General features: G+C 41.7%; 46 protein-coding genes, 3 rRNA genes, 1 pseudogene and 2 riboswitches (2 of these 52 running past the window's edge). Of the genes and pseudogenes, 45 read left to right on the top strand and 5 right to left on the bottom strand.

All coding sequences use genetic code 11. The features are described 5' to 3' along the window. The 15 genes from V5M37_RS18770 to V5M37_RS18700 form a co-directional block, all read left to right on the top strand. A protein-coding gene (locus V5M37_RS18770; protein ID WP_423798676.1) for an alpha-amylase family glycosyl hydrolase crosses the window boundary here: on the top strand, window positions 1–2,048 show its end. Its footprint begins 2,296 nt before the window's first position; 2,048 of the gene's 4,344 nt are visible here — the last part of the coding sequence; the start codon falls outside the window, past its left edge; the stop codon is at window positions 2,046–2,048. 339 nt (window positions 2,049–2,387) lie between these two features. Beyond that, window positions 2,388–3,937 (top strand): 16S ribosomal RNA (locus V5M37_RS18765). Window positions 3,938–4,142: 205 nt separating this feature from the next. Next, window positions 4,143–7,077: ribosomal RNA gene (locus V5M37_RS18760) — 23S ribosomal RNA — on the top strand. Window positions 7,078–7,314: 237 nt separating this feature from the next. Then, window positions 7,315–7,431, top strand: a 5S ribosomal RNA gene (gene rrf / locus V5M37_RS18755). Together the 16S, 23S and 5S rRNA genes form the textbook arrangement of a ribosomal RNA operon. Before the next feature lie 220 nt (window positions 7,432–7,651). Next, window positions 7,652–9,274, top strand: coding sequence for a chaperonin GroEL (groL, locus tag V5M37_RS18750; protein WP_423798675.1), 1,623 nt, complete (start codon window positions 7,652–7,654; stop codon window positions 9,272–9,274). A gap of 232 nt (window positions 9,275–9,506) precedes the next feature. After that, a complete protein-coding gene (locus tag V5M37_RS18745; RefSeq protein ID WP_423798674.1) occupies window positions 9,507–9,962 on the top strand; it encodes a tripartite tricarboxylate transporter TctB family protein in 456 nt (151 codons plus the stop codon). Between the two features lie 15 nt (window positions 9,963–9,977). Continuing rightward, window positions 9,978–11,504, top strand: coding sequence for a tripartite tricarboxylate transporter permease (locus V5M37_RS18740; RefSeq protein WP_423798673.1), 1,527 nt, complete (start codon window positions 9,978–9,980; stop codon window positions 11,502–11,504). Window positions 11,505–11,596: 92 nt separating this feature from the next. Further along, on the top strand, window positions 11,597–12,616 hold the full coding sequence (locus tag V5M37_RS18735) for a Bug family tripartite tricarboxylate transporter substrate binding protein (RefSeq protein WP_423798672.1): 1,020 nt from the start codon (window positions 11,597–11,599) through the stop codon (window positions 12,614–12,616). Window positions 12,617–12,662: 46 nt separating this feature from the next. Beyond that, window positions 12,663–14,150, top strand: coding sequence for a carotenoid oxygenase family protein (locus V5M37_RS18730; protein ID WP_423798671.1), 1,488 nt, complete (start codon window positions 12,663–12,665; stop codon window positions 14,148–14,150). 230 nt (window positions 14,151–14,380) lie between these two features. Further along, entirely contained in the window at window positions 14,381–15,367 is a 987-nt protein-coding gene (locus tag V5M37_RS18725) for an NAD(P)H-quinone oxidoreductase (protein WP_423798670.1), read from the top strand. Window positions 15,368–15,420: 53 nt separating this feature from the next. After that, window positions 15,421–16,254 carry a 3-keto-5-aminohexanoate cleavage protein gene (locus V5M37_RS18720; protein WP_423798669.1) on the top strand — a complete coding sequence of 278 codons (834 nt, stop codon included), beginning with the start codon at window positions 15,421–15,423 and terminating at the stop codon, window positions 16,252–16,254. A gap of 28 nt (window positions 16,255–16,282) precedes the next feature. Next, entirely contained in the window at window positions 16,283–16,999 is a 717-nt protein-coding gene (locus tag V5M37_RS18715) for an alpha/beta fold hydrolase (RefSeq protein ID WP_423798668.1), read from the top strand. Between the two features lie 64 nt (window positions 17,000–17,063). Beyond that, the gene (locus V5M37_RS18710) at window positions 17,064–18,500 is read left to right on the top strand and encodes an NAD-dependent succinate-semialdehyde dehydrogenase (RefSeq protein WP_423798667.1); all 1,437 of its coding nucleotides are present in this window, start codon (window positions 17,064–17,066) and stop codon (window positions 18,498–18,500) included. Between the two features lie 18 nt (window positions 18,501–18,518). Beyond that, window positions 18,519–19,454, top strand: coding sequence for an amidohydrolase family protein (locus V5M37_RS18705; protein WP_423798666.1), 936 nt, complete (start codon window positions 18,519–18,521; stop codon window positions 19,452–19,454). A 109-nt stretch (window positions 19,455–19,563) separates the two neighbouring features. Next, the gene (locus V5M37_RS18700; RefSeq protein WP_213145349.1) at window positions 19,564–20,388 is read left to right on the top strand and encodes an IclR family transcriptional regulator; all 825 of its coding nucleotides are present in this window, start codon (window positions 19,564–19,566) and stop codon (window positions 20,386–20,388) included. Window positions 20,389–20,444: 56 nt separating this feature from the next. On the opposite strand, the gene V5M37_RS18695 is transcribed toward V5M37_RS18700, so the two are convergent. Then, a complete protein-coding gene (locus V5M37_RS18695) occupies window positions 20,445–21,389 on the bottom strand; it encodes an alpha/beta hydrolase (RefSeq protein ID WP_423798665.1) in 945 nt (314 codons plus the stop codon). A gap of 340 nt (window positions 21,390–21,729) precedes the next feature. Here V5M37_RS18695 and V5M37_RS18690 point away from each other — a divergent pair, with 340 nt between their 5' ends. The 5 genes and pseudogenes from V5M37_RS18690 (at window position 21,730) to map (ending at window position 26,186) form a co-directional block, all read left to right on the top strand. Continuing rightward, window positions 21,730–22,710 (top strand): NADPH:quinone oxidoreductase family protein, encoded by a 981-nt coding sequence (locus V5M37_RS18690; protein WP_423798664.1) that lies wholly within the window; start codon window positions 21,730–21,732, stop codon window positions 22,708–22,710. Between the two features lie 93 nt (window positions 22,711–22,803). Next, window positions 22,804–23,547 (top strand): glucose 1-dehydrogenase, encoded by a 744-nt coding sequence (locus tag V5M37_RS18685; RefSeq protein WP_423798663.1) that lies wholly within the window; start codon window positions 22,804–22,806, stop codon window positions 23,545–23,547. A 179-nt stretch (window positions 23,548–23,726) separates the two neighbouring features. Further along, a pseudogene (locus V5M37_RS18680) lies at window positions 23,727–24,115 on the top strand (PLP-dependent aminotransferase family protein); the annotation flags it as partial. Between the two features lie 375 nt (window positions 24,116–24,490). After that, on the top strand, window positions 24,491–25,318 hold the full coding sequence (locus V5M37_RS18675; RefSeq protein WP_423798662.1) for a dienelactone hydrolase family protein: 828 nt from the start codon (window positions 24,491–24,493) through the stop codon (window positions 25,316–25,318). A 127-nt stretch (window positions 25,319–25,445) separates the two neighbouring features. Beyond that, window positions 25,446–26,186 (top strand): type I methionyl aminopeptidase, encoded by a 741-nt coding sequence (map, locus tag V5M37_RS18670; RefSeq protein ID WP_423798661.1) that lies wholly within the window; start codon window positions 25,446–25,448, stop codon window positions 26,184–26,186. Window positions 26,187–26,234: 48 nt separating this feature from the next. Here the strand turns inward: map and V5M37_RS18665 are convergent, their stop codons facing one another. Continuing rightward, window positions 26,235–26,363, bottom strand: a complete 129-nt coding sequence (locus tag V5M37_RS18665; protein WP_277398144.1) for a hypothetical protein — start codon at window positions 26,361–26,363, stop codon at window positions 26,235–26,237. 215 nt (window positions 26,364–26,578) lie between these two features. Between V5M37_RS18665 and V5M37_RS18660 the strand changes: the two genes are divergently transcribed. Beyond that, window positions 26,579–27,883: a LytS/YhcK type 5TM receptor domain-containing protein gene (locus V5M37_RS18660; protein WP_423798660.1), complete on the top strand. Its 1,305-nt coding sequence runs from the start codon at window positions 26,579–26,581 to the stop codon at window positions 27,881–27,883. Window positions 27,884–27,917: 34 nt separating this feature from the next. Here V5M37_RS18660 and V5M37_RS18655 read toward each other — a convergent pair whose 3' ends face one another. Together V5M37_RS18655 and dapA are read right to left on the bottom strand one after the other, a co-directional pair. Continuing rightward, window positions 27,918–28,688, bottom strand: coding sequence for a sulfite exporter TauE/SafE family protein (locus V5M37_RS18655; RefSeq protein WP_213145360.1), 771 nt, complete (start codon window positions 28,686–28,688; stop codon window positions 27,918–27,920). A 199-nt stretch (window positions 28,689–28,887) separates the two neighbouring features. After that, window positions 28,888–29,775, bottom strand: a complete 888-nt coding sequence (gene dapA, locus V5M37_RS18650; RefSeq protein ID WP_423798659.1) for a 4-hydroxy-tetrahydrodipicolinate synthase — start codon at window positions 29,773–29,775, stop codon at window positions 28,888–28,890. 112 nt (window positions 29,776–29,887) lie between these two features. Next, window positions 29,888–30,068, bottom strand: a riboswitch (Lysine riboswitch). Between the two features lie 216 nt (window positions 30,069–30,284). Here dapA and V5M37_RS18645 point away from each other — a divergent pair. The 16 genes from V5M37_RS18645 (at window position 30,285) to V5M37_RS18570 (ending at window position 46,744) form a co-directional block, all read left to right on the top strand. Continuing rightward, window positions 30,285–31,217: a D-2-hydroxyacid dehydrogenase gene (locus tag V5M37_RS18645; RefSeq protein WP_423798658.1), complete on the top strand. Its 933-nt coding sequence runs from the start codon at window positions 30,285–30,287 to the stop codon at window positions 31,215–31,217. A gap of 22 nt (window positions 31,218–31,239) precedes the next feature. Continuing rightward, window positions 31,240–32,127 (top strand): NAD(P)-dependent oxidoreductase, encoded by an 888-nt coding sequence (locus tag V5M37_RS18640; protein WP_423798657.1) that lies wholly within the window; start codon window positions 31,240–31,242, stop codon window positions 32,125–32,127. Between the two features lie 166 nt (window positions 32,128–32,293). Further along, window positions 32,294–33,310, top strand: coding sequence for an NADP-dependent oxidoreductase (locus V5M37_RS18635; RefSeq protein WP_423798656.1), 1,017 nt, complete (start codon window positions 32,294–32,296; stop codon window positions 33,308–33,310). Between the two features lie 164 nt (window positions 33,311–33,474). Further along, on the top strand, window positions 33,475–34,143 hold the full coding sequence (locus V5M37_RS18630; protein WP_423798655.1) for a phosphatase PAP2 family protein: 669 nt from the start codon (window positions 33,475–33,477) through the stop codon (window positions 34,141–34,143). A gap of 108 nt (window positions 34,144–34,251) precedes the next feature. Next, complete coding sequence (purU, locus tag V5M37_RS18625; protein ID WP_423798654.1) at window positions 34,252–35,151, top strand: formyltetrahydrofolate deformylase; 900 nt, start codon at window positions 34,252–34,254, stop codon at window positions 35,149–35,151. Between the two features lie 118 nt (window positions 35,152–35,269). Further along, window positions 35,270–35,407, top strand: a complete 138-nt coding sequence (locus V5M37_RS18620; protein WP_423798653.1) for a hypothetical protein — start codon at window positions 35,270–35,272, stop codon at window positions 35,405–35,407. Between the two features lie 36 nt (window positions 35,408–35,443). After that, window positions 35,444–35,587: a hypothetical protein gene (locus V5M37_RS18615; RefSeq protein WP_423798652.1), complete on the top strand. Its 144-nt coding sequence runs from the start codon at window positions 35,444–35,446 to the stop codon at window positions 35,585–35,587. A 126-nt stretch (window positions 35,588–35,713) separates the two neighbouring features. Then, entirely contained in the window at window positions 35,714–36,715 is a 1,002-nt protein-coding gene (locus V5M37_RS18610) for an LLM class flavin-dependent oxidoreductase (protein ID WP_423798651.1), read from the top strand. 125 nt (window positions 36,716–36,840) lie between these two features. After that, window positions 36,841–37,374 (top strand): cysteine hydrolase family protein, encoded by a 534-nt coding sequence (locus V5M37_RS18605; protein WP_423798650.1) that lies wholly within the window; start codon window positions 36,841–36,843, stop codon window positions 37,372–37,374. Window positions 37,375–37,656: 282 nt separating this feature from the next. Continuing rightward, complete coding sequence (locus tag V5M37_RS18600) at window positions 37,657–38,106, top strand: OsmC family protein (RefSeq protein ID WP_423798649.1); 450 nt, start codon at window positions 37,657–37,659, stop codon at window positions 38,104–38,106. An 86-nt stretch (window positions 38,107–38,192) separates the two neighbouring features. Next, a riboswitch (cobalamin riboswitch) is annotated at window positions 38,193–38,393 on the top strand. A 137-nt stretch (window positions 38,394–38,530) separates the two neighbouring features. Further along, entirely contained in the window at window positions 38,531–40,819 is a 2,289-nt protein-coding gene (locus V5M37_RS18595; RefSeq protein ID WP_423798648.1) for a ribonucleoside-diphosphate reductase subunit alpha, read from the top strand. Window positions 40,820–40,834: 15 nt separating this feature from the next. Continuing rightward, a complete protein-coding gene (locus V5M37_RS18590; protein WP_423798647.1) occupies window positions 40,835–41,872 on the top strand; it encodes a ribonucleotide-diphosphate reductase subunit beta in 1,038 nt (345 codons plus the stop codon). Beyond that, entirely contained in the window at window positions 41,869–42,324 is a 456-nt protein-coding gene (locus V5M37_RS18585) for a flavodoxin domain-containing protein (RefSeq protein ID WP_423798646.1), read from the top strand. The genes V5M37_RS18590 and V5M37_RS18585 overlap by 4 nt, the downstream gene beginning before the upstream one ends. Window positions 42,325–42,484: 160 nt before the next feature. Beyond that, window positions 42,485–44,173, top strand: a complete 1,689-nt coding sequence (locus tag V5M37_RS18580; protein ID WP_423798645.1) for a bifunctional metallophosphatase/5'-nucleotidase — start codon at window positions 42,485–42,487, stop codon at window positions 44,171–44,173. A gap of 190 nt (window positions 44,174–44,363) precedes the next feature. Further along, window positions 44,364–45,290, top strand: coding sequence for a DMT family transporter (locus tag V5M37_RS18575; RefSeq protein WP_423798644.1), 927 nt, complete (start codon window positions 44,364–44,366; stop codon window positions 45,288–45,290). Between the two features lie 164 nt (window positions 45,291–45,454). Further along, entirely contained in the window at window positions 45,455–46,744 is a 1,290-nt protein-coding gene (locus V5M37_RS18570) for a M20 family metallo-hydrolase (RefSeq protein WP_423798643.1), read from the top strand. A gap of 54 nt (window positions 46,745–46,798) precedes the next feature. Here the strand turns inward: V5M37_RS18570 and V5M37_RS18565 are convergent, their stop codons facing one another. Then, window positions 46,799–47,863, bottom strand: coding sequence for a sulfite oxidase (locus V5M37_RS18565; RefSeq protein WP_423798642.1), 1,065 nt, complete (start codon window positions 47,861–47,863; stop codon window positions 46,799–46,801). 239 nt (window positions 47,864–48,102) lie between these two features. Between V5M37_RS18565 and V5M37_RS18560 the strand changes: the two genes are divergently transcribed. The 8 genes from V5M37_RS18560 to ilvD all read left to right on the top strand — a co-directional run. Continuing rightward, window positions 48,103–49,341, top strand: coding sequence for a dihydrolipoamide acetyltransferase family protein (locus tag V5M37_RS18560; protein WP_423798641.1), 1,239 nt, complete (start codon window positions 48,103–48,105; stop codon window positions 49,339–49,341). After that, window positions 49,342–50,754 (top strand): dihydrolipoyl dehydrogenase, encoded by a 1,413-nt coding sequence (gene lpdA / locus V5M37_RS18555; RefSeq protein ID WP_423798640.1) that lies wholly within the window; start codon window positions 49,342–49,344, stop codon window positions 50,752–50,754. Between the two features lie 19 nt (window positions 50,755–50,773). Continuing rightward, a complete protein-coding gene (gene pdhA / locus V5M37_RS18550; protein ID WP_423798639.1) occupies window positions 50,774–51,871 on the top strand; it encodes a pyruvate dehydrogenase (acetyl-transferring) E1 component subunit alpha in 1,098 nt (365 codons plus the stop codon). Further along, on the top strand, window positions 51,864–52,841 hold the full coding sequence (locus tag V5M37_RS18545; protein ID WP_423798638.1) for an alpha-ketoacid dehydrogenase subunit beta: 978 nt from the start codon (window positions 51,864–51,866) through the stop codon (window positions 52,839–52,841). Before pdhA ends, V5M37_RS18545 begins: the two co-directional genes overlap by 8 nt. A 21-nt stretch (window positions 52,842–52,862) precedes the next feature. Beyond that, window positions 52,863–53,645, top strand: coding sequence for a 2-keto-4-pentenoate hydratase (locus V5M37_RS18540; RefSeq protein WP_423798637.1), 783 nt, complete (start codon window positions 52,863–52,865; stop codon window positions 53,643–53,645). Window positions 53,646–53,668: 23 nt separating this feature from the next. Beyond that, on the top strand, window positions 53,669–55,045 hold the full coding sequence (locus V5M37_RS18535) for an FAD-binding oxidoreductase (RefSeq protein ID WP_423798636.1): 1,377 nt from the start codon (window positions 53,669–53,671) through the stop codon (window positions 55,043–55,045). 138 nt (window positions 55,046–55,183) lie between these two features. Beyond that, window positions 55,184–56,173 carry a 2-hydroxyacid dehydrogenase gene (locus V5M37_RS18530; RefSeq protein WP_423798635.1) on the top strand — a complete coding sequence of 330 codons (990 nt, stop codon included), beginning with the start codon at window positions 55,184–55,186 and terminating at the stop codon, window positions 56,171–56,173. Window positions 56,174–56,218: 45 nt separating this feature from the next. Then, window positions 56,219–57,671, top strand: partial view of a dihydroxy-acid dehydratase gene (ilvD, locus tag V5M37_RS18525; RefSeq protein ID WP_423798634.1) — the 5' portion only. It continues 227 nt past the right edge of the window; 1,453 of the gene's 1,680 nt are visible here — the first part of the coding sequence; it begins with the start codon at window positions 56,219–56,221; its stop codon lies off the right edge, out of view.

The following is a 57,671-nucleotide window of genomic DNA, read 5'->3' as shown; positions in this document are numbered from 1 at the left end:
ATAAGAATTATAACCCGAAGCTCGGAATTCAACGTTTAAAGCTGGCTGCCATTTTGCAGATGGGTTATGCAGGTGCACCGACTATTTATTATGGGGATGAAGCAGGTGTGACCGGTTCCAAGGATCCTGATGACCGCCGTACGTATCCATGGGGCAGCGAAGATCAGGAGTTAATCAAGCATTATCAAGCCATAGGAAAAGTAAGATCGAGTTATCATGATTTGTTTAGCTATGGTGATTTGCACCATTTATATGCAAAAGGCGATGTGCTGGCTTTTTCACGATCTGATAAAAAGAATGTTGGGGTCGTCATTACAAACCGCAGCAACGAACCAAAAACTGTCGAGCTAAATATGGAAGATGTAATGATAAACGGGATCAAATTTACAGACCAGCTCGATAAAAAATACACAGTCGAGTCAAAGGATGCAAAACTGACTGTAACTGTTCCGGCCATGAACGGGCGCATGCTTGTTTCGGAAAAAGGTCAAAACCTAAAACGTCCTGACGCTGTTAAGGAATTAATAGTGGAGGAAGGCAATCATTCAGCAGTGATTAAATGGGAAGGAGATGCGCAAAGATATGCTGTTTATCAAACAACGATTTCTGGCGCTTTTTATGAAAAAGTAAAAGAGTCTTCTTCTAATAGTGTAACAATTGATGGGCTAAATAATGGGCGAAAATATTACTTTGCAGTGGCAGCGATTGATAAAAAAGGGAATAGCTCTGATAAGGTGGAATTCAAAAATGTTGTTATTCCGCATGTGAAATTAACGCAGGATAACTACAAAATTGAAAACGTCACATCACTTGAACCTGCTATTATTGATCTTTCTAAACCTGAAACAGTCACAGCAAATTTCTTTGTAAAAGGTGAAACAGAAACGGGAGAAATGGAAGGCTTGCAGGCTAAACTTGAAGTAAAACAGCCTGGAAACGAAAATTGGATTTCCTCCAAGGCTGCTTACGTAAATCAACAGGATGTGTCGAATGTCTTTAGTTCTAATTTCCTGGCGTTTGATGAAGGCGGCTATGAGTATCGATTTGCCTTTTCAAATGACTTAGGCCGCACTTGGGTCACAAGTGAACTAAAGACTGTAACCTTTACTAAAGGAAGTGACACCATACCCCCTGTAGAAAAAATAACACTAGCTGAGCCTCAACAGGAATCAGGACAAGTGAACCTTTCTTGGAAATTGGAAGGAAATGAAGATCCATATATGATAGTTATTGTCCGCGACGGTATAAAAATCGACCAGCTGCAGGATGTGACAAAAGATTCGTATCGAGATATTAATGTAACAAACGGAAAAACGTATACGTACGAGGTACAAGTTTATGACCGTGCAGGAAATATGGTGAAATCCAATCCTGTAACCGTTACACCTGAATTAGTAACCGTAAAGGTAACATTTAAGGTGAACGCACCAGCCTATACTCCACAAGGAATTTATATTACGATGCCTGGTAGCAAAAACGGCTGGAACACCGGTGCATGGCAAATGACGCGTGCTGGGGCAGTCACCAATGATTATGAATATACTGTCGAAGCACAGGAAGGTGAAGTATTAACGTATAAATACGTAAAAAATGGCACATGGGATCAAGAAGGGTTGCCTGACCATACAGCTTCGAACCCAGATGATGATGATGTCAGCTATTACGGATACGGAGCACAAGGGACAGACCTATCTATCATCGTTACAAACCAGGGTGGAAATCAAATGGTCGTTCAGGATAAGATTGTCCGTTGGATTGATCAGCCAGTTGTTATAACTTCCCATACTGACGGGCAAACGGTATCATCTGACACGATAACGCTGCAAGGTAATGCTATTAAAGATGGAGTTCTTACTATAAATGGTGAGCCTGTAACAATTAATAGTGATATGACTTTCTCGCAAACTATTAAATTAAATGCAGGAGAAAACAAACTCAGCATTCATATCGAACCATCAGAATCAAGTAAAACGACTAATTTTAAAAATGATGGCGGTGCAATTGCTAAAGCAACAAAGACGTTTGAATTCGTGATTAATAAACAATAATATTGCTATTGCCTCTTTCCTAATTAAAGGGAGAGAGGCATTTTATTTTGGATTTTATCTCACTTTTAGTTCAATTGGAAAAAATTATATATTGAACACGAGTGATTCAGGTGATAAGATATAAAAGTTCCTTCACGAGAGGTCAAACCTAATGAATGAAAATTATGAGTTGACACTTATGAAGTGAATATGATATATTAATTTTTGTCGCTGTAATAAGAAGCGAAATAGTTCTTTGAAAACTAAACAAACAAAAACGTCAACAAACAATTATCATGTTTCTTCTACTTAATAGAAAACATGAGCCAACGTAACATTTTTGAGCTAATCAACTCAACTTTATTGGAGAGTTTGATCCTGGCTCAGGACGAACGCTGGCGGCGTGCCTAATACATGCAAGTCGAGCGAATCACTGGGAGCTTGCTCCCGGTGGTTAGCGGCGGACGGGTGAGTAACACGTGGGCAACCTGCCTGTAAGACTGGGATAACTTCGGGAAACCGGAGCTAATACCGGATAATTTCTTCCCTTACATGAGGGAAGGCTGAAAGTCGGTTTCGGCTGACACTTACAGATGGGCCCGCGGCGCATTAGCTAGTTGGTGAGGTAACGGCTCACCAAGGCGACGATGCGTAGCCGACCTGAGAGGGTGATCGGCCACACTGGGACTGAGACACGGCCCAGACTCCTACGGGAGGCAGCAGTAGGGAATCTTCCACAATGGACGAAAGTCTGATGGAGCAACGCCGCGTGAGCGATGAAGGCCTTCGGGTCGTAAAGCTCTGTTGTCAGGGAAGAACAAGTATCGGAGTAACTGCCGGTACCTTGACGGTACCTGACCAGAAAGCCACGGCTAACTACGTGCCAGCAGCCGCGGTAATACGTAGGTGGCAAGCGTTGTCCGGAATTATTGGGCGTAAAGCGCGCGCAGGCGGTCCTTTAAGTCTGATGTGAAAGCCCACGGCTCAACCGTGGAGGGTCATTGGAAACTGGGGGACTTGAGTGCAGAAGAGGAAAGCGGAATTCCACGTGTAGCGGTGAAATGCGTAGAGATGTGGAGGAACACCAGTGGCGAAGGCGGCTTTCTGGTCTGTAACTGACGCTGAGGCGCGAAAGCGTGGGGAGCAAACAGGATTAGATACCCTGGTAGTCCACGCCGTAAACGATGAGTGCTAAGTGTTAGAGGGTTTCCGCCCTTTAGTGCTGCAGCTAACGCATTAAGCACTCCGCCTGGGGAGTACGGCCGCAAGGCTGAAACTCAAAGGAATTGACGGGGGCCCGCACAAGCGGTGGAGCATGTGGTTTAATTCGAAGCAACGCGAAGAACCTTACCAGGTCTTGACATCCTCTGACACTCCTAGAGATAGGAATTTCCCCTTCGGGGGACAGAGTGACAGGTGGTGCATGGTTGTCGTCAGCTCGTGTCGTGAGATGTTGGGTTAAGTCCCGCAACGAGCGCAACCCTTGATCTTAGTTGCCAGCATTCAGTTGGGCACTCTAAGGTGACTGCCGGTGACAAACCGGAGGAAGGTGGGGATGACGTCAAATCATCATGCCCCTTATGACCTGGGCTACACACGTGCTACAATGGATGGTACAAAGGGCAGCGAAGCCGCGAGGTGGAGCCAATCCCATAAAACCATTCTCAGTTCGGATTGCAGGCTGCAACTCGCCTGCATGAAGCCGGAATCGCTAGTAATCGCGGATCAGCATGCCGCGGTGAATACGTTCCCGGGCCTTGTACACACCGCCCGTCACACCACGAGAGTTTGTAACACCCGAAGTCGGTGGGGTAACCGTAAGGAGCCAGCCGCCTAAGGTGGGACAGATGATTGGGGTGAAGTCGTAACAAGGTAGCCGTATCGGAAGGTGCGGCTGGATCACCTCCTTTCTAAGGATAATGCAGTCCTTATGGACTGATAAGATGTTGACTGTTTTCTGTTTGTTTAGTTTTGAGGGAATTATTTCTCTCAAAGCTTTTTTTATTCGTTCTTTGAAAACTAGATAATCGTAAAAGAAGAAGTAACCAAGTAAGAACCGAGTAATCGCCATTTTAGTTTTTCTCTCTTATTTTTAAGAGTAAGTAAAACCTTTTAGGTTAAGTTAGAAAGGGCGCACGGTGAATGCCTTGGCACTAGGAGCCGATGAAGGACGGGACTAACACCGATATGCTTCGGGGAGCTGTAAGTAAGCGCCGATCCGGAGATTTCCGAATGGGGAAACCCACTGTTCGTAATGGAGCAGTATCTTTACCTGAATACATAGGGTATTGAAGGCAGACCCGGGGAACTGAAACATCTAAGTACCCGGAGGAAGAGAAAGCAAACGCGATTCCCTGAGTAGCGGCGAGCGAAACGGGAACAGCCCAAACCGAAAGGCTTGCCTTTCGGGGTTGTAGGACACTCAACATGGAGTTACAAAGGAACGGGGTAGATGAAGCGGTCTGGAAAGGCCGGCCATAGAAGGTAAAAGCCCTGTAGTTGAAACTTCGTTCCCTCCTGAGTGGATCCTGAGTACGGCCGGACACGTGAAATCCGGTCGGAAGCAGGGAGGACCATCTCCCAAGGCTAAATACTCCCTAGTGACCGATAGTGAACCAGTACCGTGAGGGAAAGGTGAAAAGCACCCCGGAAGGGGAGTGAAAGAGATCCTGAAACCGTGTGCCTACAAGTAGTCAGAGCCCGTTCATGGGTGATGGCGTGCCTTTTGTAGAATGAACCGGCGAGTTACGATTGCATGCGAGGTTAAGTTGAAGAGACGGAGCCGCAGCGAAAGCGAGTCTGAATAGGGCGAATTAGTATGTAGTCGTAGACCCGAAACCAGGTGATCTACCCATGTCCAGGGTGAAGTCCAGGTAACACTGGATGGAGGCCCGAACCCACGCACGTTGAAAAGTGCGGGGATGAGGTGTGGGTAGCGGAGAAATTCCAATCGAACTTGGAGATAGCTGGTTCTCTCCGAAATAGCTTTAGGGCTAGCCTCACGTAGTTAGAGTCTTGGAGGTAGAGCACTGTTTGGACTAGGGGCCCTCATCGGGTTACCGAATTCAGACAAACTCCGAATGCCAATGACTTATCCGTGGGAGTCAGACTGCGAGTGATAAGATCCGTAGTCAAAAGGGAAACAGCCCAGACCACCAGCTAAGGTCCCAAAGTATACGTTAAGTGGAAAAGGATGTGGAGTTGCTTAGACAACCAGGATGTTGGCTTAGAAGCAGCCACCATTTAAAGAGTGCGTAATAGCTCACTGGTCGAGTGACTCTGCGCCGAAAATGTACCGGGGCTAAACGTATCACCGAAGCTGTGGGTGGACACCTTGTGGTGTCCGCGGTAGGAGAGCGTTCTAAGGGCGTTGAAGCTAGACCGTAAGGACTGGTGGAGCGCTTAGAAGTGAGAATGCCGGTATGAGTAGCGAAAGATGAGTGAGAATCTCATCCACCGTATGCCTAAGGTTTCCTGAGGAAGGCTCGTCCGCTCAGGGTTAGTCGGGACCTAAGCCGAGGCCGAAAGGCGTAGGCGATGGACAACAGGTTGATATTCCTGTACCACCTCTTTATCGTTTGAGTGATGGGGGGACGCAGGAGGATAGGGTAAGCGCACTGCTGGATATGTGCGTGCAAGCAGTTAGGCTGGCAAGTAGGAAAATCCGCTTGCCATAAGGCTGAGCTGTGATGCCGAGGGAATTATAGTACCGAAGTTCCTGATTCCACACTGCCAAGAAAAGCCTCTAGCGAGATAAAAGGTGCCCGTACCGCAAACCGACACAGGTAGGCGAGGAGAGAATCCTAAGGTGAGCGAGAGAACTCTCGTTAAGGAACTCGGCAAAATGACCCCGTAACTTCGGGAGAAGGGGTGCTTTTTGGGGTGAATAGCCCCGAAGAGCCGCAGTGAATAGGCCCAGGCGACTGTTTAGCAAAAACACAGGTCTCTGCAAAGCCGCAAGGCGAAGTATAGGGGCTGACGCCTGCCCGGTGCTGGAAGGTTAAGAGGAGGGGTTAGCGCAAGCGAAGCTCTGAATCGAAGCCCCAGTAAACGGCGGCCGTAACTATAACGGTCCTAAGGTAGCGAAATTCCTTGTCGGGTAAGTTCCGACCCGCACGAAAGGCGTAACGATCTGGGCACTGTCTCAACGAGAGACTCGGTGAAATTATAGTACCTGTGAAGATGCAGGTTACCCGCGACAGGACGGAAAGACCCCATGGAGCTTTACTGTAGCCTGATATTGAATTTTGGTACAGCTTGTACAGGATAGGTAGGAGCCTGAGAAACCGGAGCGCCAGCTTCGGTGGAGGCGTCGGTGGGATACTACCCTGGCTGTATTGAAATTCTAACCCGCACCCCTGATCGGGGTGGGAGACAGTGTCAGGTGGGCAGTTTGACTGGGGCGGTCGCCTCCTAAAGTGTAACGGAGGCGCCCAAAGGTTCCCTCAGAATGGTTGGAAATCATTCGCAGAGTGTAAAGGCACAAGGGAGCTTGACTGCGAGACCTACAAGTCGAGCAGGGACGAAAGTCGGGCTTAGTGATCCGGTGGTTCCGCATGGAAGGGCCATCGCTCAACGGATAAAAGCTACCCTGGGGATAACAGGCTTATCTCCCCCAAGAGTCCACATCGACGGGGAGGTTTGGCACCTCGATGTCGGCTCATCGCATCCTGGGGCTGTAGTCGGTCCCAAGGGTTGGGCTGTTCGCCCATTAAAGCGGTACGCGAGCTGGGTTCAGAACGTCGTGAGACAGTTCGGTCCCTATCCGTCGTGGGCGCAGGAAATTTGAGAGGAGCTGTCCTTAGTACGAGAGGACCGGGATGGACGCACCGCTGGTGTACCAGTTGTCTTGCCAAAGGCATCGCTGGGTAGCTATGTGCGGACGGGATAAGTGCTGAAAGCATCTAAGCATGAAGCCCCCCTCGAGATGAGATTTCCCATAGCGTCAAGCTAGTAAGATCCCTGAAAGATGATCAGGTTGATAGGTCAGAGGTGGAAGCGCGGTGACGTGTGGAGCTGACTGATACTAATCGATCGAGGACTTAACCAAAATCGAAAAGCGGAAGCGGCCGGTTAGCAACGTATGGCCTGGAGGGCTTTGACTGAGATAAAGGAAACACGATGAGCGAAGCGAATCGATGTTGACTTATCGTAGGGAAAAGACCGAAGGACACTAGTTGCTGGACGCTGTAGCTAGACAATCATCAATGAAAAATTGCAACTCGTTCTTATAATACTTCTTCTGCATTATCTAGTTTTGAGGGAATGAAACCTCTAATTCAATAGGTCCGGTAGTAATGGCGAGAAGGTCACACCCGTTCCCATCCCGAACACGGAAGTTAAGCTTCTCAGCGCCGATGGTAGTTGGGACGCAAGTCCCTGTGAGAGTAGGACGCTGCCGGGCAAAAAAAAGACAACCTGAAAAATTCAGGTTGTCTTTTTTTAGCAATAATATTGTTTTTCTTAAATAATATACTGAAATGATAAATCTAAAATTTCAGAACTTTAATTGACAATTAACTTTGTAATATCTATATTTATTTTATATGAGGAATTAAATTCCGGATATGGAAATTGTTTTTTGATAGATGAAGCAAGAATATTTAAATTTAGGGGGGATAAAAATGGCTAAAGACATTAAATTTAAAGAAGAGGCCAGAAGGTTAATGCTGGAAGGTGTTAATAAGCTGGCTGATACGGTAAAGGTAACCTTGGGTCCAAAGGGAAGAAACGTGGTCATTGAACGAAGCTTTGGCTCACCGTTAATCACGAATGATGGAGTGACAATTGCCAATGAAGTAGAGTTAGAGGATCCAATAGAAAATATGGGAGCCCAGTTAGTAGCGGAAGTGGCTTCAAAGACCAATGAATTGGCTGGTGATGGAACAACAACGGCTACTGTTTTGGCCCAGGCCATGATTCAAGAAGGTATAAAAAACGTAACAGCCGGTGCGAATCCTGTCGGTATTCGAAAGGGAATGGAAAAAGGCGTAACGGCTGCTGTTGTTAAATTAAAAGAAATTTCTAAAGAAATAGATGATAGAAATTCGATTGCTCAAGTAGCGTCGATTTCTTCCGGTGATGATGAAATAGGAGAATTGATTGCTGAAGCCATGGACCGTGTCGGTCATGATGGTGTCATTACAATTCAAGAGTCAAGAGGATTTATGACAGAACTCCATTTTGTTGATGGTATGCAATTTGACCGGGGGTATACCTCTTCCTATATGGTTACAGATCATGAACAGATGACGGCTGTATTAGAAAATCCTTATATTCTTGTGACAGATTATAAAATCAATATAATCCACGAGATTCTACCGATCCTTGAGGAAGTAGTCCGTCAAAATAGACAGCTTTTGATTATTTCGGATGATCTGGAGAGTGATGTGATTGGTGCGTTAGTTGTCAATCGCATGCGTGGTACATTCCATGCAGTTGCTGTTAAGGCACCAGGGTTTGGCGAACATCGAAAAGCTATGCTCGAAGATATTGCTCTTCTAACAGGAGCAACGTTGATCACGGAAGATATTGGCCTTGACTTGAAAACAACGAGTCTCACCCAGTTGGGGAATGCAGGCAGAATAATAGTATCAAAAGACAATACAACGATCATCGATGGTGCTGGAGAAGCAGAATCCGTCAGAACCAGAGTACAGAGTTTACGGGTCCAGTTAAAGGAAACAGCCTATGAATTTGATAGAGAGAAGCTGCAAACTCGTATTGCAAAATTAGCTTCCGGTGTTGCAATCATTAAAGTTGGTGCCCATACAGAAACTGAACTGCAGGAGAAAAAGCTCCGCATTGAAGATGCCTTAAATGCTACAAGGGCAGCGGTTGAAGAAGGAGTCGTGCCGGGTGGAGGCACAGCTTTGATGAATGTTTATGCATCAGTAAACGAGGTGCTAAATACAGTTCGTGGGGACGAAGAAACAGGCGTGAAAATAATTCTAAGAGCTTTGGAGGAGCCTGTTAGGCAAATTGCAGAAAACGCAGGTGAAGAAGGCTCGGTAATTGTAGAACGATTAAAGCAGGAAAAGCTTGGAGTTGGCTTCAATGCGGCCGACGGCACATGGGGAAGTATGTTGGAGTTGGGTATTATCGATCCTGTAAAGGTAACACGCTCCGCCCTTCAGCATGCGGCTTCCGTTGCCGGAGTGTTTTTGACGACCGAAGCCGTTATTTCTATTATACCGGGAACAGAGAAACATGATGATTCCATGGGCGGAATGTTGCACCATCATTAATAAGTTAGGAAAAGGTTGTAGGCATTGTTTGAACTGGTGAAAATCAATCAGATTCTCACCAGTTTTTTATTAGTATAATTTTTGATAAAATATTTCAAACATTCTAATAATTCGTTTGACAATCTATAAATCAAGGACTTATAATTGTCATATAAGGAAAACGTTTCCGTATATGACAATCGATGAGAGGGGATTTAATTGATTTTCAACTAAAAAGAAAGGGGAGGTTAAATTGTCTTTAAAGAAAACTTCACTATTTTTATTGATTGGTATCCTCATTTTGGGAGTTGCTTATTACAAAACTGCTAGTGGTTTTCACAATATGGGGGGCTCAGGAGCCGGTGATATTGGGCCAGGTTATTACCCAAAAATATTGGCTCTTATTCTAATCGGACTAACGATAATAAGTATTTTCCAAACAATAATGGATAAAAAAAGCGAAATCATTAATTTAGGAAATATCAAAATGGTAGGGATTACTCTGCTGCTGACGTTAGTTTATATTTTCATCTGGGCGAAGTTAAATTTCTTTTATATTCCAACATTCCTGTATTTGTTTACATTGATTCATATTTATCAGCCAGAGAAAAATTCAAAAAAAGTGCTTATAATGAATCTGATATCTACTTCTGGTGTACTTTTAGGCATATACCTATTCTTCGATTTGCTGTTGCAAATAGATTTCTAAAAAGGAGGGGAAAAGATGGGAATCCTTGATTTTGATTTCAGTTCTTTGTTTACGCTTACAAATATGGTTGTCATTATAATTGGGACTTTCGTTGGTCTTGTAATAGGAGCATTGCCAGGTTTAGGCGCGACGATAGCGATCGTTTTTCTTCTTCCGTTTACCTACTCCATGTCACCTGTGGCAGCTGTATTATTATTGCTGTCAGCCTATCAGGCAGCTGAATACGGGGGATCTATTTCCTCTATCACCTTGGGGATACCGGGAACACCAGCTGCAGCTGCTACTTTAGAGGATGGTGTGCCTTTAGCAAGAAAAAAATCGCCTGGGAAGGCGCTGGGCTACTCATTGACAGCTTCTACAATAGGGGGAATCTTTGGTGCTTTATGTTTGATCTTTCTAACAGAGCCTATTGCCAATTTTGCACTTAAACTATCTGACCCTGAATTCGTATTGCTTGGGATTATGGGATTGATTGCCGTGGCATCTATCAGTACTAAGGGGACAATGACAAAGAGCCTAATTTCGGTCGTTCTTGGTTTGATGGCAGGAACAATCGGAATGGATATGTTTATTGGTAGTCCTCGGTTTACGATGGGTCAATTAGATTTAATGGAAGGTCTTGGCATTGTGGCTTTGCTAATAGGGTTGTTTGCGATTCCTGAAATATTAAGAGTTGTAAAAGATGAATTGCATATTAAATTTGCTTCCAACTCTAGTAATCTTTCTACAAAACTAGAATTGAAAGAGATAAAGAGCGTCGCAAAGCCAATCGGAATTGGTTCAGTAATAGGAACAATCTCCGGAATTTTACCCGGACTAGGCACTGTAGCAGCATCGTGGTTTTCGTATATCGGGGCAAAAAAAGTATCAAAAAGCCCTGAAACATTTGGTAAAGGGAACCCTGAGGGGATTGCTGCACCAGAATCCGCTAATAATGCTTCAGTTGGTGGTGCGCTCATTCCACTATTCGCTTTAGGTATCCCAGGTTCAGTAGGAATCGCCATCGTTATGGGTGCGTTCATTATTCATGGCATACAGCCAGGTCCAAGAATTTTTGCTAAAGATCCGACCTTAACATATGGAATCCTTTTTGGATTTCTCCTAACTACTGTTTCGATGTATATAATTGGAAGATTACTAACACCGTTATTTGCTAGGATGCTTGTTGTTCCTAACTCATTTCTCATGCCGATTGTGCTAGTCATCGCTCTCGTAGGCGGCTTCTCAGCCTCGGCTAAATATTTTGATTTATGGTTTTCCCTAATCCTGGGTGTTCTCTCTTTTATCTTTATAATGGGACGATTTTCGATGGCTGCTTTTGTCATGGCATACGTATTAAGCCCGATAATTGAAAAGAGTTTGCGAAGAACTCTATTGCTCACAGAGGGCAGTTATTCCGCCTTTGTGACAAGACCAGCTTCACTAGTTTTATTGTTTATTATTTTACTGATGCTGATATCACCGCTATTTTCAAAAATAAAGAACAGGCGAAAAGAGTCTAAGTTGGCTGAAGATAGCACAGCAGCTGCTGTTAAGGGATAAATGCAATGGCTGGTAAGGAGGTGTCCCACCAAAACAAACGAAACATAGTTTTAGTTTGAAATGATTAAAAATTACAGAAAAGGGTGAGATGAATGAAAAAATCTATTCAATTGTTATTGTTCTCTCTGGTATTAATCCTAGCTTCGGCATGCTCAAACACAAAAGAGAGCGCTTCCCAAAACAACAGTAAAGGAGGTGATAAGGAAGCAAAAGTAGAATCAAAGTTTCCTGAAAAACCAATTAAAATGATTGTTCCTTTTGCCCCCGGTTCCATCAACGATAATAGCGCACGACTTTTAGCAAAACTTGCCGAGAAGCATCTTCCACATAAAGAATCCATCACCATCGAAAATGTTGAAGGCGGAGGCGGAATTATTGGAATGACACAATTAATGAACGCAAAACCAGATGGCTATACCATCGCATATGGAACTGTCTCCCATGTAAGCGTTCTGCCTCATTTTGGTGAAGCTTCCTTTACACATGACAGCTTCCAGCCAATCATGAAAAATACAGCTTCGATTCCAATGCTGGTAGTGAGAACAGATTCCAAATGGAATACATTCGAAGATTGGTTAAAATTTGTACAAGAGAACCCAGGGAAATTTTCTTATGCAACTACTGGACCAGGAAGTATTTCGAATTTAAATATGGTTGCAGTTGCTGAAAAAGTAGGAGTTAAGGTAAAGAACGTTCCATATGAAGGCGGTGCCCAAGGGATTACCGCATTACTAGGCGGCCATATTGATGGAGCTGTTGTTATGCCTAGTGATGCATTAGAACAAATTAAAGCTGGTACATTAAAACCTTTAATTGTATTTGGCACTGAAAAAACGGAATATGACGGGGCGGTATCACTTGCAGATTTAAAGATGGAAGGTGGAATTGAAGCATTTTCAATGCTGTTTGCACCTAAAAAAATCTCAAAAACAGAATTATCCATATTACATGAAGCTTTCCATAAAGCACAACAGGACCCAGAATATGTGGATTATGTAAAAAATAGCAATTCACAAATTTTGTATTTGGACCCAAGTAAGTCTCAGGCTGAAGCAACACGTACCTTTGAACTTGCTGGTGACCTGTTAAAAAAATTAGGGATTATTAAGTAATGATTTTTATCCATACATTTAAGCAAAATTTAGGGAGGTTGCTATTTTGATTAAAATTGAAAATGAGGTAAAAATCACTATACTCGAAGAAAATCAAAATCCATTTCTGAAAGATCATTTCGAACCAGTAGGAAAAGAATACACAGCTGACACTGATAGTTTAGAAGTAATTGGCGAAATTCCAAGAGATTTACATGGAGTTTATGTTCGTAATGGTCATAATCAGGTTCATGAACCAATGGGGGTATTTCATATTTTTGATGGAGACGGAATGCTTCATGCTCTCCATTTCGAGGATGGAAAAGCAACCTATCGAAACCGATTTGTCCGTACCACTGGATTTTTGGCAGAGCAGGCTGCCGGTAAATCGTTATGGCCGGGGATGCTCGAGCCTCATCTAGCTACTCGTCAAGGCTGGGGCAGTATGCGAACCATGAAAGATAATGCAGGAACAGATGTTATTGCTCATGCAGGAAAGCTATTAGCGACAATGTCACAATGTAGTGAGGCGAATCGCTTAGATCCTATTTCATTAGAAATGCTCGAATCTGACGGCTGGAATGTAACCATAGCACCTGCAGGTATTTGCTCTCACTTTAAAGTAGATAACGATACTGGAGAGCTAATGTTCTTCAATTTTAGTGAAACGTATCCCTATATGTATTATGGTGTAGTCGATCAGAATAGCCAATTAAAACATTATGTTCCAATCGACCTGCCAGGTGTTCGTTGGCCGCATGATTTAGGGATCACAAAAAACTATTCCATCTTGCATGATTTGCCGTTCATTTTCGATCCAGAATTGTTGGCTAAAGGGGAGCGTAAAGTTACCTTCTTTACGGATATGCCTGCTCGTTTTGGTATTATCCCTAGATATGGTGATAACAGTAAAATCAAATGGTTTGAAGCAAAGCCTTGTTTCATCCTGCATTTGTCAAACTGCTATGAAAACGGCGATGAGGTAGTGATGGAAGGCTGTGTTACCTTTAATCCGCGAAAACCAGCGGTAGGAAAGCAGGGTGCAGATGCAATCGATAAGATGAAAAATCAATTTGACAAAAAGCAAACAGGTTATCGGATGTATCGATGGCGATTTAACCTTAAAACAGGAAAAACGAAAGAGGAATTCTTAGATGACGAAATAACAGAGTTCCCAGTGGTAAGCAATGACTTTGTCGGAAAGAAATACAGATATAGCTATAACTCTACTTTCGATAACTCCAAAGCATGGTGGCTGAGTGGTATCAAGAAATATGATCTTTTAGATGGCACATATCAGCGTTACGAATACGGTGAGGGCAGAGTAGGCAGTGAGCCGCAATTAGCAAGAAGACTTAATGCAGTAGAAGAGGATGACGGATACTTAATTACACTAATTACTGATATGAATGAAAATCGGTCTGAATGTCTCATTCTTGATGCGAAAGATTTTTCAATTGGACCAGTAGCACGTATTATTCTCCCACACCGAATTCCAATTGGCGCTCATTCTTGTTGGGTAGAAGGTGACCGTATTAAGGGAGAAAGAGTATAAATTTTTCAAACAAAAGAAGAACTTCAAATGGGGTTGTTTGAAGTTCTTCTTCCATCATCATCTTGTTGATAAATTTAGATATGAAAATAGGTATGGGAATTCACTTTTTTATGGTTTAGTGCTAAAAATGCTTCGTGCATGTCAGGTGCTAAAGCATTTGGTAATTCCCATTTTAATTGCCAGCAGGAAGTATCATGTCTTAAAAAGACATTGATATAAGGAGTGATGAAATGAAGGTAATTCTAATGAAGGATTTCGGTTCGGCCGATCAGCTTTATATTGGCGAAGCAAAAACCCCTGCTGTAAACCCTGGAGAAGTGTTGGTGAAAGTAAAAGCAACGGCGATAAATCGTGCTGACCTGCAGCAACGGCGTGGAATGTATCCGCCAATACCAGGAGAGTCAAACATACTTGGTCTTGAAATGTCAGGAGAGGTTGTAGAACTCGGAGCTGGTGTTTCATCTCATTCAATTGGTGACCGAGTTTGTTCTTTATTACCTGGAGGCGGATATGCTCAATATGTAAGTGTACCAGAAGGTTTATTAATAAAGATTCCAGATACCATGACATTTGAACAAGCTGCTGCCTTTCCTGAAACGTTCCTAACCTCGTATCAAAGTCTTTTTTCATTGGGGCAATTAAGGAAAGGGCAAATGGTGTTAGTTCATGCAGGCGCTAGCGGTATAGGGAGCGCTGCACTTCAATTAATCAAATTGGCGGGGGCAACTGCGTTAATTACAGCAGGAAGTGATAGGAAAATTGAGTATTGTGTGAAGTTGGGGGCAAAGGCAGGCTGGAATTATCAAAAGGGACCATTTTTACCTTTTGTTAATGAGTACACCAATGGTAACGGTGTTGATATCATTCTCGATTGCATTGGAGCTCCTTATTTTGAACAAAACATACAATCATTGGTTCCAGACGGAAAATTGGTTATCATTGGGTCTCTTGGTGAAAAGATTGTGAATCAACTGGATTTAGGAACACTTCTATTAAAAAGATTCCAGCTGTTACGAACTACCTTAAGGTCGCGGCCGATTAATCGGAAAATCGAATTAACCAAGGAACTATTAGAGTTTTTAGGAGACCATTTTGCTAATGGAAGAGTGGTTCCGATAATAGATACTATTTTTGACTGGAAGGAAGTTAGAGAAGCCCACCAGTATATGGAAGCCAATAAAAACAAAGGGAAGATTGTGCTCCGTGTAACAGAGTAAAAGGATATTTTTAGATAAGACGTATTTATACCAATAAAAAGGGAGAGGTTTTTATGGAGAAATTGATTATTACAGTGGCGCCGACGGGGACGAATACTACGAGGATCGACACACCGTATGTACCTCTAACACCAAAGGAAATTGCCGACGAAGTTTATCTCGCCTGGAAAGCAGGCGCTGCCATCGCCCATCTGCATGTTCGTGAAGCAGATGGTTCACCGTCCATGGATGTTAATTTATATCGTGAAACTGTAGAACGTGTAAAAGATAAATGTGGGGATGAACTGATCATTAGTTTAACTTCTGCTGGCAAACATGGCCTCTCAGACGAAGAGCGGCTTGCGTTTTGTGAATTGGCGCCTGATTTTGCTTCATTAGATACTGGATCATTAAACCTTAGAAACATTGTATTTATGAATTCCCCGCAATTTTTGCGGAATTTAGCTGCTAAAATGCAGAAATATCAAATTAAGCCTGAAATAGAAGTATTCCATCCAGGTATGATTACAAATGCGATGAAGATTGTCGATGAAGGCTTGATTACGGGTGATTTGCATTTTCAAATTGTATTAGGAGCTGATGGCGGCATGCCGGCAACTCCAAAAAGCCTGCTGTATATGTTGGACTCTTTACCAGAAGGAGCAAGCTGGGGCTGTGTAGCATTTCGAAATCAATTCGCAATGAATACACTGACCATTGGTCTCGGTGGCGATGTTCGAGTGGGGATGGAGGACCATGTTTACATACGGCCTGGAGTTCTTGCTAAATCGAATGCAGAATTTGTAGAACGGATTAAAAACGTTTCTTATGAATTTGGGCGTGATGTCGCTACACCAGTTGAAGCCCGAAAAATTATGAAGGTAGAACAAAAAGCGGCAAAATTTTAAAACAAAACTATAAACAAGGAGTATGACTATGTCTGAATATGTAAAAAATCTTGTGTTAATCCCCGGGCTTAACAATACAAAACAAATTTGGGACGAAGTAATCGAACACTTGCCTTCATCGATTGAATGCTACCCGATTACTGTTCCGGCGATTGCTAACTTAGATCAATTAGCCGAGGAAGTATTAAAGGATTTACCTGATCAGTTTCATCTTGCTGGATTTTCATTTGGCGGCTTCCTGGCACTGGCAATGTTAGAAAAGGCGCCTGAACGGATTACCGGCTTATCTCTTATTGGCACGAGTGCTGAAGGGGAGTCAGACGCTTCAAGGGAGCTTCGGAAAAAGTCCATTGCCCGTGCTGAGTCCGGCGAATATGAAGAAATGGTAGCAGCAGGTGTGAATCGGACATTTTTTCCTAGCAATGTCGAAGATAAAAAGTTTCAAAAGATTAGAAAGCAAATGCTTACAGATTACGGACAAGACCGCTATGTAGCCCATGCAACTGCCACGATGGCAAGAGTCGACCGTCATCACTTATTGGAGAAACATGATATCCCATATTTATTTGTTGCAAGTGTCAATGATGTAGTTGTTCCTCTGGAGAAGACGAAGCAAATGACCAATTATGCAAAAAATGCCCAGTTTGCTACTGTCGATAGAAGCGGTCACTTAATACCGCTGGAGCAACCTAAAGAGTTAGCGGAGTTAATGGAACCATGGCTGGGAAAAAATAATCATTCCTGAAATTTAGAGAGCCACCATATAGAGCAGGTGGAGAATTCATGTAATATATTGGAGGATAAAATTCATGTATATAAATGGAAGTTGGGTTAAATCTGATCAAGTTTTAGAAGTAAAGAACCCTGCAACTGGTGAATTGGTAGATGTTGCATATCTGATTGGAGCAAAAGAAACAAACCAAGCTATCCAAGCCGCAAAGAATGCCTTCCCGGTATGGTCCTCTTTAACAGCAGAACAACGCAGCGATTATCTCTACCAAATTGTTGATAAATTGCTAGAAAAAAAGGAACATCTCGCTAAAATCATAACAAAGGAAATGGGGAAATCAATTCATAACGCACGGTATGAGGTTGGCAGTACGATTTCATTTTTCAAATGGTTTGCCGAAGAAGCAAGGCGGGTATACGGTGACGTATTGCCGATTTCAACAGCGAATAAACGAGCGCATGTTATTAAACAGCCAATTGGAGTAGTAGCCGCTGTTACACCTTGGAATTTCCCGCTTTCGATGGGTGCTAGGAAATTAGCTCCTGCACTCGCTGTTGGGTGTACTGTGATTGTCAAGCCATCATCAGAGGCGCCGTTATCATTGATTGAACTTTTTAAGATATTTGATGAGGTTGGACTTCCAAATGGAGTAGTGAATCTCGTACTAGGACCTTCCGCTGAAATTGCGAAAACATTAATGGATAGCCAAGATGTACGCAAGATTTCATTTACAGGGTCCACAGAAGTAGGTAAAACATTAATTCGCCAATCAGCCGATACAATCAAGCGTGTTTCGATGGAGCTGGGAGGGCATGCTCCATTTATTGTCTTTGATGATGCCGATATAGATTTGGCAGTGCAAGGAGTTATTTCAAGTAAATTTGCCTCATCCGGGCAGCAATGTGTCTGTACGAACCGCGTTTATATCCAGGAATCCATCTATGAGCAGTTCGCTGAGAAATTCCAGAAGGCTGTTAGGCAAATGAAGGTTGGGAACGGAATGGATGAATCCAATCAAATGGGGTCTTTAATTAATGAAAATGCCATTAATAGTATTCATGGCCAAGTCAATGATGCCCTAGAAAAAGGTGCTCGGGTACTTTGTGGAGGTGTCAGATTAACAACTGAGGAATATGCAAATGGCTATTTCTATGCACCAACCGTATTAGCTGACGTAACGGAAGAGATGGTCATTACAAGGGAGGAAACATTTGGTCCCGTGGCCCCACTCATTCGCTTTCAAACAGAGGCAGAAGTAATAGAGAAGGCTAATAACACGAACTATGGCCTTGCATCCTATTTCTATACGAATGATTTGTCACGGATGTATCGCGTTTCTGAGAAATTGCAATATGGAATGGTTGGTGTAAACGATCCAGCACCATTCTCCATGCAAGCACCATTTGGTGGGGTAAAGGAAAGCGGCTACGGCAGGGAAAGCGGCAAATATGGTTTGGAAGATTATCTGGAAACAAAATCAATTTCCATTATGATTAAGCAATCACCTGTTGGCTAAATGGAGAAACATGAGATCATGAAGGATGTTCACTCGCATTTTATTCCAAAAGAAGCTCTATTGTGGCTTGAGCAGCATCAGCATCTTGTTTCGGTAAGGCGGGAACAGCTAACAGACAATCGGCCAGATGTCCTTATCATTAATGATACTTGGCCGTTCTCATTATCTGAAGCCTTCATTGATGAAAACCAGCATGCAGCTGCGCAAAGAAAAGCTCAAATTGGCCATACATTAGTGTCACCTCTACCACAATTGTTTTTATATAATACTGACCCTGCTATTACGTCTGAATTTGCCGCAGTATACAACCAAGGGCTGATTGATATGATGAAAAGAAGCAACACTAGATACTCTGGCTTATCAACAGTTCCCCTAAATGATCCAATTAAAGCGGCATCAGAATTGAAGTCTACAATGAAAAAAGGGTTGTTAGGATCAATTATTGGCACCGGCATAGACGGTACTTTATTAACTGATGAACGATATATTCCATTTTGGGAAGAGGCTAATCGTCAAAAAGCGATTGTTTTTATTCATCCGCTTCTTAGTCAGGACAAAAGGATGAATAAAGGAAAGATGTCGACCTTAATGGGGGTTCTATGGGAGACAACAGTATGTGCTGCAGATTTATTGCTACAAGGCTATTTAGACGTTTATCCAAACGTAAGGATTCTCTTGGCGCATGGCGGGGGCTTTCTTCCTTACCAGATTGGGAGAATGTCGAAGGGATACCAGCAGTGGGAATCTGTTTCAAAAAATTTAAGCGCATCTCCGGGGGACTATTTGAGAAAGTTTTGGTTTGACTCCGTACTTTGGAATGATGATGCGCTTTCCTTCTTAGTCAAATTGGCAGGTGAGGATCGGGTTGTGCCAGGATCTGACTTTCCGTTTGAGCTAAAAGATTTCCCCCCAATCAATAAGAATCTATCAGGATGGGATTCTTTAATATCATAAATACATGGAATACCCCTTCAAAATAAATGGCATCTTTTTTTTACAGTATTTTGAGGGGGAATGTGAATTTCATATTTGAAATTGTTGTTAAAATATGGTGTAATTATGAATGGACATTCATTTAGGGAAGGTGGAAGGTTTGACAGGAATGGGTCAAAAACAGAGTTTAGTGCCTGCATTGGACTCATCTATTAAAATCTTAGAATTACTTGCAAAACAGGAATTTCATTCAGCTACGCTCACTGAAATCGCGAATGCACTATCAATCAATTTTAGCACCTGTTTGCGGATCCTAAGAACGTTAGAAGAAAAAAACTATGTAGTATTGGAAAGCAGCTCGAAAACTTATTCATTAGGACCACCTCTAATTGCTTTAGGCAATCGCGCAAAGGAAATTAATAACTATATAGAAGTTGCCAGTATGTATTTAAAGGACCTTGTGAAAACGGGTTTAACTTTTGTATTAGTAAAAAGACTACGTGAAACACATCTGATGTATGTTGCAAAAGAAGAACCCCCGTTGAAAGTTCGGTTAACTGTTTCTACAGGTGATTCCTTTCCTATTACAGCAGGGGCGCTTGGAAAATGTTTTTTTGCATTTTTGCCAGAAAAGGATTCCAATGATGTCGTCACAAAGCTATTAATTGATCACCAGCTTCCTCAATATACGTCAAACTCGATTACGGCCATTGAAGATTTGAAAAAGCAAGTACCGAAAATCCGTGAAGAAGGAATTGCGGAAAGTCACGAGGAATACTCGCTTGGCATTTCAGCTTATGCTTGTCCAATATTTGATAGTCAAGGCAATATCATTTTGGGACTTGGCTCATATATGCCTAAATCGTTAATTGAGCATATCCACGAGGAAGAACTGAAAGCGATTATGAAATCGAAAGCACAGGAAATTACGCAAGCAATTAGTTCTTTAGTTTAATATATTTTCTCTTGAAAAATCCTCCTTTCATTTTAATAGGAGGATTTTTTTTATGATTATTTCATTGCCGGAATGATCGAAGAATCAACTTTCTTCAAGTGCTGCGTAAACCATTTAAGAGCCTCTTTACTGTATTTATCAAATTTCTCAATGTAAGGTGTAAAATGGTGACCGTCAATAATCACTAATTTTTTGGGTTCACGAGCTTCCTCATAAGCAGCAAGTGTTAAATCGGTAGGTGTGACAATATCATCTGCAGCAACAAGAATGAGTAAAGGAGTAGGAGATATCATGGAAATATATTTCCCAGGCTCGTATGAACGTGAAAGATCGATGGAACGGATTGTCACTTCATTTCTCCAATTGGGTGAGCGTTCACCAGCCTTTAAATACCACTTTACAGCTTCTTCATTTTGATAAATCCCTTGTTCGTCAGTAGTTTCAGCAACAATCTTTTTATAAGCAGGCTTTCCACCAAGCATTCGATTTTCTCGATCATCATAGAAAGTATTTAACAATGTAGGCACCTCATCAGGCTGTACTCTTCTAAGTGCCGCTTGTGAACCGCTAACAGTAGGAACCTGCGCAACAACACAGTTGATTCTTTTGTCCATAGCGGCAACTTGTAAAACATGACCTCCGCTGTAGCTCGTTCCCCAAATCCCGATTCGTGAACGATCAATTTCCTTCAATGTACAGATAAAGGTAATGGCATGCTGAAAATCAAGAACCTGCTCATAGGGATTGATTTCCTGCCTTGGAAACCCATCGCTATCCCCAAAATTCCTGTGATCATAAACAAGAACGGCAAAACCGTTATTGGCAAAATGCTCAGCAAAAGCATCTAGGTACATTTCCTTTAGCGATCCATATCCATGCGACATAATGATAGCAGGAAAATTCTCTTCACTAGTATTAGGGGTGTAAAGCCAGCCCCTTAACATGGCACCTTCTGCATTGAATTCAATATTACTCCTATTAAATAATGATGGACTTTTCATTAGTAATGCCTCCTTATAATTTTAGTTGATATGTCCGATTTTTCTAAAAATTGCATATAAGTAATTTATACTTTATTTTTTTATATTTGTAAATCGTTTTGATATATAAAAAAGAAATAATAAGACTGTTTTTTTTAGAACGACTAATTTCCTTGTTTTAAGCAAACTATTTTATTAATCAGAAAATATAGAATATAATAATTGAATAGATTGTCCTTTTTAGTTAAAATACTGACTGGTTAGTATTTGAAGAAAGTACAGTCTAGACACCTTGAGAAAATAAACTAGTTTTCAGCAATTTTATTTTGAAAAATTTATATTTTTTTAGGAGGAAGTAGAAATGAGAAGTTGGATTGTTAATGAATTAGGGGATCCAAAAGATGTGTTAAACCTGGAGGAAAAATCTGTACCTGCCCTTGAAGAGGGAAAAGTGTTAATTCAAGTGGAGGCATCCTCTCTTAACTTTTTCGATATATTGCTTTGCCAAGGGAAGTATCAGGAAAAGCCGCCGACGCCGTTCACGCCGGGTGCTGAGATATCGGGGATTATCCGGGAAGTGGGTGAAGGAAGCCGGTTTAAGGTAGGGCAGCGAGTTATAGCTACACCTCCACTGCCAAACGGGGGATTATCTGAATGGGTCAGTGTACCTGAGAATTCTGTTTATGTCATTTCCGAGAAGATGTCTCCTAGCGAGGCTGCATCTATGTTTATTACATACCAAACTTCTTATTATGCCTTATATCACCGTGCTAATCTTCAAAAAGGGGAAGTTCTTTTAGTACATGCCGGTGCCGGCGGTGTTGGATCGGCTGCCATCCAGCTTGGTAAAGCAAGAGGGGCGAAAATCATCGCCACTGCTGGTGGACCGGAAAAGGTTCAATTATGTAAAGAACTTGGCGCAGATATTGCCATCGATTATTTGACCGAAGATTTTGTTGATGTTGTGAAAAAAGAAACTGGCGGGCGCGGTGCAGACGTCATTTATGATCCGGTTGGCGGTGATGTTTTTGACCGTTCCAGAAAATGTATTGCTTTTGATGGACGTCTCTTGGTCATTGGATTTGCTGGCGGACGTATTCCGGAAGCCCCTGCGAATCATGCCTTAATTAAAAATTATTCAATCGTCGGAGTGCATTGGGGCTTGTTCCGCCGATTGTATCCGGAGAAGGCGGTCGAAATTCATGAGGATTTAATGAAACTCTATGACCAAGGCTTAATCAAGCCACTCATTTACCGTGAATTTGATTTTACGGATGTTCCTTCCGCATTGGAAGTTCTCGGTGACCGTCAAACTTATGGCAAATTGGTTGCACTGCCATAATGAAATAGTTAAGACAAGACGCTTTAGATAGATTTTACCCGATGATAATAGCAGGAAGTGTGCCTAAATAAAATGGAAAAAGGGTGAAAAATTATGCGTTTAAAAGATAAAGTGGCTATTATAACAGGAGGCGGAGGAGGGATTGGCAGAGCTACAGCAATTCGCTTTGCACAAGAAGGAGCCCGGTTGGTCATTGCCGATTATAGTGAAAAAGCGGGAGCAGAAACAGTTCAGTTGGTCAATGAAATTGGCGGCGAAGCTAAGTTTATTCAAACTGATATGACCAAACCCGAAGATGTACAGATTATGGTTCAAGAAACCATAGATACTTATGGCAAATTAGATATTTTATTTAATAATGCTGGTGTAAAAAGTGGCGAGAGTAAGATTCCAGATGTTTCGTTTGAAGAATGGCAGAAGGTGTTTGATGTAAATACAAATGGAGTTTTCTTAGGCTTAAAATATGCCATTCCCCTGATGTCTTCAGGCGGTTCTATCATCAATACGGCAAGTATCGCCGGCATCAAAGGCCAAAAGTTGGTGGCAGCTTATTCTGCATCAAAAAGCAGTGTAATGGCCCTTACGAAAACAGCGGCAACTGAGTTTGGGAAAAAGAATATTCGTGTGAATGCAATCGCTCCAGGAATCATTGATACAAATATGGTTGAGGATTGGAAGAAAACAAAAAAATGGCCTGTGTTATCTACAGCAAATGCACTGAACCGAATTGGTTATCCTGAGGAGATTGCTAACTTAGTTTTATTCCTTGCTTCAGATGAAGCATCCTTCATTACCGGCGAAACGATCGTAATTGATGGTGGTACATTGAACTTGTAAATTTGTGTGGATCTTAGATTGATATTTGATAAAATATTTTGCGCTAGTAAACTTCCATTTTGGATTTTTACTAGCGCTTTTTTAAACTCTTCTTCAAAAAATCACCTTTTCATCAGGGAAGAGAGTTTAAAAGCAATTAACTAACAGATTGAGTTTGTAGTGAAAGGTGTTTGTTTAACGTGAAAATTGATTCTTTTTTTCCTGACAATGTGAAAGCGGCGTTAAAGAACGACCCGCCTGGGGAATGGATGCCTGCATTGCCTAAGAAGTGCATCCGTTTAAGTTCGGGGTATCCTGCGCCTAGCCTCGTTCCTTCAGGTGAAATAAAGGCGGCGGCGGGGAATTTACTTGATGAGGAGCGTGATTTGCCTCTGCATTATCTTGGAAGTCCTCGGATGGAAAAATTAAAACAGCAAATCCAGAAACGCTTGGCTGAGCGCGGCATAAAGGTACAAGGGGATGAACTGTTAATTACAGCAGGGGCATGTCAGGCGATTGATTTAATTGCGCGCGTGCTGCTTGCGAAAATGTGGCTGTTGCCGTTGAAGCGCAAACTTATATGGAAAGCTATAAGTCTGAAGAGCGAATGGAAGCGGGCGTTCAGATACTTGGAGAGCTTATTGCTTCTTACTTAAAGAAAACAACCTAAAAATTATAGGTTGTTTTTTTTATATCCAAAATGCGCATTGTTTTTGTTTTCGTCTGTGCCTTCTTAATCAAACCTGGCGAGTAAACGTTAAGAATAGGCGAGTAAATCCTAAATTTCGGCGAGTAAATCAAGAAATAGACGAGTAAACCTTGAAATTAGGCGAGTAAAAGTCAAAAATAGACGAGTAAATCCAGTAATACCTAAAATTATCCAGATGGGGCGGTTCACTTTATTTTAAAAACAGCTTTATTATGGTAAATTGGGATAGAAAAAATACATAAAAGAGGTGTCACGATGCCAGTACATTCAGAATGGAGAACATTTGCAGGAACAGACGGCGATGTTCGTGCTTATTTTGCTTCAGTTGAACCAGTTGCCGAACCAAGGCCGACAGTCATTGTAATTCAGGAAATGTGGGGCGTTGACGCCCATATTAGAGATGTGGTTGAGCGTTTTGCAGCCGCAGGTTATGTTGCCATTGCACCAGACCTATTTGCAGAAAATGGAGTAAGGCCTGAGGACCTTGGCGAGGAGAAAGTAAAAGAGGCCAAAGATTTTCTCCATTCTATTCCACATCAAGCGTGGTTCAACCCAGATATACGGGAAGAGGAAATTTCAAAACAGCCTCATGACCGGCAACTAACATTACGCGCGACGTTAACCAAACTGCTTGGAGTCTTAGATCCAAGCAAATCTGAAGGATTTGTCAATCTTTTAAAAGCGACCGCTGATTATGCTCGAAATACGTATTCTCATACAAAGGGGATGCCAGTCTCCTCTGTCGGATTTTGTTTGGGCGGTGCCTTATCTGCAGCGCTTGCTGTTAACGACCCGAGACATGCAGGATCTGTTGTGTTCTACGGCCGTCCCCCAAAAGAAAATATAGATAATATTCAATGTCCAATCCTTGGTTTTTACGGAGGAAACGACCCGAATATCACAAATTTGATTCCTGCTTTTGAGGAAGAAATGAAAAAGTTTGGGAAATCGTTTGAAGCAATTGTTTATCCTAATGCACCGCACGCATTTTTTAATGATACGAATCCAACCTATAATGCACGCTATGCAAGGGATTCTTTTGCTAAAGCGCTAACGTTCTTGCATCAGGTTACCGCCGAATAATTTCAAGAAAACAGGTACTAACGAAATTATAGTACCTGTTTTTTACTTGTTTTTTTCGAAAAAGAAAGGCTACAATAGAATTTATAAGTCTTTTGACAAACTAAACTAACATAAGTAGGGGAATTGCATGATTGTTAAAACAGAAGAAGATATCAATGGAATAAAGGAAATTGGCCGGATTGTCGGTGCTATTCGTGATGAATTGGTGGAACGGACCAAGCCAGGTATCACGACGAAAGAGCTTGATGAAATTGCCGGTCAGCTTTTTGAAAAAGAAGGGGCCATTTCCGCGCCAAAAGGGGAATATGACTTTCCTGGCTATACCTGTATTAGTGTTAATGAGGAGGTTGCCCACGGGATTCCGGGCAATCGGGTCATTAATGAAGGGGACCTCGTTAACATTGATGTGTCGGCCTCAAAGAATGGTTATTTCGCAGACACGGGCATTTCCATTGTTGTCGGTCAAGGGGACGAAGTGCTGATAAAATTATGTGAAACGGCACAAGCAGCTTTTGATGCTGGCCTGAAAAAAGCAAAACCAGGGTCAAAAAAGAGCGGGATTGGCAAAGCGGTTTATCAAACTGCTAAGCAGCATGGATTCACCGTTATTAAAAACCTGACAGGTCATGGAATTGGCCGAAGAATTCACGAACGCCCAGACCATATCTACAATTACCATGAACCTTGGGATGATGAGCTACTGAAAGAAGGAATGGTGATCGCCTTCGAACCATTTATTTCCACACATGAGGAAGAGGTATATGAAAAAGGCGATGGCTGGACCTACATTACGGAAAAAAGCTTTGTCGCTCAAATCGAACATACGTTGATTCTGACGAAAAATGGGCCGATCATCGTAACTAAATAGGAGCTAACGTTAAAAGGATAACCCTTGGAGAAGAGTTATCCTTTTTTCTTATTGATTTTTCTTGTTTTGCCTTGCTGCATTCTTACGCTCTTTTTTACTTAACGTTGATTCGGAGCCAAATTCAGCATCGTTGCTGCCAGTATGAGGCTGGTTACGATTGTTATTACGATTTGTCATGGGTTCTCCTTTCATATGTACCTTCGTTAATTTGGCAAATTAGCCATTCATATAATGCAAGTATTTATGAAAAAATATTCATTGGAAATTTTTATTGATAAACGTATAAGGCGAAATTTTCCTTTAATTACAAGTATGTAAATGCTATAATAAATGGGCTGTGTTTTCTCTATTTTAACCTTGGAAATGCACAAAACATGAAGGGGCTGCCTGCAATGGATTTTGTTTATATTAATCACAATGTTTTAGATAATGTGTTTTATATAATTGTCAGTCTGTTAATGTTTTTTGTGTTAGTTGATAACGTCAAAAAATTTCAACAGTATCGGAAAACCCTTCTGACAGCCTGCATGAGTTTACCGATCATACTTTGTATGAAATTCCCGATATACATTGACGAGTATTGTGTACATGATTTGAGGCAAATTCCAGTATTTATTGGAACACTTTTTGGCGGATGGCCAGTCGGGGCTGTTCTATTGGTGATGATGTTAACATCCCGCTTTGCCATTTACGGTATGAATGATATTACATTAGTTGTATATATTGTGATATTTGTGGCAACAGCCCTATTTTCAGGAAGATTTAATAGGTTTAATCGAAAAAATAAATTGATCAGTTCCGTATTCCTGACTATTGTCCTTGAGGTTTTTACGACTTATATCGCCTTATGGATGTCTGATATATTTGTTGTGACAGAAGCATACATTTTTTATTTTATCATTCTGCCTCCTATTCTTATGTTTTTTATGGTATATATCATTGAATTATTGTCTGATGCTATGTATATCCGATCAAAAATAGTTAAGTTTGAAAAAATGGAGGTTGTCAGCCAATTGGCGGCAAGTATTTCACACGAAGTTCGAAATCCTTTAACCGTTGTAAAAGGATTTATTGAATTGCTGAAATCTCCTAATCTATCTCTAGACGAGAAGAAACGCTATATTGAACATATAGAAAGAGAACTTCATAATGCGGAATCGATTATTAGTGATTACTTGGCCTTCGCAAAACCAGCAATTGAAAAAGTAGAACCACTTCTAATCGAACAAGAGATCCGCAATGTCATTGATATCATGAATCCTTTAGCAAAAATGAGCTCCGTGATTATTACAGATAACCTTGGTCAAGGAACCGTTCAAGGGAATAAGAATTATTTTCGCCAATGCTTTTTAAACTTAATAAAAAATGCTATCGAAGCAATGCCAAACGGCGGGGAGCTTCATGTAGTTTCAGCGCTTGAAAAAAATAAGGTCACCGTTAAAATTGTTGATACCGGTGTCGGCATGAGCAAAGAGCAAATAAACCGCTTCGGTGAGCCATACTACAGCAGTAAAACAAAGGGTACAGGATTAGGTTCCATGGTTGCGGTGAAAACCATTCAGACAATGAACGGGAAGCTTGATATTGAGAGTATCTTAAATGTTGGAACGACCATTACCATCACATTACCTGCCTTTATAACAGAATATAAAATGGTTCAGATGGATAGCCATTTAAAGTTAGAAACTGAATTTTAACAAAAAAGAGCTTAAACGTTTAAGCTCTTTTTTATTATAATCCGATGAGTTTTAACGCGCTAAAAATGATGACCGCTGAGATGACCGTACGAAGGGGCTTTGTCGGTACTTTTGAAGATAAGGTACTCCCTACTAAAACGCCTGGGATCGACCCGATTAACAGGTTCCCTACAAGCATATAATTGACAGTTCCGGCATTCGCGTGAAGGAGTCCGGCAACAGTCACTAATAAAAAGGCATGGGCAATGTCGGTGCCAACCAGCTCAGATCCTTTCAAGCGGTAGAGATATAGCATGGCAAGGGCAAATAATGATCCTGATCCTATTGAAGTCAGGCCGACAATAAAGCCGAAACCGGCACCGATTAAAATTGTTAATGTTCGTTTTTCCTCAATCGGCCTTAATTGCCAGCGGTTCGGCCTGATTTTATTATCAAAAAATGTCTTAATTAAAATGGCTGTGGCCACTAGAATAAGGACATAGCCAAGTCCATGCTTGATAATTTGTTCTTGATTGTGGAAATATTTTTCAAAGACCTGAAGGATGAGAATGGCTCCTGTTGCACTTGGGACACTTCCGATTGCAAGATACTTCATGAGTTTAAAGTTAATCGTTTTCTGTCTCCAATGCTGAATGACTCCAAACAGTTTGGTAATGGAGTTGTAAACTAGGTCCGTTCCCACCGCAATGGAAGGCTGAATTCCGACCATGATGAGCACCGGGGTTAACAATGCTGCCCCTCCAACCCCTGTTAAACCTACCAATAACCCAACTAATAATCCCATTAATGCAATTCCTATGCTCATGATGGGGGCCTCCTTCTTTTGTGACTAATTCCGAGTAAATATATGTGAATTATAGAGTTTGGAGAAGGTTTTGTAAACACTTTTCTGAATTTATTAAAGAAATATTTTTACAGTGAGGATAGGGGGGAAGCGGAAATTAAAAAAAGCAGGACAAATCGAACGGGAGCCCGCTCGATTTGTCCTGCTTTCGGATATTACTCTAAATAACTTCCAGTTCCCTATTCTGCAATAGGACATTCTGAAGTGTTCTGGTTTCCTCTTCGTTTAAAGGAATTAACGGCAAGCGCAGACCGCCGACATTAATCCCTTTCATATTTAGGGCTGCTTTTACAGGTGCTGGGCTTGGTGCTGCAAATAAAGCTTTCATAATTGGCAGTAATTCACGGTGTGCAGCAGCAGCGCCTGCTAAATCCCCATTTTTAAAGCGTGACACCATATCCTGCATTTCATTCCCGATAATATGAGATGCAACGGAAATCACACCAACGCCGCCAATCGAAAGCACCGGCAAGGTCATTCCATCATCACCGCTGTATAAAGAAAAGTCATCAGCAGTTTGTTTAATAATTTCGGCCATGTCATCCAAGTGGCCGCTAGCTTCCTTAACCGCTACAATATTAGGAATCTGAGAAAGGCGGATGACCGTTTCAGCAGATATATTGACGACACTGCGCCCTGGAATATTATAAAGCATTACCGGAAGAGAAGTAGATTCAGCAATCGCTTTAAAATGCTGATACATGCCTTCCTGGGATGGTTTATTATAGTATGGGGCAACGAGCATGATGCCGTCTACACCGACTTCTTCTGCTAGCTTGGTTAGACTGATTGAGGCTCTTGTGTTGTTTGAGCCAGTCCCTGCAATAACGGGAACTCTCCCGTCCGCAACTTCAACCACAAATTTAAATAAAGCCACTTTTTCCTCAGTTGATAAGGTAGGGGACTCACCGGTTGTTCCACAAACCACCAACCCGTCAGTACCATTCGCTAATAAATAATTTACTAAATCTCTCGTCGCATTAAAATCAATTTCGCCATCCTGATCAAACGGAGTCACTATTGCTGTTAAAACTTGGCCAAAGTACATGAATTTCACCCTTTTAAAATTATTTTTAAAAAGAGGTAAGGCCAAACGCAAAAAGCAGCTGCGGGAAAGGCCCAACAGCTGCATCAGAAACGTTAATTTTACAAGTTCCCCTGCGTGAGATAGCCCTCCATATAGTTTCCTATATGACAATTCTGTATTTATTCAATAACAGAACCAGCTCCGGGAACAATGAGATCCTCAGAAGCTTCGGCAAATTCCCCTTTCCGCCACCGTCAACGGGTCCCATTACCCTCGGATGGTTTACTGATGGTCTTTGCGCCTCTATCCTCACTTCATAAGGTATGAAGTAAGAAGTATGTAATTAAAATTAATATAACAGAATATTCCTATTTGTTCAAGGGTTTTTTATCAAAAACGCTAAAATCGTATATTTATTGACATTTATATAGTATGGGGAGGAGAGGAGGGATTAACAGCCCTACGCTTCTTTTTTGAGTTTTTTCCCAATTATCCTTAAAATGGAGTTAATGTTGAAGAGGTGAATTATTGTGAAAATCGAAAATATTTTAATTGTCAGCCCCATGTATCAGGAGCTTCGGGCATACGTCCAAAATGCGGGCGTCCAAAAGAATTTCCGTTATATCCCCGAGGCTGAAGTGAATCAGGCGGATTTGAAATGGGCGGATGCACTTGTATCTTTTAATCTTAAATCGGATTACGATTACAGTCATTTAAAATGGGTGCACTCGCTCGGTGCGGGAGTTGACCGCTTTTTATATAAAAAGACCTGGGACGATAGTGTACTTTTAACAAGGACAGTTTGTACGTTTGGTCAAAGAATCGGAGAGTATTGTTTAAGCTACATATTAAGAGACTTACAATGTCACGAGGAGTTTCGGGAATTACAGCTGCAGAAAAAATGGCAGCAACGGACTCCGAAGCTATTAAATGAACTCAAAGTGATGGTCTATGGAACCGGTGAAATTGGGCAGGCTGTCGCCAAGCTTTTGTCTAGTTTTGGAGTGGAGGTTTACGGCGTCTCCCAAAGTGGAAAAGAAAAAGAGTATTTTAAAGAGGCTTTGACTGTTGAATCTCATTTTACCATCCTAGGGGAAATGGATGTGATCATCAACACGATGCCGCTGACGGAAGAAACGGCTGGATTTTTTAATAGTCAAGTCTTTCAAAAAGTAACAAATGCCGGTTTTATTAATGTAGGGCGGGGAGCATCGGTGGATGAAGAATCATTGCTGCAAGCTTTGGAAGACGGGCAGGTCCGGTATGCTGTCCTGGATGTGTTTACACAGGAGCCGCTGCCGGAAAATCATCCATTATGGAAACATCCTGGCGTACTGATTACCCCTCATATTTCAGCGGTAACGACACCTGAAGAAGGGGCGGCGTGTTTTTTGGATACACTCAGAAACTTGGAAGAAAACAAACCTCTTAACAATAGAGTAGATACCAATAAGGGATATTAGAATAACAGGAGGATGAACGAAAATGACACGAGTAATCGGCTTTATCGGCCTTGGAAATATGGGAGAGCCTATGGTTATGAATTTATTGAAGGCAGGTTTTCAGGTGAAGGTTTACAATCGAACTCCCGAGAAAACAAAGGCAGTTGTTGAAGCTGGCGCCGAGCAAGTGAACAGGCCAGCAGACGCCGCAGCACCTGGCGGAATCGTGATTACGATGGTGGCAAACGATCAGGCAGTGGAAGAGCTAGTATTGGGACCAAATGGGTTTGGGGAAGTGCTTGGTCAGGGCGGTATCCATGTATCAATGAGTACGATAGCTCCAGCAACTTCACGTAAATTAGCAGCTTATCATCAGGAGCACGGCAGCCAATATGTCGCCTCTCCTGTTTTTGGCCGTCCGGAAGCAGCGGCAGCTCAAAAATTGAATATTCTTAGCTCAGGGTCCAGTGTGGCGAAAGAGCGGGTAAAATCCATCCAGGAAGCGCTCGGCCAGCGTGTTTTTGATGTTGGGGAGGAGCCTGAAAGTGCCAATGTCATCAAGTTAGGCGGAAATTTTATGATTATGGCAGCAATGGAAGCCATGGCTGAAGCCTTTAATTTAGCTGAGAAAAATGGTATTGACCGGCAGTTGGCTGCTGAAATTTATGCATCAACCTTATTTAATTGTACAGTGTATCAAAGCTATGGCCAGATGATTGCCAACAAGCAGTTTGAACCGGCGGGTTTTCAGCTGGCGCTTGGTCTTAAGGATTGCAACCTAGTTTTGGAGGAAGCGAATTCGACCAAGACACCGATGCCGTTAGCGGGTCTATTACATAACCGCCTGCTAACCTCAGTGGCCAAAAATCGCGGAAATCAGGATTGGGCTGCACTTGCTAGAATTGCTCTTGAAGAAGCGGGATTGGAATAACAGGGTGTAGCGAAGGATATTGCCGAAATAGTAAGAAAAATAGGATAAATTGAAGGTATACGCGCATTAATTTTGTGTTCTGGCAGGAGAATGGCCGTAAAAGTAGAACATTATAATCAAGCACCTAGAATTGCTTCTTGGAGTAGATAAAACAGGGAGTGGTTAGATGACAAACCTTTTGAACAGAAAAATTTTATTGGCTAGCCGGCCAGTAGGAATGCCAGATGAAAGCAATTTTGAATTTATTGAGGAGAATGTTCCTGAACTTCAGGATGGTGAAGTGCTAATACGGTCACTATATTTGTCTGTTGACCCTTATATGAGAGGCCGGATGTCGGATGCCAAATCATATGCCAAGCCATATGAAGTAGGTCAGCCATTTAAAGGCGGGGTCGTTGGAAAAGTAATCGAATCGAAAAATTCTCGGTTTGAAGCGGGACAGTATGTAGATGGCCTTATGGAATGGGCTGAGTATAACGTTTCTGATGGAGGCGGTCTTCGCAGACTTAACCCAGAATTGGCACCTGTGACTACTGCACTGCATGTGCTCGGAATGCCTGGATTAACTGCTTATTTTGGATTGTTATACATAGGGGAGCCGAAGGAAGGGGAAACGGTCGTCGTTTCAGGAGCATCTGGAGCTGTTGGAACAGTTGTCGGTCAAATCGCTAAATTAAAAGGCTGCCGAGTCGTTGGTATTGCAGGCGGAGACGATAAATGCGCCTATTTAACAGAGGAACTAGGTTTTGATGCTGCGATTAACTATAAAACAGCAGATAACCTTCGCAAAGCATTGAAGGAAGCCTGCCCTAACGGTGTCGATGTTTATTTCGACAATGTTGGGGGTACTGTAAGCGATGCGGTGATGTCCTTAATTAACTTCCAGTCCAGAACCGCCATTTGCGGACAAATCTCTCAATATAATGCGGATAAGCTGCCTATCGGTCCAAGAGTGGCTGGTCAGTTGTTGACAACCAGTTCCTTGATGAAGGGCTTCATTGTTTCTGACTATGCCCAGCACAACAAGGAAGGCATAACACAGCTTACCCAGTGGGTAAGGGAAGGAAAAATCAAATACCGTGAAACGATTGTCGAAGGCTTTGATAACACTGTAGATGCCTTCCTAGGACTTTTCCGCGGTGACAACATCGGTAAACAGCTGGTGAAAGTGGCTGAGGAATAAAGAAGAAAAGAAGTGTCCCTTTTGGGGCACTTTTGTGTTTTTCCCGGAGTGGGTATAAAACGGTATTAGAAATAACAAACAAGTTGCCTATTTTACCCGAAGCTTTATGATTTAAACAGAAATAGGGTAAAATAAAGGAAATTTTATCGGTGAGGTTACCAGCAATGAACTTGAAGTTTCAGCTAACACGTGCATTCATCATAAGTGTCATCTCCCTTGCAGCCTTTGCATTGATGGCAACGCTTATCGAGGCTCATAAGATTGTCCGATTTGATAGCACCATAATAAATTCCGTTCAGGGACTTGAGTCACCTGCCTTAACAGCCATCATGAAATTTTTCACCTTTATTGGGTCGACAAAAATAGTGGTAATTCTCAGCATCCTTATTATTTACTTTCTCTATAAGGTGCTTCACCATCGGCTGGAATTGATATTATTCATTGCCGTGATTGCGGGAACCCCGATTATCAATTCCATATTAAAATCAATCTTTCACCGAGCGCGGCCCGAATTTCATCGATTGATAGAAATCGGTGGCTATAGCTTTCCGAGCGGACATGCGATGAATGCATTTTCTGTATATGGAATACTTGCCTTCCTGCTTTGGAGACATATTGCTACCCGAACAGGCCGCACACTGTTGATTATTTTTAGTATCATTATGATTTTGATGATTGGCATCAGCCGTATCTATTTGGGTGTTCATTATCCAAGTGATATTATTGGCGGCTATTTTGCAAGCGGTTTTTGGATGACAACAACTATCTGGTTTTTCCAATGGTATGTAGAAAGGCAGCCGCAATTAAAAGGGAGACAGTTGAAAAAGACGTAACAAAACGGAGTGGCGCGCCACCCGTTTTTATATTTAGATAGTGACAAGGCCCCACTTTAAATTGTATAATAATTCACAATAATTAAAATGAGGGTAGAGGTAGCTATCATGAGTTCGTTTTTTAAAGATCAGCTAGAACAATTTCAAGAGAAGAATCAAAATCGCGGCAGGCTTTTAGTCAGTTGTCCGGATCAACCGGGTATTGTGGCTGCCATTTCGCAATTTTTATATTCCTACAATGCAAATATTATTGAGTCCAATCAGTATTCTACTAATCCAGAGGGCGGGCGTTTTTTCATCAGAATTGAATTTGAATGCCCCTCTTTAAAAGATAAAGCTCAGGAAATGAAACAAAAATTTATTGAGATCGCTGCGCAGTTTTCAATGGAATGGAGCTTTAGACCGGTTTTTGAGTTGAAAAGAACGGCGATTTTTGTATCAAAGGAATTGCACTGTCTGCTTGAACTCTTATGGGAATGGCAAAGCGGTGATTTATTGACGGACATCGCTCTTGTCATCAGCAATCATGAAGAGGCTAGGGATGTGGTTGAAGGACTGAATATTCCGTTCTACTATATTCCTGCCAATAAGGACATCCGTGCGGAGGTTGAAGCCAAGCAATTGCAGCTCCTCAAGGAACATGAAATTGATGTCATTGTGCTGGCCCGCTATATGCAAATTTTGACGCCGAACTTTGTGGCTGCTAACCCGAATAAAATTATCAACATCCACCATTCGTTCCTGCCAGCCTTTATTGGGGCGCGGCCGTATGAACGGGCATATGGTCGCGGTGTAAAATTAATCGGGGCCACCTCCCATTACGTGACCAATGATTTGGACGAGGGGCCAATTATCGAGCAGGATATTGCCCGGGTTGACCACCGTTCGAATGTTGAGGCTCTAAAGAAAATCGGCCGTTCAATCGAGCGGAGTGTATTAGCGCGTGCGGTCAAATGGCATTTAGAAGACCGGGTTATTGTCCATGAGAATAAGACGATTGTCTTTTAATGCGAAGTTCATATATTTTTAAAAGCCATCCCGTGATAATGGGGGGCTTTTTTGCGTTAGTCTGGAAGAATGAAGCTTTTAATTCAGTTCATAATAAAAACGAAAAGGAGTGAATTTCATGGATAAGAAATATAACACAAACGATGATGCAACGGTGGAATTAAAGAAGGCACTCAATAAAACCAAACCGCCGCAAAACCGGATGAGCGAAGCTGAAAGAAGAATGAAATATGGCGAAAAAGGAAATGAAGTTTAAACTTACTTAAATCCAATAAAAAATGAGGTGAAAAAAATGGCAGATAAAAATCCAATTGAGTACTCAGGAAAGGTATTAGATCAGAGAAATACTTTAACCGGTCCCGATGATTCAGAAAAAGCAGACTATCCTAAACCACCGAAACATGTTTCGATTCAGCAGAAGAATAATAACAATTAATATGAAGATAAAGGGTGTCTGTATGTTGTGACACCTTTTTCTTTTTACATAAGCATTTAATTTTTGTTCCTAAACTGTCATTGTTACTATAGTAGTGTATCTGTTTAAAGAAAGGACTTATAAATAATGACAAATATCCATATACCAGTTTCCGTATTAAACCTTGCCCCAATTCGAGAAGGACAGGATTCAAAACAAGCGATTGAAGCAATGGTTGATTTAGCACAGGCAGTTGAAAAAATGGGATATAAACGCTATTGGATTGCGGAACACCATAATACCCCGACACTAGTCAGTTCTGCGACGGCCATTTTAATAAAACATACCTTAGAACATACAAATGAAATTAGCGTGGGCTCGGGCGGGATTATGCTCCCGAACCACTCCCCATTGGTAGTTGCTGAACAATTCGGAACGATGGCAACCATTTATCCGGGGCGGGTTGAACTTGGTCTCGGCCGCGCTCCTGGAACAGACATGATGACAGCAAATGCACTAAGACGTTCGAAAAATGATTCTGTTTTTACGTTTCCTGAAGATGTTAAAGCGTTGCAAACGTATTTTGGACCTGAAGACCAGCAAGGTTATGTCCGTGCATATCCTGGGGCAGGAACGAATATCCCTATTTATATTCTTGGTTCCTCGACAGATTCTGCTTACTTGGCGGCAAGTCTGGGACTTCCATATGTTTTTGCCTCCCACTTTGCGCCAAGATACATGGAGGATGCGATTTCGATTTATCGCAGCCGGTTCCAGCCGTCTGAGTATTTGGATCAGCCATACATGATGGTTTGTTTAAACGTGGTTGCTGCCGAAACAGACGAGGAAGCAAGTTTCTTATCAACTACGATGCGGCAATTTTCCCTAAATGTTGTTCGCGGTTCCCGTATGCCATTGCAGCCGCCGGTTGAAAATATGGAACAAATTTGGACTCCAATGGAGAAGGAAATGGTGATGTCCATGTCCAGAATGACGATGTTGGGAAGTAAAGAGACCGTCCGGGAGCAGTTGTCAGCATTTCAGGAAAAATATAATGTGGATGAACTTATGGCTGTTACCTATATTTATGATGTTGAAAAACAAAAACGGTCGTATGAGATATTGAAGGAAATTGTGGAAGGGAAATAGAAAAAAAGTGCAAATATCTTGCGGGATATTTGCGCTTTTTTATTATCTTATTTGTACGAATTTTATGGAAAAAGATGTAAAATTAGTGGGGCAATTAAAAAATTCGCTGAAAGGGGAATGGATTAATGGGAGAAGGAAAATCATCATTATTGGTTATAGACGTTCAGTTAGGTCCGCTTTGGGGGACTTATAAAAAGGATGAAACGTTTTCTGTGATACAAAAGATGATTGTTAAAGCGGAAAGGGAAAATGTCCCGGTCTTTTATATTCAGTTTGAAGGTCCGAAGGGGGATTTACTAGCAAGGGGAACACAGTTTTGGCAGTTTGCTCCTGGGATTACTCCACGCGAGCAGGATATTGTGATCTATAAACGGGCGGCAGATTCTTTTTATCAAACGGAATTACAAGAAGAGTTGCAAAAGCGCGGTGTGACCCACCTTGTTGTGGTCGGAGTTAGAACGGAATTCTGCATTGATACGACTTGCCGTGCGGCCTTATCACAAGGTTTTGATGTTACATTAGTTGAGGATGGTCATACCACCGTTGACGGCGTTTATACTGCCGAGCAAATAATAAATCTCCATAATAGTACACTAAGAGGGGTGAAAACTCCTGAACATCAGATTGCTATTGTAAAGGCGGATAAGGTTATCTTTTAAATTAAGACTTTTTGCAACGTATGTCTCGCTAAAAATTGCTGATTTTTCTGATTGTTGGGATTGTGGAGATGGGCTTAGGAGTTTTGATCATGGCAGTGGATTCTAATCATCAAATGTTCCACCGCCATCATAATCACCATGCACATTAAAGGGAAGAATAGAGGAATTTTACATTGAAAAATGTAAGATTCCTTTTTGTCATTTTTTGCAGGGTTTTAGGAATTTTTGTTGAAAGGTTAATAAGGATGGTTCGTAAATAAATCGTAAAGGGGTATTTGCAAAATGGAAAGCTTTCACTTTAAAGTAAATGGCAGCTGGCAGGGAGACCGGAATGGAAAGGGACATATTCAAGGAGGCGTGCTTGATATTACTGTCTCCGCACCGGCGGATATGGAGGGTCCAGGAATCGGGTCAAATCCGGAGGAGCTGCTTATTTCTTCTTCCAATAATTGTTATATGATTACACTAGGGGCGATGCTGGGGAATCGTAAAATTGAGTTAGAAAAACTCGAGGTTGGTTCTGAGGGTGTAGTTGACAGGGAGGATGGCAAATTGAAGTTTAAACAAATTATCCATCGTCCAGTTTTTTATATTAATAGTGACTCGGGGGTCTCTCCAGAAAAATTGCTAGAGATTGCAGTCCGGGCTGAAAAAGCTTGCTTTATTTCTCAGACATTACGGCCAAGTATCGATATTTCAGTAGAGCCAAATGTTGTCGTTGATGGAAAATAATACTTGACCAAAAAATGAGCTTGTACTAATATTTATATTAGTTTTTCTATATATTGTTTTGTTTATAAAACTAAAAACTATATATTGTGTTATCCTTAAAGAGAGACGCCGAATACGGCTTAATAGGGAATCCGGTGTGATGCCGGAACTGCCCCCGCAACTGTAAATGCTGACGAAATGAGCAAACCACTGTATAAGAATGCTTATGAAAATAGGTGCTTATACGGGAAGGGCTTAGAGTAGAGTGATGCATAAGTCAGGAGACCTGTCTTTCTTAAGATGTTTCAACTTCTTCGGGGATTGAGAAGAGGAAACGACGGCGACAGAAAAGAAGGCATGGTTTCCTCTTTCTTTTTTTGTTGTTTGCTCGTTTCATCCGCTCGGATCCACCCGAAGCGGATTTTTTATTTATAGGGGGAAAACCATGACCACACAGGAAAAATCAGATTTATACGAAGTTTTAGAATCGATTAAGGAAGTTTCGATGAAATACAAGCTGGATACAACGGGGCTGGAAAAACAAATTATGGAGCTAGATATGTCAAAAGAGGAGGCAAATCAGCAGGGATTATTATATGCAGTCAACAAAATTGCAATGGACCAGCCGGATTGGACTTTTGTTGCGGCCCGCTTATATCTGTATGAACTCTATATTAATGCAGCAGAGAATAGAGGCTATGATTCTTCACTAAAATATGGGGATCTACACAGCTTAATTATACATTTAAGTAGTATAGGGATTTATTCTAGTGACCTATTAAATCTATATACGAAAGAGGAAGTAGAGGAATTAGCGAAAGAGATTAATCCTGAGCGGGATGAATTATTTAATTACATAGGGTTATTCCTATTGGCAGACCGTTATCTTGCCCGGGACCATAATCGGAACATTTTCGAACTACCGCAGGAACGTTTCATGATCATTGCTATGACAATCATGAAATACGAGAAAAGGGGCGTGAGGATAAAACTGGTAAAAGAAGCTTACTGGGCATTGAGTAATTTATATATGACTGTCGCCACCCCCACCTTGGCGAATGCCGGAAAAAGCTTTGGCCAGCTGTCCTCCTGCTTCATTGATACGGTGGACGATTCCCTTGATGGCATCTATTTAAATAACTGGGACATTGCCCGGTTAAGCAAAGATGGCGGCGGGATTGGGATTTACTTTGGGAAGGTGAGGGCATTAGGCTCAGACATTAAAAAGTTCAAGGGTAATTCCTCCGGTGTCGTACCATGGGTTAAATTGGTCAACGATACGGCCGTCAGTGTTGATCAATTAGGCCAGCGCCAGGGGGCAATTGCTGTTTACTTGGATTTGTTTCACAAGGATCTAATGAACGGGTTCCTGGATTTGAAAACGAACAATGGGGACGAACGCCGGAAAGCACATGATATTTTTACAGGTGTCTGCGTGCCGGATCTTTTTATGGAAAAACTGCAGGAGACCGATGGGAATGGCAGAAGCATCGGCGAGTGGCATACCTTTTGTCCTCATCAAGTGAAACAGGTGATGGGCTGGAAAGATGCGAATGGAAATCCCCTAGGGCTAGAGGATTTTTACGATGAAATTGACCGGAAATATTTTAGGGATAAATATGAAGAGGCTGTTAACCATCCGTTACTGCCGCGAAAAACGTATAGGGCTATGGATATTATGGCGCGAATCATGATGGTGCAATTGGAAACGGGGACGCCGTATATGTTTTACCGGGACGAGGTCAACCGGCAAAATCCCAATAAACATCTATTAGGGAAGGGCCGTACCTCGATTTTCTGCAGCAACCTTTGTACGGAAATCACGCAAAATATGTCAGCCACAAAAATTGTTAACGAATACCAGGATCAGGAAGGAAATATAGTAATTGTTCGAAAACCTGGTGATTTCGTGGTATGTAATCTATCGTCTATTAATCTTGCAAAAGCAGTCCCGGCTAAGGTAATGGAGCGTTTGGTCCGTATCCAGGTCAGAATGCTGGATAATGTCATTGATTTAAATACCATTTCGGTAGGACAGGCGCAGCTGACGAATCAAAAATTCCGGGCTATCGGTCTCGGTACGTTTGGATGGCATCATCTTTTAGCGTTGAAGGGGATACACTGGGAATCGGAGCGGGCTGTTGAATTTGCGGACGAGCTTTATGAGGAGATTGCCTACTATACCATCCGTTCCTCAATGGAATTGGCCCGTGAAAAAGGAGCTTACAGTCAGTTCCATGGTTCGGAGTGGCAGACCGGGGAATATTTTGAGCGGAAAAATTACCGCTCTGAACGGTGGCTGGAGATAAAAAAGGAGGTAGCTCAGCACGGGCTCCGGAATGGCTGGTTGATGGCCATCGCTCCGAATTCATCAACAGCTAAAATTGGCGGCTCAACCGACGGAATTGACCCAATTTACTCTGTCGAATACGCGGAGGAAAAGAAAAACTTTAAGTTTAAAGTGACGGCACCGGATTTGAACCATCGAACGTATATCTATTACCGCCGGGCAAGGCACGAGCTCGATCAGCAGTGGAGCATTCAACAAAATGCGGCCCGCGCTCGTCATATTGACCAAGCAATCAGCTTTAACCTTTATGTCCGACATGATATCAAGGCGAAAGAACTGTTAAACCTTCATATGGAAGCATGGAGGCAGGGGTTGAAAACGACGTACTACGTTAGAAGCACATCGCAAACGGAAATTGAGGAATGCGAAGCTTGTCATAGCTGACAGGAGGAAATAGAGATGAAACTTTTGAAAAAAATTAAACTTTTGAATCCAGAGTTTCCCAATAAGTCAACCGGCATCATCAATGGCCAGTCGTCGGGTTTGCTGAATTGGAATGATATTGCTTATCCACAGATGTATGATTTATATCAAACTTTGTTATCAAATTTTTGGAAAGCGCAAGAGATTAATATGCAGGATGACATAAAACAATGGGACCTGCTTAGTGACATTGAAAAAGATGTATTTTTGCGGATCAATACCCAGCTAGCATCACTAGACAGTCTGCAAACACCAACGATGACACAAGTAATGGATTATGTGACCGATTCCAGCTTTAAAGCGATTTTTGCAGTGATTGCCCAGCAAGAGGCAGTCCACAATGAATCCTATTCGTATATTTTGAGCTCGCTAGTTCCGTTAAGAGAGCAGAATGAGCGGTTTAATCAGGCGAAAAGTGACCCGATTGTACAAAAACGGAACCAGCTGATTTTGGATTCATATGAGAGATTTCGCGTGGAGCCGACCGCACAGCATCTATTTGAATTAAGCGTGAACTCTATTAATCTAGAAGGAATTTATTTTTATGCGGGCTTTGCTTTTTTCTATCATTTGGCAAGACAGCAGAAAATGCTGAAAACGAGCACGATGATTAGCTATATTCAGCGGGATGAAATGCAGCATGCCTACTTCATGGCACAATTTATTCGGATACTGTTAACGGAAAACCCACAGCTTAATACTGAGGAGAATATGGATTTTGTTTATCAAACGATTGGAAAGGCCGTTGCATTGGAAAAAGAATGGGCTTCGTTCATTCTGAAGCATATTAAAGGGATTGAGTTGGGCGAATACGAAGAATACACGGAATACCTTGCCAATAAGCGCCTGCGTCAGCTTGGCCTTGAAAATTTATACAAGGATAGGACCAATCCGATGCCGTGGATCCATGTGTTTAGTGATGAAATGCTGAACGGAACAAAATCTGACTTCTTCGAGCAGAAGCCGCGGACCTATTCCAAAGTCACCCAATCAAATGGGTTCGATGAGTTATGAAAATAGCTATCGTCTATGCCTCAAAAACAGGGAATACGGAGGAATTAGCCTATTTGCTGTGGCGTTTATTTTTACAGAAAAATAGCGATACAGCCTTATTCCGTGTCGACCAATTTCCGGTTTGGGAATTAGCGAGGTTTGATACGGTCGTGATTGGAACCTATACGTGGGGAAATGGGGAAATTCCATATGGAATGATGGAACTGTACCGCGCTTTTGAAACATTGGAGGTCAGAGGTATGATCACGGGGGCGGCAGGGACTGGCGACAGCGGGTACCCAAGATTTTGCGGGGCAGTTGATGAATTTAGGGATATGCTTTTTGTTCAGACGAACTTGGCGGCCACTCTTAAAATTGAAGTGATTCCGCAGGCGAAGGACTTAGAGCGATGCAGGATGTTTGTGGATGCTATTGTACAACGAATCAACCAAAGAATTGCTTTGGGTTCGTAAACAAAAAAATGCGAGAATTAAAAAATAGTTCTCGCATTTTTGGAATTAATTTCAGTCATATGCGCAAAAGGAGGGATATCACTAGAAAAATTTGCTAAAATAGAAGTGACGTATGAATTCATACACCAGGGTAAAAATTTAAATGTAAAGAGGGGATTGGATGAAAGTTCAAAAAACGCTTTACCGCAAGTTTTTCTCTGTATTAACTGCTGCAGCCATGATGACAACCGCCACTGCTGCTCTTGCAGCCCCTAAAGAGCCTCCTGCACCGTCAGTAAAAGCACAAGCAAATGCCTCCTATGAATCTGCACTACATAATAAAGACAAAAGCAACTATACGTTGACTATCATGCACACCAATGATACCCATGCACATTTAGACAATGTTGCAAGAAGGATAACCGCTATTAAACAAGTGCGCGAAGCACATCCAAGTTCACTTTTATTGGACGCTGGGGATGTTTTTAGCGGTACACTTTATTTTAACAAGTACGAGGGTTTGGCCGATCTTGAGTTTATGAATCTTGCGGGCTATGACGCGATGACATTTGGCAACCATGAATTTGACAAAGGGACAGCCACCTTGGCGAATTTTGTGAAAGGGGCGGGATTTCCATTTGTCAGCGCAAATGTCGACTTTAAGCAAGATGGAAATATCAACCCGTATTTTAATGATGAAATAAAAAACAATCCCAAGCGCAATGGCGAAATTTACAATGGCATTATTAAAAAGGTAAACGGGGAGAGAATCGGGATTTTTGGATTGACGACTGCCGAAACCGTGGACATTTCCAGCCCAGGCCCTGATGTGGTTTTTCAAAATTATCTAGAAGAAGCAAAACAAGCAGTCAAATCGTTTAAAGAAAAAGGCGTCAATAAAATTATTGCATTGACACATATCGGGTATGATGATGGAGGCGGAGATAACGACCTGACGTTAGCCAAGGAAGTTGATGGGATTGACGTCATCGTCGGCGGGCATACGCATACTAAACTAGACCAGCCGGTCGTGGTAGAAGCCGGCAAGGAGCCGACAGTCATTGTCCAAGCAAATGAATACAGCAAATACCTAGGGACACTAGATGTTCAATTTGATAAAAAAGGAAAAATTGTGAATTTCGGAGGCAAGCTTGTTGATCTTAGTCAAGTGCCAGAAGATCCGGAGGCGGCACAGATACTCGAAACTAAATACAAGCCAGCTGTAGTAGAAATGCAAAAGACCGTGATTGGTAAAACAACGGTTGACTTAATTGGCGGTAATCCGCCTGCACGAACTGTTGAAACCAATCTGGGGAACCTGATTACTGATGGAATGCTTGCTAAAGCAAAAACCATCAACTCAGAAACGGTTATTGCATTCCAAAATGGCGGCGGGATTCGAGCGACTGTGCCTGCGGGGAATATTACCTTGGCGAATGTATTTGAAATTATGCCGTTTGGAAACTCGCTGGGCATTATGAAATTAACGGGTGCGGAAATTAAAGAGGCTTTAGAAATCAGTGTGAAAGACGCACCGAAAGCATTTGGCGGCTTCCTGCAAGTATCCGGTTTGAAATTTACCTACGATAGCAGTCAACCTGTTGGCCAAAGGGTGAAATCAATCGATGTAAAAGAGGATGGCGTTAACTATGTTCCTCTTGATCCTAATAAAACTTACGTTGTTGCCACGAACACTTTCACCGCAAAAGGCGGAGACGGTTTTACTGTTTTCGCAAAAGCATACAGTGAAGGTCGTGTCAGCGAGCCGGGATATGTCGACTGGGAAACCTTTACTGAATATGTAAGCGCCCAAGAAGATAAAACCGTCAGTCCAAGTGTGGAAGGACGCATTGTAAATCTGGCAAATTAATAGCAGGACATATTTGTAGGCTAAAAAAGAAATCCATAAAAACTAAGATAATACAGTTGGGAATTTTACTTACGGTAAGATTCCCTTTTTTAAATGTAAAAATATAGAATTCTAGCAATAAAAATACGTTTCGTGTCACGAAACACCATGCTATAATGGATAACATGATTATAGTAAATTGGAAAGGTTCGTGTACATCCTTATGAATGTCGGCCAAAATAAAGCTTTTATCTGCTTGTTTTTAGTCTCTGTCTTTTGGGGCTGTAATTATCCCATCAGTGCTTATTTACTTCAAGGGTTTTCCCCTGTTTTCTTATCAACTGTCCGGATTTGTATAACATCGCTTTTTATGATTATAGTTGCGCTCTTTTATAAGGGAATTAAGCGCCCAACAATCTCCGAATGGAGATATCTTGTTGGTGTCGGAATTTTTGGGACGCTGCTGAACCAAACGTTTTATTTTACCGGCCTGAAACATACTACGCCGGCTAATGCGTCATTAATCATTTCGCTGGCACCGATTGCAACGATCCTGCTCGAAAGGCTCATTTTTAAAGTAAAATTAACCGTTAAGAAAGCTCTAGGTGCAATGATTAGTTTAATTGGTGTGTTTTCTATTATTGGGGTGGCCGGAGGGTCATTAGGAATTTCTTGGGGAGATTTTAATATTTTTATAGCAATGCTGTGTTTGTCGATCAGTATTTTATTTATCAGGGGCTTGTCCCATACCATGCCATCTTTTGTGGTTACGGTTTACGCGACCGTTTTAGGTAGTGTTCTGATGATTCCTGCTGCTGGGGTGGAAGGAATGGTGAGCGGGACTGCCATCAGTCATTCTGTTTTCATGTGGGCGTTGTTGATTTTTGCGGCGATATTTGCCCAAGGAATGGCCGGCTTTTGGTGGAACAGCGGGGTGGCTAAGGTTGGAGCAGGAACTGCTTCCATGTTCATGAACATCCAGCCGTTTGTCGCTATTCTTGCTTCACATTTCATATTAGGGAACCGGATTATGCTGTCGCAAATTTTAGGGGGAATCTTAGTGCTGCTGGGGGTTTATATCGCCAACATGCCTAGTTTCAAACCGATCATGGCCGTTGAACATAAGAAAAGCATCTAATATATTTAAAAGGGCGGTGAATATTATGAATCACTGCTCTTTTTGTACCTGAAAAGGTAGAGTCCTAGAAATTCCGCGTAGTAAATAAAGTTAATCAGCATTTCCATTTATTACATAGGAATAATTTAATAAAATAGAAAATATAAGAACGGAGGTAAGCTATGTTGACAGAAAACTTTTTAACAAAACTCAAAGAAGATTTTGAACCCTCACTCAATCACTCCGGAATAGACGGAGACCGTCTGGCGAAAAGATTGGCCAAGCTTTCCGAAATCGGTGCTACCCCTGAAGGCGGAGTGAATCGTCCCGGTTTTTCAGCAGAGGAAAAGCAAGCTAAAGAATTGGTGAAAACATGGATGCAAGAGGCTGGCTTAAAGGTATGGGAAGATGGTGCAGGGAATGTATTCGGAAGATTGGCGGGATTAGATGATGCCCTGCCAGCGATTGCTTCAGGTTCCCATGTCGATAGTGTCCCAAATGGAGGGAATTTTGACGGCCCGCTTGGTGTATTGGCCGCCCTTGAGGTAGTCGAGGCATGGAAAGAAACGGGGCATCGCCCGCAACGTCCATTTGAGGTTGTCATTTTTTCGGATGAAGAGGGAGCTCGGTTTAATGGCAGTTTAACAGGAAGCATGAGTTTGATGGGAACGCTTGATATCGAAAAACAGCTTCAATTGACTGATTTTAATGGGGATTCATTTGAAGAAGTCCTTGAAAAATATGGGACTAGTCTCGACGAATTGAAAAAGGCTTCCAGTCACAAGAAGGACATTGGATTATTTGTTGAGGTACATATTGAACAGGGAAAGCGGCTTGAAAAGGCAGGGCTCCCTGTCGGCATTGTCAGCGGAATAGCGGGGCCATGCTGGCTGGAAATTATTTTTTCAGGAAAGGCAGGGCACGCCGGAAATACACCGATGGATGACCGAAAGGATGCGCTAGTTGCTGCAGGTGAATTCGTGGTTGCGGTGGAGACATTCCCTGAAAAAGTAAGCTCTACTGCCGTTGCAACGGTTGGTAAGCTTTCTGTTCATCCAAATGGGGTAAACGTCATCCCAGGAGAGGTCTCCTTGTTTGCTGATATCCGGGATATTTATGAGAATACCCGTGATGAACTCGTCTCACTTGTTATTGAAAAAGCAAAATCCATTGCTGAAACACGAGGGATTGAGGTATCGATTAAGGTGAATACCTCTGTTAAGCCTGTACCAATTGATGAAAGCATTCGAAAGAAGCTGGAAAAAGCATTTCAAGAAAATCTAATTGAGCCAATGAGATTACCTAGTGGTGCCGGTCATGATTCAATGATTGTAGGAGAGGAGATTCCAGTCGGCATGATTTTTGTAAGAAGCAAAGACGGAATCAGCCACAATCCAAAAGAATGGTCCTCCTTAAACGATTGCGTGACATCGGTTCATGTTTTAAAAAGCTTTGTGGAAAGCTTGATGGTTTGAGACGCGGGGACGGTTCTTCTGCTTCTGAAGCAAAAGAACCGTCCCCACGCATCACTATTCTACCTTAATTTTAATCTGTGACACCGCATTGTACCCATATCCCTTCCGGTTCCAGAAAGCGGTATCGGGCTGCAAATGGCCGTTTGAATCATAGGCACGGACCTTGATGGAGTATTCACGGTTTTTTTCAAATACAATAGAATATGACCACTTTATCCATTGAAATTGCCGAGGTTGACCATGGAGAGTGGCCGGCTTCCATGTTCCGCCATCATCCACACTAACCTCTACGGATATAACCACACCTTCGCCAGTCCAAGCGAGCCCCTTTATTTCATGCTGGCCAGGCTGTAAGATTTGCCGGTCAAGCGGCTGCTGAATAATCGAATTCACATGGCTCACTGTCACAGGGACGGCCTCTTCATTATTGTTTTTATGAGGATAATAGACATAATCATCTGTCTGGAAGGGCCCGGAAAAAGGATGGTCCACTACACGAATGGTTTTTAGCCACTTTACTGACGCCATTCCGTACCAGCCGGGAACGATTAATCGAAACGGAAATCCATGTTTCGGGCTAATCGGCTTTTGATTATGTGCCCAAACGACAACGACGTCACCAGCCAAAGCCTTTTCGAGTGGCAAACTTCTTTCAAAATGTACGTGCTTACCTTTCTTTACTCCAAAATCCTCTCCTTGAAAAACTACTTCGCTTGCCCCGGTCTTTATTCCAGTTTTAGAAAAAAGATAGGAAAGAGGCACACCCGTCCATGTCCCCTGGCTAATGGCCCCATCCTTCCATTGTTCACCATAAACTTTTGGTTCGAAATAGGACCGCTTATTACCGGAACACTCCAGCACGGAGGTCACTATACGTGAAGGTAATGAAATGATTTGATTGTAATGAAAGGTAATGGGTGTTTTCACTGAACCAGTAATGGTGAGATTGTAAGATTGGTTGGTAAATGGGGGATAGTTGAAGTGATTTCTCCGATATGTTAAAGCGCTTGGTGTTTGTCTATTTTCAAGAAAATGAATCGGTGTTTCCTGATTTTCGGGCTTTAAACTTCTTGTTATTAAGTGAGGCTTTATTTTCTTGAATTTATCACTTTGTAACAAAACATACTCCCCCATTCTAATCTACTTTAAAAAGTTTTCCTTTGGACATTATGCTCCATATCTATCACTTATACATTTTCCATACGATTCTAGTCAAAAAAATACACGTATTATTTTTTATTTAAAAGTAAGTATTTTTTTGAGAAAAAAAGAATATAGATTTAGCAAACGTAAATCTGATATATCAGATATCAAATATCAACATTTGAGAAAAAAGAAATAGGTAGGTGGAATTATATATGATGTATCAATTTAGATTTCCGGATGTTGGTGAAGGCCTACATGAGGCAGAAATCGTCCGCTGGCTCGTTCAGCCTGAAAAACTAATTAAAGCTGATGAACCTATTGTTGAGGTTCAAACTGATAAATCTGTTGTGGAAATCCCATCACCAGTTGGTGGAAAGGTTGTGTCTCTTGCCGGAGAAGAGGGCTCGCTTATTCGAGTAGGAGAGGTTCTAGTTACGATCGAGCAAATAGACACCTCTAATATTGACAATAACAAATTTCAATCAAGTTTGGTTTTATTAAACTCAAAAAATGAAAATGTTTCCCTTATAAATGGGAAACCCCCAACAAGGGCATTAGCTGCTCCTACTATCCGTAAATTAGCCAGGGATCTAGGTGTTAATCTTGAAAAGGTAAATGGCACAGGACCTGGTGGTAGAGTTCTCGAAGAGGATGTAAGGAATTTTAGTGAATCTAAAGGTATATCAGTTAAATCACCAATGAAAGAGGAACAAAAAGCTGTCAATTATGAAAAAAAAATACCAGAAAAAAATATAGAAGAGGTTCCATTCGTTGGAATACGCAGGAAAATTAGCGAAAACATGGTTAAATCAGTCTACACTATCCCTCATGCGACTGGGATGGGAGAAGTAGATGTTACGAGATTGGTAGAGCTGCGAAAAGATCTTTTGCCTTATGCAGAAAGACATGGATGTAAATTAACCTTTTTACCTTTTATTATCAAGGCTGTTACCAAAAGCCTAATAAAAGTTCCTTATCTTAATGCGAGTCTTGATGAAGAGAGGGGGAAAATCATTTTAAAAAAATACTACAACATAGGGATTGCTACAGCTACAAAGGATGGCTTGATTGTGCCTGTTATCAAAAATGCAGATCAAAAGTCAATCCTTGAAATTGCACTCGAATTAGAAAACCTAACAGAGAAAACCCGCCAACGAAAGATTGATGCCAAAAGTTTACAAGATGGTACTTTTACCATTAGCAGTACAGGCAAAATTGGTGGAGTGTTTGCGACGCCAATCATTAATTACCCAGAGGTGGCGATTTTAGGGGTTCATGCTATAAAAGAAAAACCAGCGGTGGTTGATGGGGAAATCGCAATTCGGTCTATAATGGGCAACTCGCTGTCATTTGATCATCGCGTAATTGATGGTGAAGACTCTGGAAAGTTCTTGAATTCCGTCGCAGAAATATTAGAAAATCCGGAAAGTTTGCTTTTGGAGGTAAGGTAGATGGTTGTTGGGGACTTTTTGTACCAAACTGAGGTTCTTGTTATTGGGGGCGGACCTGGGGGATATACAGCTGCAATACGAGCGGCACAATTAGGGAAAGAGGTAATCTTAGTAGAAAAAAAGGCACTTGGCGGTGTTTGTCTGAACGAAGGCTGTATTCCTTCCAAAGCTTTAATTACAGAAGCAGACCATTACTATAAATTAAATAAATTAGCAGAGCGAGGTATAGAGGTTCAGAAAGTCAGTCTTAATTTCCAAAGGTTCCAGAATTGGAAAAGAACTAATGTAATTTCAAAGCTTTCAAATGGTGTCGCCTCTTTATGTGAAAAGAACAAGGTGAAAACAATATATGGAGAAGCTGTTTTCACAGACAATCAAGAAGTCCGCATCATGACAGAACACGGTTCACAACGCTATCATTTTCAAAATTGCGTTCTTGCTACAGGTTCTTCTCCGATGGAACTCCCTGCACTCCCTTTCGGTGAAAGAATTTTATCATCATCAGAAGCTTTAGAGCTTACCGACATTCCAAAGAAGTTAATTATTGTCGGCGGAGGATACATTGGAATCGAACTGGGAACTGCTTTTGCGAAGTTAGGCTCGCAGGTCACCATCCTGGAAGCTGCTACGAATATTTTGCCTAATTTTGATAAAGGTATGGTGGATCACATTAAGAGAAACCTGAAAAGAATGGGAGTCACGATTCATACGAAATCGGTAGTAAGGCAGAGTGAAGAGGCAAAGGAAGGAGTTTTCGTAACGGTCCAAATCGATGATAAAGAAGTGGTTCTTTCAGCCGATTATTGCCTTGTAACAGCAGGTCGAACGCCGAATACAAGGAAAATTGGCTTAGAAAAAATCGGTGTGAAGATGACAGGTACAGGTTTGATTGAAACGGACTACCAGTGCAAAACTAATGTTCAGAATATTTACGCAATTGGAGATATAACAACAGGCCCGGCATTGGCCCATAAGGCCTCATTTGAAGGGAAAATAGCAGCAGAAGTGATTGCTGGCATAGATAGTATCAAGGATAATGTGGCAATCCCATTGGTTATTTTCTCGGACCCAGAAATTGCCTGTGTGGGACTTAATGAGCAGGAAGCAAAAGAACAAGGCTATGAAGTCAAGGTTGGAAAGTTTCCGTTTGCCGTCAATGGTAAGGCGCTCAGTTCGGATGAAACGGAAGGGTATGTCAAAATTATTGCGGATCTGAACGAAAGAGTAATCGGTGTTCAAATGATTGGATATCAAGTTTCTAATCTGATTGGAGAAGCCGCACTTGCCATTGAAATGGGCGCAAAGGTAGAGGACATTTGCTTAACCATCCATCCGCATCCAACTCTGACGGAAGGGCTACTTGAAGCATCAGAAGCACTTCTCAAAAAGGCAATCCACCTGGTAAATATCTAAAAATAAAGGGGAGGAAAAGATGAGGAATACGTTAGGAATGAAAACAAATATGATACAGCTTTTGAATGAAAAGGGAGAGGCGGATGAAGCGAGTTTAAAGGAACTAAAAATTGATAATGATCTTTTAAAAAAGATGTATCACTTTATGTTGAGAGGAAAAGTAATTGATAAGAAATTTTTGAATTTACAAAGGCAAGGACGAATCGGGACTTATGGTTCCTATAGAGGGCAGGAAGCAGCACAGGTTGGAAGTGCATTAACACTAGAAAAACATGATTGGATTGTCCCAAGCTACCGTGAAGCCGTTGTTTCCATGATACATGGTTTAGATTTGAAAAATTTTCTAATGTATTTAAAAGGTCATTTTGGAGGAAATAGACCCCCTCAAAATATGAATCTTATGCCGATTCAAGTCATTATTGCCGGGCAGATTCCACAGGCTGTGGGAATTGCATGGGCTTCTAAACTAAAGGCAGAGAACAGTGTCACTGCCTGCTATTTTGGTGATGGTGCAACTTCACAAGGTGATTTTCATGAAGGCCTGAACTTTGCATCGGTCATGAAGGTACCAGTAGTGTTTTTTTGCCAGAACAATCAGTGGGCTATAAGTGTACCATTGGAAAAACAAATGGCTAGTGAAACGATATCTCAAAAAGCGGTTGCATATGGAATGACCGGAGTTCGAGTGGATGGAAATGATGTGTTAGCCTGCTATAAAGTGACAAAAGAAGCCGTAGAACGAGCAAGAAGGGGCGAAGGACCAACATTAATTGAAGCCGTGACCTATCGTCAAGGTTCACACACAACCGCAGATGACTGGACAAAGTATCGTAAGAGGGAAGAAGTAGAACTATGGGTTAACCAAAGGGATCCTATTGCCCGGTTTGAGAAATTCCTTAAAAAACGTGGATTATTAACGGATCAGGGAATTCAAGAACTTATTTCTCAGTTTGAGGAAGAGGTGGAAGCCGTTATAGAAGAATTTGAAAAGCTGTCTCCTCCACCTTCCTACGAAGTGTTTGACTATGTCTATGATCAACCTCATCCAGAATTACAAAAGCAAAAAGAAGAACTAAAAAACAGTATTCAAGGTATCAGGAGGGACCATCATGCCTAAATTGACCATGATTGAAGCAATCAGACAGGCAATGGCACAAGAAATGGAGAGAGATGAACGTGTAATTATTCTTGGGGAAGATGTGGGTGTCAATGGTGGCGTCTTTCGTGCAACTGATGGCCTTCAAGATCAATTTGGAGCAAACCGTGTATTTGACACACCACTTGCAGAGTCAGGCATAATTGGCTCCTCTGTTGGATTAGCAGTTAATGGACTGCGCCCTGTTGCCGAAGTACAATTTCTGGGCTTTATTTACGAAACAATGGATCAAATCTGTGCACAAGCAGCAAGAATGAGATTCCGCTCTGGAGGAAGATTCACGGTCCCGATGGTCATCCGCAGCCCTTTCAGCGGAAATGTTAGGTCCCCCGAATTGCATTCCGATAGTTTGGAAGCGCTTTTCCTCCATACACCAGGATTAAAGGTTGTTATACCGTCTAATCCCTATGATGCTAAAGGCCTTCTTATCTCAGCCATCCGTGATGAGAACCCTGTTTTATTCTTTGAACCCATGAAGTTGTATCGGGCTTTTCGCGATGAGGTTCCGGAAGATGTATACGAGGTACCGATTGGAAAAGCAGCTGTTTTAAAGGAAGGGGAGGATGCTACTATTGTCACTTATGGCGGAACAGTACCAATGGTTAAGAAAGTGGCCGAAGATTACCAATCAAAGGGTGTAAATTTAGAGGTAATCGATTTAAGAACGATTAGTCCTCTCGATATTGACACCATTAAAGAGTCCGTTGAGAAAACGGGACGCTTGATGATTGTGCATGAAGCAGTCAAAACGGGTGGTGTCGGGGCAGAAATCATTGCGTTAATTAGTGAGGAAACCTTATATTCACTTGCTGCACCGGTTGTAAGAGTGACAGGTTATGATACACCATATCCTGTCCAAACAGTGGAAGATGATTGGCTGCCAAATGAACACCGTGTAAAAAATGGAGTTGAAAAGCTACTATCCTATTAAAAGGGGAAGGAGGGGTGAAAGGTGAATATAAACATGAAAGATCTGGCATTGGAGTTTTATACTGCTCATAAAGAAAAAAAGAATGTAGAGTTATTAAGTAATCGAGGTATTTTAATAGACGAAAAGTCAGCTTACAAAATCCAAGAGATGGTAACAAACCTTAAAATACAGGATAACCATGAAGAAATACTTGGATATAAAATCAGTATGACTAGCGAAGAAATGAGAAAACTTGGTAAATCGATTGAACCGGCCTATGGAACTTTTACCAGCTCCAGTCTAGCAAATGGTACGATTCAAATGAATTCAAACTATCAATATTTGCTTGAGCCGGAACTAATCTTTGTCTTAACTGAAGACTTATCCTTAGGCGCAAGTTCTGATGAAATTATCCAAAAATCAAAGCTGGCAGCTGGACTCGAAATACCAATGGGGAGATATGCGAATTGGTTTCCACCCTCAAAGGGTCATACCGTAGGGGATACAATTGCCGATAATACCTTTGCAGGTTTCATTTTACCTGGTGAAGCCATTGATATACCAGATTCTATTGATTGGAAAAATATCAAATCAACACTCTATTTTAATGATGAAATATTAGATGAAGGGTATTCATCAGATGTCATGGGGAATCCAGTTAATGCTGTATGTTGGTTGTCTGGTAAACTAGCACAAAAAGGAAAGTATTTAAAAAGAGGAATGATTGTATCATCTGGAACCTTTACCAATCCTAAAATACTGAAAAAAGGTGTATATCGTGTGGTTTATGATTTAGTTGGTGAATTAACATTAAATGTAGAGTAACAAAGTAAATAGATTGTATTTGAATGAAGGTGATGGGTATTTATCTTTTTAAGGAATTAAAACAATTTGTGCCAGAAGATCGTTTGAGCACGAATGAAACAATCTTAGAGAATCATAGCAAAGATGAGTCATTTCATCCTGCTTGCCGTCCGGATATTGTTGTATTTCCAAAAAACACGGATGAGATTGTAAAAATTGTCCGATTTGCGAATCAAAATGAAATTCCCATTGTCCCATTTGGAATTGGTTCCGGATTAGAAGGCCAGGTGATTCCGCTAAAAGGAGGAATCTCTATTGACTTTCAGCTTATGAACAAAATCATAGAGATAAATCCACATGACTTATTAGTAAGAGTGGAGCCTGGAGTAACTAGAAAACAATTGAATAAAGAGCTTGGTAAATATGGATTATTCTTCTCTGTAGATCCAGGAGCCGATGCAAGTTTAGGAGGGATGGCTGCAACTAATGCAAGTGGTACAACTGCTGTACGATATGGAACTATGAAGGAAAATGTTAGAAATCTTAAAGTAGTTTTGGCGGATGGAAAGGTCATTGATACAGGAGGAAAGGCGAAAAAGTCTTCCTCTGGTTATCATCTAACAGAACTGTTTGTAGGTTCAGAGGGAACTTTAGGTGTTTTCACAGAATTAACACTTCAGGTATTTGGCATATCAGAAACAATAATGGCTGCAAGAGCAGTATTTCCTTCAGTCAGGCAGGCTTGTGAAGCGGCTGTTTCCCTATTAAGGATTGGGGTGCCAATTGCTAGAGTTGAATTAGTGGATGACCGTTCAATGAAACAAATCAATATTGCAACTGGAAGCAACTATAAAGAACAGGTTACATTGTTCTTGGAATTCCACGGTTCAAAAGTCAGTGTCGAAAATGATGTTCACATTACAAAAGAGATGTTTTTAGGCTATGGATGCCAACAATTTGAATTTGAATCAGATTCAAATGGAAGATTACGTTTATGGGATGCAAGGCACAATTTATTCTATGCATACCTTCATAGTAACCCGGGGAAGAAAATGATGAACACAGATGTATGTGTTCCATTATCAAAATTGGGGGATGCAATTGAGAAAAGTCGCGATTTTATAGAACAATCAGGTTTAACTGGAACGGTGGTTGGTCACATTGGTGACGGAAATTTCCATGCAGGATTAATCCTTGACCCGAAAAACCCTATCGATATGGAAAGAGCTAACTGGGTGAATGAACAAATTGTTGATTTTGCTCTTATCCAAGGTGGAACATGTACGGGTGAGCATGGTGTAGGCTTAGGTAAAATGAAATATCAGCGTCGGGAGCATGGAGAGGGTTTAGAGATTATGAAAAATATCAAAAAAGTACTAGATCCTAAAGGAATTCTAAATCCGGGAAAAATTTTCAGTTAACATTTTCAATCTATTTTTTGAAAACGTTTACTATAAAAATAATACCCATTTCTTTATATGGTCACGAGACTGAATATTCAAAATTTTAGAAGTCATTTAATTGAAGGTATAAAAAACAATGAATAGAAGGGGTCGATAATGAAACCAAAAGTGCTTGTGACCGGAAAAATTTATGATGAAATATTGGAGGTATTGCAAAGAAATTTTGAGTTGGTCTTATTTGAGAAATTAGACAAATATTCATATCCGGCCCTTACCATACATTTGTCGGATGCCAAAGGGATATTTTCCATGGGATTAAAGGTGGATGAAAAACTTTTAGATCAAGCACCCCAGTTGAAAATTGTAAGTAATGTATCCGTTGGATATGACAATTTTGACATTGCTGAGATGACTAGACGTGGAATTATGGCGACCAATACACCTGAAGTGTTGAATGATACCACTGCTGATGCCGCAATGGCATTACTGCTAGCTACTGCTAGACGTATTCCAGAGTTGGATCAATATGTTAAATCTGGTCAATGGCATGGATTAGTTGAGGACAAATGGTTCGGTGTTGATGTATATGGAAAGACTTTAGGGATTATCGGTATGGGGCGAATTGGGACGGCAATTGCGAAGCGGGCTCATCTCGGCTTTGATATGAACATTCTCTATCATAATCGCAACAGAAATATAGAATCTGAAGAGAAATTTGGATGCCATTACTGCAGCCTCGATGACTTATTAGCAAAATCTGATTTTGTATGTCTTATGACACCTCTCACCAGCGAAACAGAATATCTTCTCGGAATGAGAGAATTTAAGCTTATGAAAAACACGGCCATTTTTATCAATGTGTCCCGCGGGAAAACAGTAAGTGAAAAGGATCTCATTACAGCGCTTCAAAATAAGTGGATTGCAGCCGCGGGGCTGGATGTCTTTGAACAAGAACCAGTGGAACCTAATAATCCATTGTTAACATTTTCAAATGTCGTGACTCTGCCGCATGTGGGCGGTGCTACTAAGAAAACTCGGCTTAATATGATGAAACTTGCAGCAGCCAACTTAATTCAAGGGTTAGCTGGACAAAGACCGCAAAACTTGATTAACGAGGAGGCTATAAGGAAAAGATGCAATCGTTAAAATATGGACGGTGTTGAAAAAGAACATCACAAATGAGGTGGTTAAATGAAACCGATGAGAAGTGACATGATCAAACGAGGGATTGACCGTGCTGCAAGCAGAAGTTTATTGAGAGCAACTGGTTTAATAAAACAGGACTCTGATTTAGATAAACCATTTATAGCGATTGCCAATTCCTATATTGATATTGTCCCTGGACACGTTCATCTCCAAGAATTTGGAAAATTAGTAAAGGAGGCCGTAATTGAAGCGGGTGGGATACCGTTTGAATTTAACACAATTGGTGTAGATGACGGAATTGCTATGGGGCATATCGGAATGAGATATTCATTGCCAAGCCGTGAAATTATTGCAGATTCTATTGAAACTGTTGTTTCTGCACATTGGTTTGATGGCCTCATTTGTATACCCAACTGTGACAAAATAACCCCGGGTATGATGATGGGGGCTATGCGCGTAAATATTCCGACCATCATGGTTTCAGGCGGTCCGATGAAAGCAGGAAAAACTCGTGATGGAAGATCAATCTCGGGTGTTCAAGTCATCGAGGGTATTGGAGCATATATGAAAGGGAAGTTAGATTTAGCAGGACTAGAGGAATTGGAGAAATTGGCCTGTCCGACATGTGGTTCTTGCTCAGGAATGTTTACGGCTAATTCTATGAACTGTTTAGCAGAAGCAATTGGTTTAGCATTACCGGGAAATGGGACTTCATTGGCCATTTCAGAGGAAAGAAGAGAATTGGTAAAGAATGCTGCACGACAAATTATGCCATTGATTGAAAGGGATATTAAACCTCGGGATTTGTTGACGCTTGAGGCTGTTGATAACGGTATGATTCTTGACATGGCAATGGGTGGTTCAACCAATACAGTGTTGCATATGCTGGCGATTGCTCATGAGGCTGGCCTTGAGTACTCATTAGAAAGAATCAATGAGCTCTCAAGGAAAGTACCTTATATTTGTAAAGTTTCACCCGCATCTGATTTTCATGTTGAGGATGTGCATGAAGCAGGTGGGATTTCAGCTATTTTGAATGAGTTAAGTCGTTTGGAAGGAGTTTTAAACTTAGATACATTAACAGTAACTGGAAAAACGCTTGGAGAAAATATCTCAGGTTCGGTTATTGAGAATTGTGAGGTTATTCGTTCCATTGAAAATCCTTATACCAAAACGGGTGGTCTGTCTATACTCTATGGAAATTTAGCTCCGGATGGAGCAGTCATCAAAAGTGGCGCAGTCGATCCGAGATTAAGAAGGCATGAAGGTCCAGCTGTCATCTTTAATAGTGAGGACGACGCGCTAGAAGGTATTAATTCTGGAAGGGTGAAGGAAGGTGACGTTGTAATTATTCGGTATGAAGGTCCGAAGGGCGGGCCAGGCATGCCAGAAATGTTAATGCCAACATCAAGAATTGTTGGGATGGGACTTGGAACGAAGGTAGCTTTGATTACGGATGGACGTTTTTCAGGAGCTACGCGTGGCTTTTGTGTTGGAC

Source organism: Neobacillus sp. SAB-20_R2A, from assembly GCF_049568635.1.
In the GTDB taxonomy this organism is placed as follows: Bacteria; Bacillota; Bacilli; order Bacillales; family Cytobacillaceae; genus Neobacillus; species Neobacillus citreus.
The sequence above is the reverse complement of the archived record's forward strand: the minus strand, read 5'-3'. Positions and strand labels throughout refer to the sequence as shown.

Excerpts from the sequence above, each read along its gene's own strand:
- groL (WP_423798675.1), top strand. The coding sequence starts at position 7,652 with ATGGCTAAAGACATTAAATTTAAAGAAGAGGCCAGAAGGTTAATGCTG.
- V5M37_RS18740 (WP_423798673.1), top strand. The coding sequence starts at position 9,978 with ATGGGAATCCTTGATTTTGATTTCAGTTCTTTGTTTACGCTTACAAAT.
- V5M37_RS18735 (WP_423798672.1), top strand. The coding sequence starts at position 11,597 with ATGAAAAAATCTATTCAATTGTTATTGTTCTCTCTGGTATTAATCCTA.
- V5M37_RS18725 (WP_423798670.1), top strand. The coding sequence starts at position 14,381 with ATGAAGGTAATTCTAATGAAGGATTTCGGTTCGGCCGATCAGCTTTAT.
- V5M37_RS18720 (WP_423798669.1), top strand. The coding sequence starts at position 15,421 with ATGGAGAAATTGATTATTACAGTGGCGCCGACGGGGACGAATACTACG.
- V5M37_RS18715 (WP_423798668.1), top strand. The coding sequence starts at position 16,283 with ATGTCTGAATATGTAAAAAATCTTGTGTTAATCCCCGGGCTTAACAAT.
- V5M37_RS18710 (WP_423798667.1), top strand. The coding sequence starts at position 17,064 with ATGTATATAAATGGAAGTTGGGTTAAATCTGATCAAGTTTTAGAAGTA.
- V5M37_RS18705 (WP_423798666.1), top strand. The coding sequence starts at position 18,519 with ATGAAGGATGTTCACTCGCATTTTATTCCAAAAGAAGCTCTATTGTGG.
- V5M37_RS18700 (WP_213145349.1), top strand. The coding sequence starts at position 19,564 with ATGGACATTCATTTAGGGAAGGTGGAAGGTTTGACAGGAATGGGTCAA.
- V5M37_RS18695 (WP_423798665.1), bottom strand. The coding sequence starts at position 21,389 with ATGAAAAGTCCATCATTATTTAATAGGAGTAATATTGAATTCAATGCA.
- V5M37_RS18690 (WP_423798664.1), top strand. The coding sequence starts at position 21,730 with ATGAGAAGTTGGATTGTTAATGAATTAGGGGATCCAAAAGATGTGTTA.
- V5M37_RS18685 (WP_423798663.1), top strand. The coding sequence starts at position 22,804 with ATGCGTTTAAAAGATAAAGTGGCTATTATAACAGGAGGCGGAGGAGGG.
- V5M37_RS18675 (WP_423798662.1), top strand. The coding sequence starts at position 24,491 with ATGCCAGTACATTCAGAATGGAGAACATTTGCAGGAACAGACGGCGAT.
- map (WP_423798661.1), top strand. The coding sequence starts at position 25,446 with ATGATTGTTAAAACAGAAGAAGATATCAATGGAATAAAGGAAATTGGC.
- V5M37_RS18665 (WP_277398144.1), bottom strand. The coding sequence starts at position 26,363 with ATGACAAATCGTAATAACAATCGTAACCAGCCTCATACTGGCAGCAAC.
- V5M37_RS18660 (WP_423798660.1), top strand. The coding sequence starts at position 26,579 with ATGGATTTTGTTTATATTAATCACAATGTTTTAGATAATGTGTTTTAT.
- V5M37_RS18655 (WP_213145360.1), bottom strand. The coding sequence starts at position 28,688 with ATGAGCATAGGAATTGCATTAATGGGATTATTAGTTGGGTTATTGGTA.
- dapA (WP_423798659.1), bottom strand. The coding sequence starts at position 29,775 with ATGTACTTTGGCCAAGTTTTAACAGCAATAGTGACTCCGTTTGATCAG.
- V5M37_RS18640 (WP_423798657.1), top strand. The coding sequence starts at position 31,240 with ATGACACGAGTAATCGGCTTTATCGGCCTTGGAAATATGGGAGAGCCT.
- V5M37_RS18635 (WP_423798656.1), top strand. The coding sequence starts at position 32,294 with ATGACAAACCTTTTGAACAGAAAAATTTTATTGGCTAGCCGGCCAGTA.
- V5M37_RS18630 (WP_423798655.1), top strand. The coding sequence starts at position 33,475 with ATGAACTTGAAGTTTCAGCTAACACGTGCATTCATCATAAGTGTCATC.
- purU (WP_423798654.1), top strand. The coding sequence starts at position 34,252 with ATGAGTTCGTTTTTTAAAGATCAGCTAGAACAATTTCAAGAGAAGAAT.
- V5M37_RS18620 (WP_423798653.1), top strand. The coding sequence starts at position 35,270 with ATGGATAAGAAATATAACACAAACGATGATGCAACGGTGGAATTAAAG.
- V5M37_RS18615 (WP_423798652.1), top strand. The coding sequence starts at position 35,444 with ATGGCAGATAAAAATCCAATTGAGTACTCAGGAAAGGTATTAGATCAG.
- V5M37_RS18610 (WP_423798651.1), top strand. The coding sequence starts at position 35,714 with ATGACAAATATCCATATACCAGTTTCCGTATTAAACCTTGCCCCAATT.
- V5M37_RS18605 (WP_423798650.1), top strand. The coding sequence starts at position 36,841 with ATGGGAGAAGGAAAATCATCATTATTGGTTATAGACGTTCAGTTAGGT.
- V5M37_RS18600 (WP_423798649.1), top strand. The coding sequence starts at position 37,657 with ATGGAAAGCTTTCACTTTAAAGTAAATGGCAGCTGGCAGGGAGACCGG.
- V5M37_RS18595 (WP_423798648.1), top strand. The coding sequence starts at position 38,531 with ATGACCACACAGGAAAAATCAGATTTATACGAAGTTTTAGAATCGATT.
- V5M37_RS18590 (WP_423798647.1), top strand. The coding sequence starts at position 40,835 with ATGAAACTTTTGAAAAAAATTAAACTTTTGAATCCAGAGTTTCCCAAT.
- V5M37_RS18585 (WP_423798646.1), top strand. The coding sequence starts at position 41,869 with ATGAAAATAGCTATCGTCTATGCCTCAAAAACAGGGAATACGGAGGAA.
- V5M37_RS18580 (WP_423798645.1), top strand. The coding sequence starts at position 42,485 with ATGAAAGTTCAAAAAACGCTTTACCGCAAGTTTTTCTCTGTATTAACT.
- V5M37_RS18560 (WP_423798641.1), top strand. The coding sequence starts at position 48,103 with ATGATGTATCAATTTAGATTTCCGGATGTTGGTGAAGGCCTACATGAG.
- lpdA (WP_423798640.1), top strand. The coding sequence starts at position 49,342 with ATGGTTGTTGGGGACTTTTTGTACCAAACTGAGGTTCTTGTTATTGGG.
- pdhA (WP_423798639.1), top strand. The coding sequence starts at position 50,774 with ATGAGGAATACGTTAGGAATGAAAACAAATATGATACAGCTTTTGAAT.
- V5M37_RS18545 (WP_423798638.1), top strand. The coding sequence starts at position 51,864 with ATGCCTAAATTGACCATGATTGAAGCAATCAGACAGGCAATGGCACAA.
- V5M37_RS18535 (WP_423798636.1), top strand. The coding sequence starts at position 53,669 with ATGAAGGTGATGGGTATTTATCTTTTTAAGGAATTAAAACAATTTGTG.
- V5M37_RS18530 (WP_423798635.1), top strand. The coding sequence starts at position 55,184 with ATGAAACCAAAAGTGCTTGTGACCGGAAAAATTTATGATGAAATATTG.